This window comes from Psychrobacter sp. NPDC064578 (genome assembly GCF_044901245.1).
GTDB lineage: Bacteria > Pseudomonadota > Gammaproteobacteria > Pseudomonadales > Moraxellaceae > Psychrobacter > Psychrobacter cibarius_C.
In genome coordinates, this window is record NZ_JBJDPI010000011.1 from 57672 (window position 1) to 103688 (window position 46017).

Below are 46017 nucleotides of genomic sequence, written 5' to 3' on the forward strand. Positions count from 1 at the left end.
TGAGCACTATTTATCGGTGTTTCCGATGGCTTTAATAGTGGCGACTGTCCTTGTTTATGTAAGCGCAAGTTCTCATAGCGTGGCTGGGTGTCACGCGGTGTTTCGCGTCTATAGTCCTCGCGTGGTTGGCTGTCTCGCAAGTAGTTATCACGAATTTTCTTCAATGATAAAGGACGCGTTATTTTTGGCTGATTGATTGTATTAGAACCGCTATGACGGTTATTTTCATCACCTTTCACCATAGGATAAGCAATGGTTGTAGAGTCTGATGGCCACGTTGAATACGTTTCAGCCTCCCTATTCTGTAAATCAGTAGAGTGTGAGTTATCTTTTGACAAATCGATAACCTGCACATCAGTATTGTGCACATCCGTACTGTGCAGATTGGTATCAGGCAACGCTGTTAACTGCGGCATTGTCGTTGTACGTCCAAGCCATTTTTGCAGCACTTGTAACAACTGAGGCTGACTAATAGGTTTACCTACATAGTCATTAATGCCACTGGCGATCAGTTTGTCTCGCTCATCAGCCAAACCATGGGCAGTCAATGCAATAATCGGGATACGGCTATCATCATTTTCAATATTACGAATTTGTCTTGCGGCTTCATGCCCTGACATACGCGGCATTTGGATGTCCATAAATATTAGATCAATATGACCTTTATCCTGAGTAGCAACTTTATCGTCGGTATTCACCTCTTCATAAAGTGTACTATTTGATTTTTTATTCACCTCATCGCGCGTTTCAGCTTTAGAGATTTGCGTTTTATTCGAAAGACTTTGCTTATCATTTTTCGTGGTTTTGATATTTTTGGTTTGTTGTTTACTGATAATTTCTATGGCGTCAAAACCACTACTCGCTGTGATGACCTGAATACCAAGCTCACTGAGCAATGCATCGAGCACCAACAAATTGGGCAGATGATCGTCGACTGCCAGAACCGTCACCCCTGTCCAGCGCGGTTCTTGCACGCTTTTTTTGGTACTGCGATTTTGGGTGTCGAGCATGGCATAAAGCTGTCTTTTGTCTAACGGCTCATACAAAATATTGGCATGATAACGATTTAATAATGCTTGATCGGCGGCAACTTGATAACCAAATACTGCAAGCTTGCCTTGATAATGCAGACGAATTTGTTTGAGTAATGCCATCATATCGTCTTGGGTATCATCATCGACGATGACCCAATCCCAATAATTACCATGCTCTTTTAATGACTCAAGTACGCCCGGTAAGGAGTTGGCTTGGGTCAATTTAATCGGCAAATATTGCAAGCTGGCTTTGAGCACTTGGATAGAGGCGGTATGATTAATCCATACCAATACATTAAACTCATCGGTCTCACTCGCCAATGGAGCCAAGACTGGTAGCTCAATCGTCTGTCCTGTAGCAGCTTCTAACACATCGACATGTGCTGGCATCCGAAACCAAAACGTTGCGCCCTGATTGGCAATATTCTCTTGAGCATTATCATGAAAGCCAATATCACCACCCATCAGCCGCGTCAACTGCTTGGAGATAACGAGCCCCAATCCTGTGCCGCCATACTGACGAGTGATTGAAGGGTCGCCTTGGCTAAAGCTTTGGAACAGCATCTTTTGATCGGCTAAAGAGATGCCCTTACCGCTGTCTTGCACACTGATCATGAGATAATTATCACGATGGTCATCCAAGCTGACACGCACTACCACATCACCACTGTCGGTAAATTTAATCGCATTGCCGACGATATTGGTCAATACTTGCTTGAGGCGTAGGGCATCGCCATTGATGCGCATCGGCACATCATTATAAAACAGCACCGCCATGCGCAGACCTTTTTCTGCGGATACAGGCGAAAGCATATCGACCACGTCATAAATGGTGTCATAAAGGTCAAACTCATGACGATCAAGCACCAACTTGCCCGCTTCAATTTTAGAGAAATCCAAAACATCATTGACCAGCGCCAATAAGTGCGCCGATGACTTGCGGATGGTTTGCACGTACAAATCTTGTTCAGGGTTTAATTCACCATGCCTTGCCAGCAAATTAATAAAGCCATCAATACTATTTAACGGTGTGCGCAGCTCGTGGCTAATATTGGCCAAAAATGCCGATTTTGCTTGGCTGGTTGAAATTGCCGCATCACGTGCATTACGAATAGAGATGTTTTGCATTTCCATCTCATCAAACGCGAGGCGCAAATCATCCTCAGTTTGCTCGGCATGGTCTTTTAATTCCTGAAAACTCCTATGCAAGCGGCGTAGCGTTTTGACCAAGTCTTGCTGCAATAAGTTCAGCTCACCATCTGACTCAACAGGAATAGGCTGATACAGATTGTCGACATGGGTACGCTGCAACTGCAAACGTAGCTCATAAATTGGTGCTATCCAGCGCTTTGAATAAATATTTAAACTCAGCAATAAAATCAAAATAGTGAACAAGCCGGTAATCACTAATGCCATGGCGATACGATAGCGGGCGATGTAGAGTGGTTCATTGTCCATATCGACGAGCAGCCACAGTTTTTGTCCTTCAAACTCCCCTAACACACTGCCATAAGCAGTTCCAATAGGCGTTGGTTGCTGCGATAAAAACTTCTTTGTTGTGTCTATTGCAGGCCATGCTTCATTCAGTCCATAACCGACTGCGGCAAGCACTTGATTGCTTTCATTGATGATCGCAATACGCTGTACATGTTGCTCGGACTGCATACGACCCAGCTTATCTTGGATTTCCTCAAGCTTTGTGATGGTCGTTTGAGTGGCATCATTTGCTCTGACTTCGCCATCCGAATTGGGTTCGCCGTCTGCTTGCTGGCGCTCTTGCGCTAACAGCTCAGGGATTAGCTCTGCAATCGCTGGGGTATAACGAATCAGCACCGCCTCCGCCAATACTTCTTGTTCTGAATTGCTGGCGCGCATGGTCTCATAAAAGACCAAAATACCGCCCACCGCTGCCAAGATACAAATGGGTAGAAACACCAATATAATCAACTGACCATACGCACTGCTAGTATCAAAACGTTTTTTGTATGCCATGCTAGCTTTACTCTCTACAGAAAATTGCACTATGAATCAATAGCGGCAGTAAGCGGTGTTAGCCAATCATAAACTTTTTAGGGGCTGTGCTCATTTCAAAGCTATTCTCATTTCAAAGATATCGTCATTTCAAAAATGATAACTGCCTACCCATGATAAATTTAGTGGTTCTTGTTATTGCCCTAACTATAACGCATTTCATCGATCATGGTGAGTGGCTATGGCGCAAAGGCATTTTAACTGTCCAGCCCTTTTTAAACACCACTCATTTACCAAAATCTCTTGATGCCTTCAGCGTAGCCAAAAACAAAATGATATAATGACGCAACTTTTCATTTATTGCTATTTGGTCAAAGCGACAGAAATGTCATTAACAATCAAATCACTCACTTCACTCAATAGCGGCCATATCAAGACATTTATTCAAAAATCACAATGACAATTAAAAAATAAACGGTAATTAAAATCAATTTTAAAAATTCACAAGGATACTTTATGTCCGCAACGGCTATCTCCAACTCTAATTTCATTACTCAAGTCACCAAACTTGCTGATTGCGTCGGTCAGACGCCATTGGTTAAATTGCAGCGCTTACCTGAGCAAGAGCAGCTGACCAATGGTGCTGCGTTACTGGCCAAGCTTGAAGGTAACAATCCAGCGGGGTCTGTTAAAGATCGTCCTGCTTTTAATATGATTTATCAGGCAGAACAGCGCGGTGACATCAAAGCGGGCGACATGCTGATTGAAGCCACGAGTGGCAATACGGGTATCGCTTTAGCCATGGTCGCGGCGATGCGTGGCTATCCGATAACGCTACTGATGCCAACCAATTCAACTCAAGAGCGCAAAGATGCCATGATTGCGTATGGTGCGACGTTAATCGAGGTGGATGAAGGCATGGAAGCCGCACGCGATTTGGCGCTGCAAATGCAAGCAGATGGCAAAGGCATCGTATTGGATCAGTTTAATAACCCTGATAACAGTCAAGCCCATTACCTGACCACAGGGCCTGAACTATGGGCGCAAACCGAAGGTAAAATCACTCATTTTATTAGCTCAATGGGCACCACTGGTACTATTACCGGTGTATCGCAATACCTCAAAGAACAAAATCCAGATATCAAAATCATCGGACTACAGCCTGATGAAGAAGCTTCGATTGCTGGTATTCGCCGCTGGCCTGCAGATTACATGCCGGGTATCTTTAACGCAGATTTGGTTGATGAAATCATGGATGTGGATCAGCGTATCGCAGAAATTTATATGCGCAAACTGGCGAAAACTGAAGGTATTTTCGCGGGCGTTTCATCAGGTGCTGCAGCATGGGCTGCCGTACAAGTCGCTAAAGAAAACCCTGATGCCGTCATCGCCTTTATTGTCTGTGATCGCGGCGATCGTTATTTGTCGACGGGTTTATACAATATTAACGACGACAATATTGACGCCAGCAATGTCGATCGATAACCGCACATAAATTACCTAACGCACAGACAACCCTGCTCAGTTTAGTTGATTCAATCAGGATTTCTTATGTCACAAGCTCTACCATCCGACCCTATACTGGTCTTTGATATCGAAACTGTCGCTGATACCGATGCGGCGCGCCGTATCTATCCGCAATTGGCAGAGTTGAATGATGCAGATGCATTGAGCGCACTCACAGCGCTTCGAATACAAGAAGCTGGGCATGATTTTATGCGCTTGCCACTGCAGCGTATCGTCTGTATCTCAGCGTTATATATCAAAGATGGCAAGTTGTCGTTGTTCTCATTGACCGCTGATAAATTTAGTGAAAAAGATATTCTTGCCAAATTTTTTCGGGCATTTAGTGACCTTGAAAAACTGCCACAGCTTATTAGTTGGAATGGCTCAGGTTTTGATATTCCTGTACTGATATATCGGGCTATGCAATACGATTTATCAGCGCCATGGTTATTTGAAGAAGGCGAGCGCATCAAAAACATGCGCTTTGATAATTATGTCAATCGCTTCCACACCCGTCACCTTGATTTGATGGACAGATTTAGCCAGTACGGTGCCAGCCGCCGCGAAGCCATGGATATTGTCGCAAGCTTATATGGTCTACCGGGTAAAACAGCTGTCGACGGTAGTATGGTTGGTGAGCTTGTCAGCACTAATGACTGGCAAACGCTGTCTATTTATTGCGAGTCTGACGTCATGAATACATGGCTAATCTATTTGCGCTGGTTGCGTTTAACTGGGCAACTATCCTCACAAGATTTTGACGCTTGGCAGCAGCAGAGCTATGACTATTTAGTAAAATATACCCAAGCGGATGGTCATGCCCGCCATCAAGAGTTCATCGCTGATTGGTCATCTGCGCCCACATCATAACAAATGAAGTTATATGAAGGCGCGGTATAAGACATCGCGTTTATCCTCATTTTTTTAGTTATTTATCATTTATTATTAAGGCAGGTTTATGCAACCCACCGATTCAAAAACGTCTACAATCTCTGATGTTACGCCAGCAACGAGCGAGACCCAAACGATTACTATTCCGCCTAATAAGAAAAAATCTAAACCCTCATCAAAGACACGCCGCCGTCTAAAGGATGCAGAACCTCTGCCCTTCACCATTGATGGTTTGTCGCATGATGGTCGCGGCGTTGCCGTTTATGGTAATGGTTTTGGTATAGACGATGGCCATGTCGAAGACAAACATGGCAAAAAAATCTTTGTAAGCTTTGCATTGCCGGGTGAAAGTGCCTTGGTCAAAATAACCAATAGCCGTGCCAGCTTTGAAGAAGGCGAGGCTGTCAGTATTACTGCCAACCCAAATTCTGAACGTGCCGTACCGCCCTGCCCACATTTTGGCGTGTGTGGTGGCTGTAATTTGCAACACTGGCAGCCAGACGGTCAAATCAACTTTAAGCAATCTGTATTGGCTGAAATGCTGATACACCAAGCCAGTGTCAAGCCTGATAACTGGCTTGCTCCAGTGGTTGGTGATCGTCTTGGTTACCGTACCAAAGCACGATTAGGTGTGCGTTATGTCACCAAAAAAGAAACCGCGCTTGTCGGCTTTCGTGAGCGCTCAAGTAACTTTTTGGCAGAATTAAATGAGTGTCATATTTTAGATCCAAGAATTGGTTTTGAGATTGAAAACTTAAAAACACTGATTAGTACGCTAGAGAGCCGTAACAAGATTGCTCAGCTTGAGTTGGCCATGGGTGAGGAAATGCCTGAGCTGCCAGATGGCAATCAGCCCGTTGCCCTTATCGTACGCAACTTGGAGCCGTTATCAGACGCTGATATAGAAAAGCTAAAAGTGTTTTTTGCCGCACGCAACTGGCAGCTATATTTGCAGTCTAAAGGTGCGGACAGTATCCAGCGTATTGCATTGACTGAAGATGATGACATGAGCCAGCAATTTGGTCGTTTGTATTACCAATTGCCAGAATACGATTTGACTTTCGAGTTTATCCCGACAGATTTTACCCAAGTGAACCTGTCCGTAAATCGTCAAATGACCAAGCTTGCTTGCGATTTGTTAGACTTAAAAGTAGGTGAACGCGTACTTGATTTATTCAGTGGTCTAGGCAACTTTAGCTTGCCACTCGCGCGCCTCGTTGGTGAGACAGGTTCTGTGGTTGGTGTTGAAGGTAGCGAAGCGATGACCGCACGTGCAGCCGATAACGCACGTCGTAATGGCATCAATAATACAGAATTTTATAGCCAAGATTTGACGCAAGACTGTACTGATAAACCTTGGGCGAATCAGGGCTTTGATGCGCTATTGATCGATCCGCCGCGTTCTGGTGCTTGGGAAATTATGCAGTACTTGCCGAAATTTAACGCTGAGAGAATCGTTTATGTCTCTTGCAACCCTGCAACCCTCGCCCGTGATACAAAAGCATTGTTAGAGCAAGGCTATCGTCTGACTCATGCTGGCGTGATGGACATGTTCTGTCATACCGGTCATGTTGAGTCTATCGCTCGTTTTGAAAAAGTAGCGGTGTAATTCAATTTACGGTTAAGTGAGCGGTTCAGAATATTACATAGCCATCATAGAAGTCACCAGCACTGATATACCATTTAAATCAATCAGTGACAACAAATGATGGTTATTTATCCTGATTAACCGCAGACATTACATAGCCTCGCTTGATTTGTCTCTTTAAAGTGAGATAATAGTAAACAATATTCCTAGGCTGGTTTTTTCCATTCTTGTGAACGTTTGCACTCATAGCTTTATATATTTTACGCGCATTTTATGACTGCTAAAAAACAGATTTTTTAGCAGTTATATTGGTTTATAGCTGATACTTTATGAATCGTAAGTTCAACGTGTGTGCATAGTAGATGAGGTTATAATCAATTCAAAATAGCTAAGAGGAGTCGGCTATGGTAAAAATTCGTGAAGGATTACCGCTGGTGGATGGACAGACCACCCAAGCCGATAGTGCAGCACTTGCCGCTCAACTGGTCGCGAGCCAACGCTCGCACCAGTCTGCCAATAGCTATGCCCAAATCCCCCTCGATATCAAATACCAGCTGTCCACTCATAAGCTACACACCACTTTTGATCGCTCAGCACTACATGCCTTTCATAGTCATGATCCAAAGCTTGAAAACGAATATTCTGATAACCCGCTTTTAGATAAAAATAATGCTCTCTCAGATAAAGAGCTCGAAGCGATTGATTTAGATCAAGTCAATATTGATGTTCCCACTTGGTTAGACAACGTCGCCAAACGTATCGGACAAGAGTCTGTACCTCACTTGAGTGCTGCTTGTGAATTTATTCGCAGTCATATGAATACTAGCGAGTCTGAGCGTTCAGGCGCTTATGTCACTGGTATTGGCATGACAGACATATTAACTTATCTCTACCAAGACGAAGACGCTCTTGTGGCTGCAATGCTCTATCGTAGTGCGCGAAAATCAATCATAAGCCTCGCTGATATCGAGAAAAAATTCGGTGCAGACATATCGACCCTCGTCAAAGATACCTTGGCAATGGGTAAGCTGTCCGAGATTATTGAAAGCAATAAGCGTCTAGAAGATCACTTCGTAAACAATCAGCGCGACCAGCTATCTAATATTTATAGCATGCTAATCTCCGTCACCAATGATGTACGCGTCGTGCTTATCAAATTGGCTGAGCGTACTTTCGCCATGCGCGAATTGACCTTTTCTAATGAAGAGCGTCAGAATCGGGTGGCGCGTGAAGTCATGACCATTTATGCACCACTGGCGCATCGCTTGGGCATCGCGCAACTTAAATGGGAGCTAGAAGACTTAGCCTTTCGCTACCTTGCACCTGAACGCTATAAAGAGATTGCCAAACTGCTCTCCGAAAAACGCAGCGAACGTGAGTCCTATATTCAGCGCGTACAAGACAAGCTTAATGAAGCACTAGCAGAGGCCAATATCGAAGGTGAAGTCTCTGGACGTGTCAAGCATATCTACTCTATCTACCGAAAAATGAAGCTCAAAGGCTTATCGTTTGATCAGCTTTATGACATTCGCGCGCTGCGAGTATTGGTCACCAACCCGTCAGACTGTTACCACGTGCTTGGATTGGTACATGGCTTGTGGCGATATATTCCAGAACAATTCGATGACTATATTACCAACCCCAAGTCCAATGGTTATCGCTCACTACATACGGCAGTCATTGCTGAAAACAAGTCACTGGAAGTGCAAATTCGTACTCACGAAATGCACTTCGAAGCTGAGCTTGGTATGTGTGCTCATGTTAACTATAAAGAAGGTCTAAAGAATAAAAAAGACAATTATCTTAATCAAAGAATCAGCTCGCTGCGTCAGCTGTTATCGATCAATAATGAAACCCGTAACCAACCGCGCTCATCTTTACTAACAGGTGAAGAAATAGAGGGCATGGAGTTTGACGAAGAAGAGCAACTCGTTGACTTTGACGAGCTCGAACGCATCTATATCTTTAGCCGTGATGGTGACATTACTGAACTGCCAAAAGGGGCGACCGTTCTTGATTTTGCTTATTATGTACATACACAAGTCGGTAATCGTGCCCAAGCTGCGCGAGTCAATCAGCGCTATGTACCATTAACCTATCAACTCAAAACGGGTGAACAAGTTGAAATTATCACCAAAGCATCACGTGAGCCCAACCGTGATTGGCTAGTTGCTTCACTTGGATACATTCATACCAATCGTGCACGTTCAAAATTGCGTCAATGGTTCAATAAGCAAGACCGTGATAAGAACATTGAAATTGGTCGTCAAATGCTCAGTAAAGAGCTTGAACGATTATCGGTACATCCCAATAGCATCGATTTAAACGACTATATTCAGCATTTCCATGTCAATACGACTGATGATATTATCGTTGGCTTGGTCACAGGCGACATTGGTCTCAACCAACTCACCAGCCACATCTCTCGTCAGCTACATCTAGAACCTGAAAGACCGCCAGAAAATTTTGCGCCAAGTATAGATGCTAGAGAGGCAGGCAAAATCGATGCTTATAAAATTCGTATCGATGGGCTGGATAATATAGAAATCAATTTAGCAGGCTGTTGCCACCCTGTGCATGGCGAGCCAATTGCTGGTTACATCACCCTATCACGAGGTGTCAGTGTCCATAATCGAGGTTGCCCTGAATACTCACGCTTGATTGAACGCGATCCTGAGCGCGAAATAGAGGCTTCGTGGCGGGTACAAGCTGGTCGTTATCAACCCGTTGATATTCACGTAGAAGCCTATGATAGGCGTGGACTGTTGCGTGATTTGACGCAAATTATTGATAAAGAAAATGTCAATATCCGCCAAGTTGAGACGCTCAGTAATGATGATAACATCGCCTTTTTAAAATTTCATATTGAAGTCTCAGGATTGGCACACCTATCTAAGCTTTTAGCGAAACTAGAGCAACAGCATGGTATCTTGCATGCTCGCCGCGCCGTCGCTTAGATATAAAATCACAAAGTACGTCCACTGAATCATAAGGTTATTATAAAAACATCATGCCTGAACTGCCTGAAGTAGAAACAACCAAAACCAGCCTTGCACCGTTATTAGGGCAACGCATTATCGATATAAAAGTTTTTCAGCCAAAGCTGCGCTGGGCGATGCCAGATGATTTAGATAGCTTGATTGATTACACGCTAGATAGCGTTGAGCGCCGCGCAAAATATTTAATTCTTAACTTTTTACCTTTATTATCCAATGATGATAGCGCTGCAGCTCAAACTGATACGTTAGTACCGCGTCAACTTTTGGTTCATTTAGGCATGTCGGGCAGCCTGCAACAGCAGAGCTACGGTACTGAAAATCGCAAGCATGATCATCTCATCATTATTTTTAAGGGCGTTAATAATACAAAATCCCAACTACATTACTATGACCCAAGACGTTTTGGGTCCGTGTTATGGCACAAGGATTATAGTGCTAAGCTATTAGATCATTTAGGTCCTGAACCATTATCAGATGAATTTACTGCAGACTACCTGTATCAATTGATTCAACGGTCAAACTTGCTTGATCACAGTGCTGATAACGTAGCAATTGGCAACGCCAAATCAAAGAAGCAGCCCATTGCTCGCGCTATAAAATCAGTCATCATGGAACAACAGGTCGTCGTGGGTGTCGGTAATATCTATGCGACTGAAAGCCTATATTTATCAGCTATTCATCCAGCCACCCCCGCTCACCAACTGTCCCATGCTCAGATGATTATTTTGGTCGATCATATTAAAGGTATTTTACAAAAGGCGATAGCGCTTGGTGGTTCGACACTACGAGACTTCACCGTAGCAGATGGTCAAACCGGTTACTTCCAGCAGACATTAAATGTCTATGGTAGACAAGGGGAAACTTGTCCGCATTGTGATGCTGTACTTGAGAATATCAAAATTAATGGTCGCGCCAGTGTATTCTGTCCCAACTGTCAGCCAATCCTTTAAATATTATCTGAAACTATCACTATCTTTTTCGCCTTAAATACCAGAATAACTTAGGTATCAAGTAGTAGAATATGGCAGCACAATACTCTTGACTGAGTGTCCTATTATTTTGCACTAATATCATTATATCGCGCGCCATTTTTGTTGCTTATTGACACACATATTGCTTTAATAGTATGAGCACTTACATAAATAGTGCATAATGTTTATACATCTGTAATATATTTAGATTACTTATCGTTGCGCATTGTTTATATAGGGAAATTGTCTCTGTGTGGGAATAGCAGCAGCCATTAATCATACCAATTATGAATTTTAGGACATCGTTATGACTGTTAAAGCTAAAAACCAACGCACAGTTAAGCAAAAAGCCTTTACTATAGTCGCAAGCTTAAGTTTAATGGCTGCTACTATGCAGCCTGCCTTGGCAGCCATAGAAATTGATGAGACAGACTTTGGGCCTTCTTATGAGACAATGGTGGTTGATACGGTAGTGGGTAAACCTTTACAACTGGTCAGTGCCGTTGCTGGTACTGCCGCCTACCTAGTTAGTCTACCCTTCTCGCTTATCGGTGGTAATGCGGATCAGGCGCAGCAGAAACTTTTTGTTGAACCTTGGGATGCGATGGGACGTTGTTTAGGTTGTACTGTGGCTGAAGACAATTATTACAAATCACAAGTGACGAATGATAATGTTGTCCGTATTGTCGTTGACCAACCATCTGAGATTTTGATTAATACCAACGATTATGTCGTAGTTACGCCATAGTCTTTATATTAACAGCTGGTTAAATGATATATCTGTATTAAAGACAATGCATTTATAAATTATCCATCAAAAAGGCTAACGTCGTGTTAGCCTTTTTTTTAATCAAATCACCATATTTTATTTTGAAACAGTGGTGTTACTTAACTTAGCACTAATTTCACGAAGCAATTGCACCTCTTCTGAAGGTTGTTTTACCAACTCTTGTACTTCTTCTTTACGACGCATTTTATTAACCATTCTAACCATCATAAAAATAATAAATGCTAAAATTAAGAAATTAATCAGTACGGTAATGAAACTGCCGTAGGCTAATACAGGAACGCCAGCCGCTTTGAGGGCATCATAGGTCATGGCAACACCTTCAGGCGCATCACCCAACACTAAGAACATGTTTTTGAAATTAATCTCGCCACCTGCTATGAAGGCCACTATTGGCATAATAATATCTTCAACTAAGGACGTTGTGATAGTAGCAAATGCCCCACCGATAATGACACCGACCGCTAAGTCCATCACATTACCTTTTAGAGCGAATTCTTTAAACTCAGAAACCATACTCATTATTTTCTCCTCAAAATACCAATCTATAATCGAATAAGTATCTCAACAGTCGACCCAATCTTGAGCCTTAAGAGTAATAGTGAGAAACACTACTACTGTCAGTTATTCTGTCTATATTCTATGGAAATTACAACAAAAAAAAGCAGCATAAAATGAACCATATTCAGTTCACTCTATACTGCTAATTTTTTAGTTATCTTGATGCGCATTATTAAATAACAACAGCATCAAATGCTTCTATAAAACATCAATCCAATAAATTACTCAGTAATTCATGGCTCAATATTAAGCACCTTTTTTACCACGGCCGTGACGCTTACGCTCACTTTCAGTCAAATAACGCTTACGCAGACGAATCGCCTTAGGTGTTACTTCAACCAATTCATCATCTTGAATGAATTCAAGCGCTTGCTCAAGTGTGAACTTGACTGCTGGAGTCAACGTCAATGCTTCATCAGTACCACTCGCACGAACGTTGGTTAACTGCTTAGCAGTCGTTGGATTAACAGCCATATCATCGTTACGTGAGTTAAGACCAACAATCATACCTTCGTAAACTTCAAGCTGTGGCTCAGCAAATAACTTACCGCGTTTTTGCAGGTTAAATAGCGCGAAACCTAAGCAAACACCCTTCGCCATAGAAACCAAGACACCATTCGAGCGACCACCAACATCACCGATTTTTTGTGGACCGTAATGTGAGAAGCTTGACGTCATGATACCAGTTCCTGAGGTCAACGTTAAGAACTCTGAACGGAAACCGATCAAACCACGGGCAGGCATCGTCGCTTCGATACGCATACGACCTTTACCATCAAGCTCCATATTGGTCATCTCGCCTTTACGCAAGCCAACCTGCTCCATGATAGAACCTTGATGCTCATCTTCAATATCAAAAACAACGTTTTCATACGGCTCTTGTAATTTACCATCCACTTCTTTGACGATAACTTCTGGGCCTGAAACACCCATCTCAAAACCTTCACGGCGCATGTTTTCAATCAATACAGACAGATGCAGCTCACCGCGACCTGATACTTTGAATTTATCAGGAGATTCTGTATCTTCTACACGTAATGCTACGTTATGAATCAATTCACGCTCAAGACGCTCACGGATATTACGCGAGGTCACAAACTTGCCATCACGACCAGCAAAAGGTGAGTTATTTACTTGGAAGTTCATAGAAACGGTAGGTTCATCAACCGTTAATGCTGGTAATGCTTCGACAGCACTAGGATCACAAATCGTATCTGAGATATTAAGCGAATCAATACCAGTAATACAAACGATGTCACCAGCTTGTGCATCTTCAACATCAATACGATCAAGACCATGATAACCCATAATTTTTAAAATACGGCCATTACGGGTATTGCCATTTTTGTCGATTACAGTTACTTGAGTATTGGTTTTGACTTTACCACGCTGAATACGACCAATGCCGATAACACCAACAAAACTGTTGTAATCAAGGCTTGAGATTTGCATACGGAACGGTGCGTCAGCATCAACTTGAGGAGGCTGAACCACATCAACAATTGTTTTGAAAAGCGGTGTCATGTCATCAGCCAAATCGTCAGCTTCCAAACCTGCAATACCATTCAATGCTGAGGCATAAACAACTGGGAAATCAAGCTGTTCATCAGTTGCACCCAAGTTATCAAAAAGATCAAAGATTTGATCCATTACCCAGTCAGGGCGTGAGCCAGGACGGTCAATTTTATTGATGACAACGATAGGTTTTAGACCTTGCTCGAACGCTTTTTGCGTCACAAAACGGGTCTGTGGCATTGGGCCATCCACCGCATCAACGACTAGAAGCACGCAGTCAACCATAGACATTACACGCTCAACTTCACCACCAAAGTCGGCGTGACCTGGGGTGTCAACAATGTTGATACGATATTCAGTATCATCAGTCTTATCTGTCCAGCGGATGGCTGTATTTTTAGCCAAAATGGTAATACCACGTTCTTGCTCAATATCGCCTGAATCCATTGCACGTTCAGCAATGTTTGCACGGTCGCCAAAAGTACCAGACTGATGTAATAACTTATCAACCAAAGTTGTTTTACCGTGGTCAACGTGGGCAATAATTGCAATGTTACGCAGGTGTTTGATATCGTTCGCCATATAAAATGCTCGTTTCGTCTTAAAAAAATGCAGTAGCAATAAGCGCCGCTGGATAAACTTTTACCATCAACCAGATAGATATTGAGTACTTACTTTTGGAAGACTGCAAAATAGATGCGGTTAATCAAATAATTTCAATATAATCAAGTATCTACACTGATAAATTCATCATACAGATAGCTATGCTAATGTACATTCTGTCAATTTACAGAATGTTTGGGCAGCTAGTATAACATTATTGCTTCACAAATTTATGTAATAACTTGCTTTTCTCAATCCATAAATAAAAAAAAGCCACCCATTAGGTGACTTTTTTTGTAACTATATATTTAGTAAAACAATTGATCCAATACTATTTACTGAACAACCATATCTTTAGTTTGTTCAACAGTCATTGTTTTGTCACCAGTGATGATGGCATAAACACGACGGTTCATAGCACGACCTTCTTCAGTGTCGTTTGGAGCGATTGGTTGGTCATAACCATAGCCAACTGTTGATATACGGTTTGGAGCGATACCGAATTCGTTAGTCAACATAGATTTAACAGCAACGGCACGGGCTTCAGATAAACGTTGGTTATAACGTGCTGAAGGACCAGTTTTAGAAGCATGACCTTCGATACGTGCTGTAGAGTTAGGATACTCGCGCATCTTCTCTGCTACTTTAGCGATTTCAGGTTGATACTGAGATTTGATCGTTGATTTATCGTTATCAAAGAATACACGTAGTTCCATTTTCAGCTCATCAGTAATATCTACTGGTACTGGGCAACCGCGCTCATCTACTACGACATTCATAGGAGTGCCTGGGCATGCATCGATGCTATCAGGTACGCCATCGCCATCAGAATCAAGATCAGATTCAACTACGACTACTGGAGTAGTATCGATAACTGGCTCTTGCATTGGTGGTACTGCTACTGTAGGAGCTAAATGGCCACCAAGTACAACTTCTAGACCGGCCAAAGCCATGCCTTCCCACCAGTTGTTATCAAAGTTATGAATCGCACGAGCTTCACCACGTAGGCTTAAAGCGTCGTTGATACGATACATAGCACCTAGACCTAGGTTACCAATAGTATCTTTAGACTCTGCAACTTCAGTACCAGCAGTAGTAGGATTCGTCTCACCAGTTTTAGTGTAAGTTTCTTGGTTTTCTACTTTAATCTTAGATTGACCAGCACCAACCAATACATATGGCTTGAATGCGCTATCAGTATAACCAGTAAATTCTTCAGTACCGATTAAGAAGTTACCAGAAAGCATGGTTTGTTCTACGTCAAAGCGGTTAACGCCAGCTTTTGCAGAATCTTCAGAAGCTTCGCCGTTTGCATTTGATACACCATACTCTACTTGGAACTGAGTAGAAGGAGTTAGTTCAATACCTAGTGCAGCACCAGTGTATAAGCTGCTTTCTTTAGCTACGCCACCATTGTCATTACCACGACCATCAGCATTAGCCATAGGGTCGCCATTGACATTCTCATACAAATTTTTACCAGTTTTCAAAATTTCGCGTTGCTCGTCATGAGCTTCGCCAGTGTAATGATAACCTAGTAACAATGGGCTAATAGTTACGCCAGCATTAGCTGCTAAAGGTGCAGCTGCTACAGCAACCAGAGCTAGAGCAATTTTATTCAATTTCATGGACTTCCTCCAAAGGATAATTTGAGTGATGCATTAAGCAAAACCGCTTCTCAAGATGCTCTAAAATAGACATCTTTTACGAATTTTAAGTGACAAAGCAAAACCAATTAAGGAGTAGCTTAGCGATTATCAATTCAGTTTACAACTTTTTTCGTTAACGAGCTACACATTATTACACGATAATGTCGTAACTAAAACACAATAACCAGCTTAAGTTACCTAGAACTAACACACCTTACGCTTTTTATCTTTTGTATGTCAGTTCACAATAGATAGTAAACCTAACAGTATCTATTGTCTGGGCGTATTTTAGTACAGTTAGTATTTTTTCTCTATTATTAAAACCAGTCATTCACTAATTGAAACATTTTTTGACAGTAGACATATATTCTGTTTATATTATAGCACTCAACATTATTTCATACATCATAAATCTGATCATTACTCCAAAATTTCGCGCGCATATTGGCTCGATTTTACGCAATGATTGGATTGAATAACATTTAAAGAAGCGAGACTGTTTTATTGAACTAAACTACTTATTATAGGTAACAAGCCTCATGGCATTGCTGCATAAAACATTATCAAGTTATAAAAAGCTCTCAGCATTTATGTTATGGGTTTTTAATTCAAATAAGCACAGGCTAGCTCAAAGCCGATTGATTCTTTATGTGCATCACAGATATATAGTATCTCTCTATAAAAGAGCACCTAATACAAACACTAGAACAGACGCAAGCACTGTTAATAGACATAACAAGGGTTTTACGCTGGTTGAACTTATCGTCACTGTATGTGTATTAGCAATTATAGTGATGATCGTAGCCCCAGTCATACGAACACAATTAGCACGTATGGAAGCCAAACGGATTCAAAGTCAGTTAGAGAATTCTCTTGCCTTAGCCAAGGCTGAGAGTTACATCAGAAGACAGAATGTCATTGTTTGCTTGTCTGATACTGGAGGGCGCTGCCATAGAGACAGCGATAAGACGCTTTTGTTATTCATAGATAAAAATGACAATAATCACTTTGATGCTCAGGTAGATTCATTAGTCGTTCAGCAGTCTTTAAATCCTAAATACAGTAAGCTAAGTTTACGAGTTGGAAGTCGACGCCACTACACCAAATTTTGGGGTGATAGTGGCAAACCACGAGGACATTTTGGCCATATAAAATACTGTCCCATTGTCGCTTATAATGAAGCAATGTATCTAATATCATTTAACCAAGGAGGTATTGTTAAACAAAAACTTAATGAGGATCATCCCACTGAATGTGACGAATAAGAAATTACTAATGGCATAAGTTACCACTCACACAAATTACCAATGATATTTTTTGATAGCTCTATATACATTCCTTCTTTCATCATAATGACGGCCTGCTCGAGTCCTACAAATACAGCGCCTGCAATGAATGCACGACCAATATTCAACTCATAAATACCCTTAATTTGTGCGATAGCACTCACATTATCACGTGTCAGACCATAACCTGCGTTAATTAAAAGGTTATTATCACTGCGTCAAACAGTAGCAACAGCTTGCTTAATTCGTTTCAGCTCAGCATTTTGCATGTCCATATCGGCTACCAAGCTTGCCTCAGCATAAGCGCCTGTATATAACTCAATACCATCTGCTCCCGCCTTCTCGCATCAAAGAGCTTCGGCTAAAGGGCTTGGATAACTAACCCCACGCGCTTGACGTAAAGTTGCTATGTGATCAATGTTTACACCTAATAAAAGTTTTTGCAAAGGGTTGTTAGATGAAGCTAATGAAGCAGTGGTCATAAGAATTTTTTTTGATAACGAAAACCAATTGACTGATCAACGGTACAAGAATATGAAACTTTAGACAGTCTCAGCACCAATCAGATTGGTTATAGCACTTTGAGGATAGTACTATTATTTATTGGTAACGCTGTTGCTGCTGCCACAGTAGGCGGCTTTGCAATGGCTGATAATCCAGTAAATGGTCAATAAGCTGTCGATGCATTTTTGACCAATTATTTAAGGTTTTGTCAGTAATACCTAGCTGCGTCATCGCAATGATATCAGTACCTTTGAAAAAAAATTGCCCCATAGTATTGTCTAAATGCTCAGTCTGTATATCATTCTGCAAGACAGGCACTAAACCAACATCAGGTAAAAAACGATAAGAATCGTCAGGCTGAATGATGTTTTCAACACTATCGTGAGTCAACATTAAGCTAAAACCCAACTCATTGAATAAATGCTGCTCAAATTGGCGCAAGCACAAACGTAATTCGTTGGCGCTCAAAGGTCGCCTAAGCTGAGACAGACTGTCCTGATAATGTAGCCATAATACCGGCATTGGATCTTCAGTCGACAACAACCGCCATAGTATTTCGTTTAAATACAACGCCGCATATTGATGTTGACCTGTAATATTTTCGTAGGGCAGTGCTTCTAAAACAGTGGCAATGCCATCATCTTTTGCTATGCCTGTTTGAGTTGTGTGTTGCGATGCAATATTGATCTGACTAAACGTTTTTAAATCCCGTTTACCAGTGGCAAAGAGCTGCAATGGCATAAACAATGGCGCGCCTTTTTTCCCAATACCATGAATCACGCCATGTTGCTGAGAAAACAGATAATATAAGGCGCGCTTTTCTTGATAAGGACGCTGATGCAATAAATAACCGATTAACGCTTCGTTACGCATTTTTTATCACCTCAGCATCGAGCATATAGAAAAGTGATTAAAGCGCTATTCTTTAATCAATATCCTAAGCTAGTCAATGCACGTTCGTCATCAGACCAGCCACGTTTCACTTTCACCCACAGTGTCAGCATGATTTTTTTATCAAACAACTGCTCCATATCTTTACGAGCATCCATACCAACTTGCTTAATACGCTGACCCTTATCACCAATCACAATGGCTTTTTGACCACTACGTTCAACATAAATAGTTGCATCGATGAAAGTACAAGCCTTACGTGGACGCCCTGTCTTTGGATCAGTGTGCGCAGGCTCATCTTTGAACCCATCAATCTGTACAGTTAAGTCATATGGCACTTCGTCACCAGCGCTACGCATGATTTTTTCACGGATAATTTCACTGGCCAAAAATCGTTCTGAGCGGTCAGTAATTTGCTCGGTATCATAGATAGGGGCAGCAATGGGAAGATGCGAAGCAATCACTTCTTGTAGACGATCTAGGTTTTGGTTTTTTAAGGCAGATACTGGTACGATATCGGCAAAATCAAAACTGTCATTAAACGTCTCAATCAGCGGCAACACGCTACCTTTATCTTTTAAGGTATCAGATTTATTAATAACCAATACCACATTTAAATTGGTGTCGCCAAGCTTTTGTAGAACTAACAAATCATCATCACGCCATTGATCTGAATCAACAACGAATAATACCAAATCAACATCTACTAATGCAGATACCGCAGCTTTATTCATACGCTCATTAATAGCACGTACTTCATTGCGATGAATACCCGGCGTGTCAACGAACACTGCCTGCATCTCGTGATTTGACAAAATACCGTGGATACGGTGACGAGTCGTTTGCGGCTTACGTGATGTAATAGACAGCTTTTGACCCAATAAGTGATTCATCAGAGTCGATTTACCAACGTTTGGACGTCCAACGATCGCGACATAACCCGCTTTAAAATCATCAGCAATACCTGCATGACTAATAGGGGCAAAGAATTCTTCAATTGCCATATCGTTGTCTACAGTAGTATCTTCTGCTTGATTGATGCCATCGTTAGTAGTATCGATATTATCTTGGTTTTGATTCAATTCTGTGTTTTCGGTCATATTTTTGGCATTATCTTCATCATTGGATGGCAAGTCAGTACGATTGCTCATAGGTTAATCCTATAGAATTTATATCCAGTCAAATGGTGCTTAATGATGTATTGGCTGTATCAGCACTAAAAAAGCAAAACCATCATCGGCTGGGAAATATTTAAGGTTTTGAAATGTGTGACGTTTACGCTAATTCAAATAAACGATTCTTAAAACGTCACTTAACATATACTGTCAAAAAAATTGGTATGTGCTATCCATAGGTTAATCCTAGTTAGGATCGCTTTTTAGCTGAGCTCGGCAGTTTATGCAACTGGTTAATCATTAGTTCTGCTGCTTTTTGTTCAGCGATACGGCGGCTCTCACCAGATTCAGTAATATCAACACAGTTATTGATATTAACATGGCAACGTACAACAAAAATTTGATGCGGCGCGTTACCACGTGTTTCCATCAGCTCATAATGTGGCAGATCAAACTGCTTAGATTGTAGCCACTCTTGCAATCGACTCTTGGCATCTTTTAACGCTTTTTGGTCATTAACGTTGTCAATCAAATCACCATACCATGAGAGTACACAATCGCGAGTAATATCCAAATCTTGGCTGTCTAAATAAATAGCACCAATCAAAGACTCCACGGCATCAGCCAATATAGAAGCGCGATTGCGCCCACCACCTTTACGCTCACCTATCCCTAATATCAGATGATTAGAGAGCTCTAAGTTTTGCGCAATAATGACCAATGATTCTTGACGTACCAAGGTGGCACGCATACGAGTCAAGCGACCCTCATTTTGGCTAGGATAGCGATGATATAAAGCCTCACCCACAATCATTCCTAACAGAGCGTCTCCTAAAAACTCTAAACGCTCATAATTTTTTTTGCTATCAAATGAGCGGTGTGTCAACGCAAGTTTGGGGAGACTCAAGTCCTTAAACACATAGCCTAACTTGCGTGTTAATACGGCTAACTGCTGAATAAATTCTGAGCTAACAATCAGCGTGTCGACAGACGTGCTATTTTGTTGAGGAGTAGGAATCGCTTGGGAATGCTGCAAAGTTGGTTTCATGCGTGGCTTGTGGTTATCCCTTCTGTTTTACTGATTTGGTTAGTAATAGTATGGATTAATGAATATTATAAAGACATTCAGATATTAAAAAGTTTAAGAGTGATCTAACACTCTTTTTAGTTACTCTGCTGTTGTCATATCGATATCACCTTCAAAGCGATTGACAATATCTACATTACCAAAGAAATTGTTAGTGACTGCATATTCTTTACGAATAGCCAATTGTCCCGTCTTTTTATCAATAAAAGTAAATACGTCTTCCGCCTGAGTATCATAATCAGCATTAATAGATAGCTGTCTATTGACACGCTCGACAAACTGCTTGGCCGTCTCATTATTATTATTTGCCTCCTTAAGCTGTGCGCTTAAGGTCTTGGTCAATTGATAATCACCGATCTGAGCAGGTACGATAGCAACCATCAATTTGGCAGCAACTCCTAACACAAGAATAATTAAAACGATACTCGTTACGCTAGCACCACGCTGTGTGGCGATTCCAGATAATTGCTGCACTATGATATCCCTCTACTGGTAAACAACTATTTTTTAGGAGCTACCGAAATACTAGGTAGCCGTTTATTAGATAGCAACAATATTAGCATAAAACTATTATCGATAAATCAACCAATAGAGCGTCTCATAATCTTAATTACATAATCTTAATCAATAGTACCATTGCGTTCAAACGTTGGTAAATTAAGTCCGGGTGGCTTATGCATCCAGATATAAACCGCTTTACCCGCTAAATTCTCATCAGGAACAAATCCCCAAAACCGACCATCAGCACTACGATCGCGGTTATCGCCCATCACAAAATACTGACCTTCTGGAACGCTAATACGCCATTTGGTACCTGCTGAGCTAACCACTTCTGGCGATTGCTGCTGCAAAAATGGTGCATATTGAGAGCTATTCATACCATTTAAGTAACGAACAAGATGCTTGTTTTCACCTTGTGTTTCCTGAAAGTATTGCGCCTCACCTTCTTCTTGCTGACCCATCGCTGCCGCACTGTCTTCGGTCAGTACTTGCCCTGGACCAATTTGTCCTGGTAAATAAAGCTGTGAGGTCAACTCAGGGTTTGCCGCAAAATCGACAGGCTTAGTGTCAACTGGGACATCGTTGATAGAAAGTGTCCCTTGATCATAACTAACAGTATCACCAGGCAAACCAATAACACGCTTGATATAATAAATACTTGGGTTTTCAGGATAGCGGAATACCGCCACATCACCATGTTCAGGCGCGCCCGTATCCAGCACTTTATTATACGTCAGCGGTAGGCGCACCCCGTAGGCATACTTATTAACCGCAATAAAATCGCCCGTATATAATGTCGGCACCATAGAAGATGAGGGAATATTAAAAGGCTCAATCAAAAACGAGCGTACTATTAACACCACTGCCAATACGGGGAAAAAATCATAAGCCCAGCGTACCAAGAGACTTTCTTGACCACGCCCGCGAGTTTTACGCTGTTTCAGGGTCAGCTTATCTAATAGCCAAATAATACCCAAACCAATGGTTAATGGTACTAAAATTAAATTAAAATCAAAATCCATACTCAATTGCCTATTAACGAGCGACTTATCTGGCTATCTATACTATCAACTGCGCCACTAATGACACCAACAAAACTATCGTTGACCCGCAATTAGTAATGACTTACTCAACCTGCAATACCGCTAAGAAGGCTTCTTGTGGAATCTCCACATTACCGACTTGCTTCATACGTTTCTTGCCGGCTTTTTGCTTAGACAATAGCTTTTTCTTACGCGACACATCACCGCCATAACACTTAGCTAAGACGTCTTTACGCATGGCTTTCACTGTACTACGCCCAATAATCTGGCTACCAATCGCGGCCTGAATTGCCACATCAAACATCTGACGCGGAATCAATTCTTTCATCTTAGTCACTAGCGCATTACCACGATAGCGTGATTGGGTTTCATGCACAATCATAGCCAAAGCATCAACTTTTTCGCCGTTAATCAGTACATCCACTTTGACCAGCTTATCGACTTGGTACCGTTCAAAGTTATAATCCAGTGACGCAAATCCGCGTGATACCGATTTTAGACGATCAAAGAAGTCCATGACTACTTCGCCCATCGGAATATCAAAGATCAGCTGTACTTGACGACCCATAAAACGCATATCTACCTGTACGCCGCGGCGCTCGATACAAAGCGTCATGACATTACCTAAGTAATCTTGCGGTACTAAAATCTGACAGCGGGCAATGGGCTCACGGAACTCTTCAATATTATTCGGCTCAGGGAGTCTTGATGGGTTATCAACATACATGATATCGCCATTTTTCTTGACGATCTCGTAGATAACGGATGGCGCAGTAGTAATCAAATCCAAGTCATATTCACGCTCTAAACGCTCTTGGATAATCTCCATGTGCAGCATACCAAGGAAACCACAACGGAAACCAAAGCCTAGTGCATCTGAGGTATCAGGCTCGAAGAACAATGACGCATCGTTGATTTGTAGCTTTTGCAGCGCTTCACGGAATTTTTCAAAATCAGTAGAATCAACAGGGAACATACCGGCATAGACTTGCGGAGTAATCTGTTTAAAACCTGGAATACGCTCAACGTCTGGCGTTTTAGCGTGGGTAATCGTATCACCCACTGGCGCGCCAGCGATATCTTTGATACCAGCAATAATAAAACCGACTTCACCCGCCTCCAAGATACCCGTATCGACAGGCTTGGGCGTAAAGACACCGATCGAGCCGACTAAATGCGATTCTTTGGTTGATTTGATATAAAGTTTATCACCTTTTCGGATAGTACCTTCACGTACCCGAACTAAAGACACAACGCCTAGATAGTTATCAAACCAAGAGTCAATAATCAATGCTTGTAGTGGCGCCTCACGATCACCAGTCGGTGCAGGGATAAATTCAACCAATGCTTCTAGTAATTTATCAACGCCCAAACCCGATTTAGCAGAAACTCGTGGCGCATCAACTGCGTCAATACCAATGATGTCTTCAATCTCTTGAATGACACGCTCAGGCTCGACTTGTGGCAAATCAATTTTATTTAATACCGCCATGACTTCTAGACCCTGATCAACGGCAGTATAGCAGTTGGCCACGGACTGAGCTTCCACCCCTTGCGCGGCATCAACGACCAATAGCGCCCCTTCACAAGCGGCTAGTGAACGCGACACCTCATATGAGAAGTCAACGTGTCCTGGAGTATCGATAAAGTTGAGCTGATAGCGCTCACCATTAGGATGATCGTAGAATAAGGTTACCGACTGCGCTTTAATGGTGATACCGCGCTCACGCTCAATATCCATGGAGTCAAGTACTTGCGCCTGCATCTCGCGATCTTGCAAGGCACCGCACATTTGAATAAAACGATCAGCAAGCGTCGACTTGCCATGATCAATGTGGGCAATGATTGAAAAGTTACGAATATTTGCTAATGCAGTCACAAAGCGCCTACTAAATTAAGGGTGATAGAATAATAAAATTAAGAAATAAATGCTGTCAGGCGCAACCGCTAAAATAGCTGTCCATCGTTGAAGAGAAAATAATTAGAATCAGCTTATTTGCCAATATTATCATCTCCAATCAACCGCTCAGGACGTCAACTCTTATGCGCAGGCATGAAAGAGTATTCTAGCAGTTTTCTACCATAAAGTAAGGCGATTTTATTAGCAGAGGGATGATTTACAAGTGAAGTTACGAGCGGATAACTGTACAGATAGAAAGCGAGCGGCTTGATAGCACCTTATTCACTTCGACAAGACTCATGCTAACTGAATATGAACAATCAATAATCTACTGAGGGGTATTGGTTTTGGACAGATCGCTCTCTATGGGTTCACATCCTGCGCTATGCAGATATTTATGCATCCATGGTGACTTACCGTAAAAAGCCCCGTTGATTTGAGTTTGCTCTATCAAGTATTCACGGAATCTAAGATAAAACTCATTATCTGGGCGGTTAGGTTGTTGCCAAAACTCATTCAGTGGTTTTTGATCTATCAGTTTCGGCGTATCATAAATCGCACGACCCATGATCTTGGTAGGTTTTTTGTGATATACCGATTGCAAACCTGTCGTGCTATTAATGGTCACCATCCCAATACTGTGTTTCATCAAGGTTGGCAGGTGCATGTCGCAACCATAAAACACACGATCCGCCACTTGATAGCGTCTAGCCAAGCTAGATACCAGCTCGCGATAATCTCGATGACCACGATCTAACGGATGATGCTTAAATACCAGTAATTGCTGCTTATCAGCATACTCTGCAAAGCTGGCAATAGACTCATCAATAAACTGCACCACATCACGATAGTCACTATGATGGGTAATCTGCGAGTCATTATGCACTTGTAAACTAATCAAAAAATAATTATTGCTTTGTTCTTTGGTCAGCTTATTTTGCAATTTCTTATCAGGTAAATACCCTCGCAATTTACGCCATGGTGCTTTGAGCCAAGCGATTGCTTCTTGCCACGCTGTCATACCGCGATAGTGCGAATAGTGCGGATAGCGACTTTTGTATATCCAAACGATAATATAGTAGACAATCGCAGCGATACTCAAACGATAAAATCGATTGTGAGTATACAGTGGTTTATCATTGGCTTTTTTGAGCGCTTTAATATCTGCCGTATTTAAGCGCGAATAGCCATTAATGCCATATTCTTGCAATGTAATGTAATCGGGACGCAAGTAGCCTTCTTCAAATACAAAAAAAGAGGTGCCCAACTGCTCACTGATACAAGCAGCTTGGGTATGATGCGGACGACAATCACCAAAACAGACAATCGCATCAATGCTATTTTCTTCAATGAAAGCCTGCAACCAAGAAGAGAACTGCGCTAACGTATCGGTATATTCATAGGTATTATCATGATGATAAAAGAATGCATCACCTGCATTAAAGTTAATCTTACTAACCTTAATATTTTGAGTTTGCAGAAATGTCGAAAAACGGTTAAAGAATCCGCCCATCTTTCCTTGTAACAGCAAGACGTGTCGATGAGTAAGCAAGTGAGACATCGAAGCTGCCATAGTATTGAATTACCATTAATGAGAAGATGAAGGATAAAAGCGGGAGTATTTATTAAACAACTTGAATATTAAACCGTGTAAATACACACTAATCATCACTGATTATACCGAAAAAGCCCCTACTTGTCGCAATGGATTTACGTCATAAGTTTAGAATAAACTAACGAGATAGTTTACGCAGGCGCTGCTGCCATTGATGACGCTGCTGCATAAAACGAGTAGTCACTTGGCGTTTAAAATTTTCAGGTAGCGTGGATAAAACTGAAGTCGCATGGTTAATCGAGCTATTTATAATGCTAGATATTTGCGCTTGAGACGCTGTATTATGAATATCTTTAAGCAAAGGAGCGCTTTTAGGAGGGTATAAATAGTCAATCACTTGCTCTACTTGTGCAAGCCCATAGCCATTTGGCAAACGATATAAAGGATAGCGAATAAGCGCACAATATAATAATTGCTCAAGCGTTAATGCAATGTCGCGTTTTCGTCTCTCTAAATAGTCAGCTTTCGGTGATAACTGGGCATCAATATCTGCCGTTAACCCCCAACCAGCATAAAACGGTAAGCCGTAGCAAGTAACGTCTAAACCGCGCAGCAACGCCTCAAAGCCAGTCAATGAGCTAATCGTATGTACTTCATCGACACATTCTAAGCAATCAGGCATCGCAGTATCATAGGCGATGGCACTGACCTGTCGTAAAAACTCTGCGCTCACCTTACCAGCCCTTAGCCCTGCTTCAACGTCAGGATGCGGCTTATAAATAAGATAAGCGTCAGGATTGTCTTGGCATACACGCTCAATCAAGCCGCTGTTGGTTTTGATCGTTGAGCCGCAGTACTGCACCGATAAATCATCTTCGACTTGACCGATAATAAGCAGACGGCGCTTGCCAGATACCCTAGCCTCATGCATCCACGAAGTATGCTGGTTATTAGCACTGTCGACCTCAGCCCCAACATTGTATTTACTCACCCGTTGATTCAGCAATTTATCTTGCAGCTGTTGCACACGGACACTTTGCTGTGGGTTCAATGCCTGACAATGACGTAGCAACGTCTCTAAATCTGAGGGCTGGGTTGCATCATAATAAATACCTTGCTTATCTATAACGACCGACAACGGTGCTAACAACGTCGCGCCCAAACCATTTGAGCGGATAAACCCATCTTCCATACAGTATATAGACGGTAGGGATAAATGCGGCTGTTTCTCAAGCTTACGCTGTAATTTATTTTGTACTTGCTGGCGTTTGGCTAAACCCCACACTAATAGAGGCTGCTGATAATCAATACGAAAATGATCGGGATGCAGTAGATTCTTGAGACGTGGCTTGGGTTTGATAAATAATGTCGTACGCGGTAGATTCGTAAAAGCTTTTACAAATGGTAATTTCCAGCGACTAAATTCATATATCGTGAGATCCCCTTCAAGGCGCGCTTGCCAATACCGATTAGTCACTAGCCATTCTATCGCTGTATCAATATCACAGGCTTGCTTGGTGGCTGGATCTACATAACGACTATAATCTATATAGGCGCTATAAAATAACGTTTCTAACGTTGCAGATGTTTTTTTAGCAAATGATGTAGGAAACAACGCAGGATTTGAGTGTCCCCTAGACTCTAGCTGTTTGCTGACAAGTTTTTGACGACGTTTCTCGACCGCTTTAAGCAGCTTTTTGGGTGCGCCGCTGTCATCAGTTAGACCCCAGCCACTATACCAGTTGACCCCGAAGCAATGTACTGCTTTACCTAACATCAATGCTTCAAAGCCCATATGGGAGCTGACCGTATAAACATGGTCAACTTGCTCTAATAGCTGGATAGGATTGAGCGCTTGCGTTAATAACCGAACCTGCTTAGTTAGTTTTAAACGGGTCAGGTATCCTGATTTTGACGCAGGATGTGCCTTTATCCAGATATGGGCGTGAGGATGATTACGACACGCAGATTTTAACATCTTCTTAAATTGACGTTTATCCGCGCCCGCACCGGTGATAGAAGCATCACCAACCACTTGGTCAATCAATAAAACATGCGATTTCAAGGGATCTGCTGTTGTGTTAACACCGTCTTCACTCGTCAATTCATCCAAGGACGGACAATCGATCACTGTGTTATATTTACTGAGTTGCTCATTACAAATACGTGCCATCAATTGCCGTGCGCGCACTTCATTTATTTCGTAATTATTGGGCGTAGTAGCATTTTTAGTACGCTCAATAATCAGCCGCTCAAGGCGTGAGTCATGCGTCGTATCAAAATAAATACCAAGGTCATCGACGACGACACTCAGGCCATGACGGCTACTAACACCAGAATCTAATGAACGCAAAAAGCCATCTTCGACACTTAATGTCTCAAGCTTTTGCCGCTTAGCCACTTTATTAGCTCGTTGATAACTTTTTTTACGACCCCAACCGATAAAGGCATCGGGTTGCTGAAAAGAGAGAGAGGAATTAAACAAATGAGTTATCTGATTTTTTACAACATTAGGCAATGGCAATGCAGACAGTAAATGCGTTTTACCTGCATTGATACGTTGCGGTAGACCTGACCACGGATACCAGCGCTGAATATCTGCTTGCAATACCTGGGACAAAAGTACATTGTTTTGACGCATACCCTTACCAATGATCGCCAAATGCTGTGGCAATTGGTATGGGGATGATGGCAAAAGCAGCGTATTATCAGAGTGAGAGGTCACTGCCACATTGACATCATCTGCCGCACTTTTTGCCATTTTTAACACCCTTATTCATTACTTTTACATCAATCTATGCAGATGACTTGTTCTCTTGTTACACAACTTTTCAGTAATGGTTATAAATCGAGAACCACTTTAGCAGCGATGGCTAATTGATAAACAATTTGCGATAAGCCACGAGCAATTTCTACGCGCTTGGTTTTGACTTTTGGTAATACCATAATCTCATCGCCTTGCTGGATACGGTAAGCGGTATTGACCACCTCACTGGCGCCATTTTGATGGATAATCAAGATTTCTTTAACATCAGCATTGTCAGAGAAACCACCTGAATTGGCAACATAATCACCAACGGTATAATCTGGATTAAAGGTCAGTGCGCCTTGTGCTCGTACTTGACCATTAACGGTAATGACAGATGTTTGCGCAGGTATCTCAATGATATCACCTTGCTGCAGAATAATATCCTGCCACGAATTCGGGACGACAACAATTTGACCCGTCGTTTTAACATTACGTGCTTTGGCAACAAACTGCTTAACCAATGCTGCATCGTCTTGACGCAGTGCTGCTTCTTCACGAGTGGTCGACTGCGTGGCAAGCGTCAGCTCTTCTAGACGATCGAGCGACTCATTAATCATGCGTTTTTGTTGCTCAGCAACAGACTCACGATAAATGGTCAAATGAGTCAGTTTGGCGAGTGGGCTTGGCTGTAGCTGTGGCACGATGTCCTTTAAGCGTGCGCCATACGGCACAACCATGGCACCATTACCCGTATGCGCACCTTTTACTTGCACCGCGATTGTGCCCGCATAGCGATCGGAGGTAACTACCATCTTATCACCATTATAAACAGGCACGTTTTGAGCTTCTGCTAACGAGTAATATTCCGCCGTCTGCGCACGTCCTGCACTACGAGTGATACTAACGTTGGTCGCATTTGCTGCGGGATTGGCCACTTGCAACACATCACCAATGGTCAGATCGTTCACATCAAATTCAAAGGTATATTCGTTTTGGACTTGACCGCCTACTTCAAAGGTTTTTTTCTGCGGCGCGACCGTAATCACATCGCCATCACGAAAAGAGAATGCTTGTAATTTACCCGCTAGTAAAAAATCATACAGGTTGACTTGCTGTAGCATTTGCCCATTACGTTTGATTTGAATATCAATATAACTACCACGTGTTGGGTCAACGCCGCCTGCTCTATCCAAATAAGACAATACAGAGTCTGCTGCTAAACCGCCGTAATAACCTGGTTGTTTAACGAAACCTGTTACAAATACCTTCACTGGCTGTGCTTGCTCTAATGAAGCATAAACGCCAACGTTCGAGCGATAAATACGACTGACAGCACTTTTTACCACATTTTGCAGACTGCCATTTTGCACACCTGAGACACGTACTGGACCGATATTTGGCAAGAAAATATTGCCTTGTGGGTCGACGGTCATGGTAGCCGCATATTGATAAGCGCCCCACATCCGTACTTGGACGTTATCACCCGGGTTGATCACATAACTGTCATTAAAGGTAGAGCCAGAGGTGGTCGAAAATGCTCCACGAAACAGCTGCTCACCAAACATCATGTCTTGCGTGTTGATGTCTTGATAGGGGCGCGTGGTATTGATGACTGACTGACTTGGCAAGCTTGAGGCATTAACCGCTTCTTGCGCGGTCGCCTGTCCTGATACACCACCTGCAAATGCCTGTGTTGAGACATTGATGTTATTGCTGTTTTGGTCTTGACTCATGCTGTTATTGCTGGTGCCAAAGCTAGATCCTGAAATTTGATCAGCATAACTGCCTGCTGCTAGTGCTGATACACTGCTGGCTGCCATGGCCAAACTTAACACTTTTATCACGGTCACAATAGGACGTGGCTTCATATTCATGAGTGGTATTCCTTTGCTGATCTATCGATCATTACTGATATCTGGTGTGTTAAAACTAGCTACGATGATCACGAACAACTGCCATCACTAGGCGCACAAATCCATAAAGCATCAAAAGTAATGCTAGCGACGTCCAAATAATATAAGCACGGCGTGGATAAGTTGCTTCTTCAGCCTGATATGGTGTTGAGATAACAATCAAATTCTTCATCTTTTTAAAGGCTTCTAAACGTGACTTTTCAAGCGAAGATAAAGAAAGCTTATACAGCTCAGTGGCGAAATCGACATCAGCTTTGATGGTTTCAAACTGTACTGCTTGTCGATTTAGCTTAGTAGTATTTGGCGAGGTCAGTTTGGTTTGCTCTTGAAGAATTTGCTCTTCGACTGCTTTGATCTGGCTTCTTAGTGACACTACTTGCGGTGCGTCTGGGTTCAGATAGCTGAGTAATTGACGCTCTTCGGTACGTAATGAACTTAATTGCGCTTGCAAACTACCAATCACCTGATTCACAATTTGAGCATTGGATTGTGGATCGTAAATCTCATTTTCGTTCTGATAGTTTAACAATTTCTCTTTGGCATCATTCAAGCGATCTTGTGATTCATCCAATTGCGTCTCTGCAAATAACAACTGATCACGAGCCACCTCTTGTGAAATACGGTTGACGAACTGCTCAGACTCATTGAGGATCGTTTTATTCAGCTCAAAAGCATACTTTGGATCAAAGGCTTCCGTCGATACTGACAGCACATAGCTTTGCTCGTCCAGATTGATGTGTACACGCTTTTTGAAGTACTCAAGTAACTCTTCTTGTGTGGCATCAGGCTCAATTTCATTGAGCGGATCTGAGCCATCGACATGATACGCTTCGCGGAACTTGAACTTATTATCAAGGCGCTTCACCATATCATTGGATAGAATATACTCGGTCAGATAAGTCGCATCTTCTTTACTGGTACTGTTCACACCCAACAAGGCCGACAGTCCACCGCCAGAAGGCACACTGGTATCACTGACTTGTTTGACCACCACATCAGCCGTCGAAATAAACCGCGGATGAGCAATGGTCATGACATAAAATATCGCCAACGCCCAAGGGAGGACCACCAAGCCAATAAACAGCGAGAAGTCAATTATCTTATTTTTTCGCTTTGTGGACATGCTCTTCATATACCTCAATCGCTTCTGTTGTGTCTTCAAAGACGTGTGCTGTTTGATCCATTAGCACAATACCAATATCACAATTACGCTTAATATCACCGATGTTATGCGATACGATCAAAAACCCTGCTTGTTCACGGCGCGCGGCCAATATCTCTTCACTACGCTTACGAAAAGCCGCATCACCCACAGCGCCTGCTTCATCAAGCATATAATAATCAAAATCGAAGGCTAAGCTTAAGCCAAACGTTAAGCGTGCTTTCATCCCTGATGAATAACTTTTTACCGGCATATCGAAATAGTTTCCGATATCTGCGAACTCTTCCACAAAACGAATTTTTTCGTCAATATAGGGACCGCTTGAATAAAGACGGCAAACAAAGCGGACGTTTTGACGACCCGTCAAACTACCTTGGAAACCGCCGGCTACCCCTACTGGCCAAGAAATCGTCGAGTCGGTAATAATCTCTCCGTGATCAGGCTTATCTAGTCCGCAAATAATACGCAGCAAAGTCGATTTACCCGCCCCGTTACGACCGAGTAAACCCACACTTTTTTTATCACCAATGGTCAGATTCAAATCTTTAAATAGATAATGCCGACCCTGCTTGGTCATAAAGGACTTAGAAACATTTCTAATTTCAATCATTCACTTACCTGTCGTTATTTAGAACGTATTAAGTCTCTTTCAACTGCTTTATACATGAGCAGACCCAAGAAATTTACTGCAACCGTCCACTTTAAAAAGTACGTTATATCAATATGATAAGCGGGATAATTGGGCGCTAAAGCGTGTCGTATCAATTCAATATTATGGATGAAAGGGTTATAAAGTAAATAACTAAAGTACGGTTCTGGAATAATATGAATCGGATAAATGATACCTGAAGCAAAATACAATATGGTAAAGAGAATCGTAATTACCTTGGTGATTTCACCCCCATAATAACCAACAATCATCATGATTAGAGCGACACCGAAGCTGAACATAAACATCGTTATCCAGCAGAAAAGTACAATATGCAAATTTCCCAAACTGGCGTAATCATTAAAGAAAGCCAAGCCAACCAACAATATAATAAATGTTAAAAAATAAATAATAAGCTCTAAAGCTGATCTAGCAATAATGACGTCAATATGCCGTATTGAACGGTACATCAAAAGTCCCTGATTTGCCTCAACAGCTCCTAGTGCTCTAGTCGCAATGGTCTGAAACATGCGAAAAGGAACCATTCCAGCAACTAAAAACAATGGAAAGCTCATCCCTGGTAATGCACGTTCAATAATCACGCCAAAAATCACTAGAAATATAAGCATTTGAAAAATAATTTCTAATGGCGCCCACAGATAGCCCAAGCGATAACCACCAAAGCGCGTTTGCAGCTCACGCATCAGCAAAGCATGAAATGCGGCACCCATGACTTTTAGACCACTGCGGTGCTTAATAGGACGATAAGGAGGTAGTTGTACAGACATGGCGTTACAGGACTTTACCGAAAACAGCCCCTATGATAAGTAAGCGGGACATAAGTTACAACAATTAATCTGTACCTAAACAGATAAAGCTATGATTTAGCAAGAAATCAGTAGGTAATTATAATGTTTTATGGTGCGGCTTGAGCCATTCACCATATTCTTAAATAATTTATTTCAGGCAAAAAAAAACCAATCAAATAGTGATTGGCATTTTTTATATTACAGTTCTTACTAAAAATGGTGGCGATGAAGAGACTTGAACTCTTGACCTCACGATTATGAGTCATGCGCTCTAACCAGCTGAGCTACATCGCCATTTTAGGATGCACATTTTACCCAAGCTGTTGACTGTCGTCAACCCCTATAAGGGCATTTTTTGCAGAAAATATGAAATTTATTCAAATTAGCTGCATTTTTATCACGAACAATAAAAAAGGTTTGGTAAACCGATAAGCCGGGTTCTGTCGTGGACAATCATTCCTCTAGGCGTACAATCGCTCGTACGCTCAAGCAACCTACCCGCATCGAACGCGGGCCGCGCCATGCCGATGCCTATTTGGTCTTGCTACGCGTGGAGTTTACCATGCCGTGAACTGTTGCCAGACACGCGGTGCGCTCTTACCGCACCCTTTCACCCTTACCGATGACATGAACATCTTGCGATACTCATATAAGCCAAAGGCGGTCTACTCTCTGCTGCACTGGTCGTCAAGTTACCCTGCCCAGCCGTTAGCTGGCACGCTGCCCTATGTAGCCCGGACTTTCCTCCCCTGCTCAGTCTGTTGCCAGTGTGCAGCGGCGATTGCCTAGTCTACCAAGCGCGCTAGTATAGCAAAATTAATCTTGCTTTCGGAAAGTTTTTTAGCTTATTTTTAACGGTGATTTATATAAAGTTTTCAGGGAGTATAAAATCTGCATTATTACAGCTATCATTCCCATGCACAGGTAAAGATAACCAATTCGTATTTGGATAATTCTCCGCTAAATAATTTTGCAAAAATGCAACCGTACTGTTAGCAATCTCAGCATCCGTCTGAGCAGCATTATCATGAATATGATTATAAACAACACTATGAACTTCTAAACCGCGAAATTTTATCGCCTCCAAACTAAGCAAGGTATGGTTGATGCTACCAAGCCGACCAGAAGTAACCAAAATAATCGGATAACCTTGAGCAGTAATATAATCTAAAATTAATAACTGCTCCGTTATTGGCACGAGCAACCCACCAGCACCTTCTAGTAATACCAAGTCATACTCAGCTTGCAATCGTTTGGTGGCACTAGTGATCAGTTCAGGATCTAGCACTTCTCCTGATAACCGAGTCGCTAAGTGCGGTGATGCAGGCTTCTCATAACGATATGGACAAGTGGTGAAATTAAGGTCGCAAGGTTGCAACGGAAGGTTCATCAGCTGACGATGGATAATAATATCATCGGCAATGCCTATCACACCGCTATTTGGATTTATTGCTACCCCAGTTTGCACCAACTTTTGAGTAATGACATTGACACCTTGCTGCAATAACGCTTTAGCAATCATGCCAGTAGCATAAGTTTTGCCGATATCGGTATCAATTCCTGAAATAAAGAGCACGCTCATCATTAACCTTCTTCAGTCAAAGAAATTTACGTTAAATAAATTCTCAATACTGTTAATAGCGATTGGCATAAGGTAACAAGTTCGTCATCTGTAATCACATAAGGCGGCATGATATAGACTAACTTACCAAAGGGTCTAACCCAAATACCGTTTTTAATTAATAAAAACTGAAAGGTCGGCATATCAACCGCTTCATTTAGCTCAATGACGGCAACTGCGCCCAGACAGCGTACTTCCTTAACACCGTCTAGCTTTGCTGCTACAGCAAGTTGTTGCTCCATTATTGTTCGGATATTTGCTGTACGCGCTTCAATATCATAGGAGAGTATTAAATCAATTGAGGCACAAGCGACGGCACAAGCTAGCGGATTGCCCATAAAGGTCGGACCGTGCATCAGTGCCGGATAATCACTTTGGCTAATCGTTTCAGCAACTTTTCGAGTACATAGTGTTGCGGCAAAAGTCATATAGCCACCAGTCAGCGCTTTGCCAACGGTCATGATATCTGGGCTGATACCGGCATGCTCACAAGCGAATAGCTTACCACTACGTCCAAAGCCTGTGGCGATTTCATCAGCAATTAATACAACATCATATTCATCACAGAGCTTTCGCAACAGTTGTAAATATTGAGGACTATAAAAGCGCATCCCGCCTGCGCCTTGAATAATCGGCTCAATAATAAATCCAGCCAACTTATCGCTATTTTTATCAAAGAAATCCGTTAATTCATCATATTCCTGTTGGGTAATATCACGTTCAAAGCCCAGTGGCGGTGCTGCGACAAAATGCTGCATCGGTAATTGCTTACCATAGAGACTATGCATGCCATTGATAGGGTCGCAGACACTCATCGCATGCCATGTATCACCATAATAACCAGAATGGGTCGAGGCAAATTGGCACTTTTGCGGACGCTTAGCGGCAATTTGATATTGCAATGCCATCTTAAGCGCAACTTCTACCGCAATGCTACCGCTATCGGCATAAAATATCGCATCCAGTCCGGCAGGCACAATTGACAGCAGTTTTTTGCCCAAATCGATGGCGGGCTGATGGGTCAAACCACCAAACATGACATGCGCCATTTTACCCAACTGCTCAATAATTGCCGCGTTTAGTTTGGGGTGATTATAGCCATGGACACTCGCCCACCACGATGACATCCCATCGATCAGACGCGTACCATCTTGCGTGACGATATAAATACCATCAGCGTGATCAATCACAATATTAGGATAAGTCGGCGGTAAGCTGGCGTACGGATGCCAGAGATGTTGCTGGTCAAAGTCGTTCGTTGATTTCGTAGATGAGAGTGATTCTGTCATATTTTATTGACCAGTAATGCGTTTATATTTTGACAACAAATCGCTTTCGGTTTCGACATGATTGGGATCATGAGGAATACAATCGACAGGGCAAATGACTACGCATTGCGGCTCATCAAAATGACCGACGCATTCGGTGCATAAATCAGGGTCAATCACATAAATGTCATCGCCCTCTGAGATGGCTTCGTTTGGGCAGGCAGGCTCGCACACATCGCAGTTGATGCATTCATCAGTAATTAATAACGCCATAGACTGATCCTTATATTTTGCTTATAGCACTTGTATCGTTGGCTTTGACGATTTCGATGCGTTTAAATGTTCGACACATCTTCATTGTCAGCAGGTATTTTGCTATCTAAGATTGAGTTTTTCAGCAAAAGCTTGTGACACACATGGCGGGACAAATTTAGTCACATCACCACCGAGTTTGGCGATTTCTCGAATCATCGTCGAGGAGATGAATGAGTAATTCTGCGATGGCGTTAAAAACACCGCTTCAAAGTTTTCATCAAGCTCACGGTTCATATTGGCCAGCTGAAATTCATATTCGAAATCTGACATCGCCCGCAGACCTCGTAAGACAGCAGTGGCATTTTTTTCACGCATAAAATCAACGAGTAGACCTTCAAAACCCACCACCGATACTTGTGGTAAGTCAGCAAATACTGTCTCAACTAAGGCGACACGCTCCTCAAAGTTAAATAAAGGCTTTTTGTGATGTCCTGAGGCAACCGCAATAACGACCTCATCAAACAGTTTGGTGGCGCGTGTGACCAAGTCTACATGACCATTGGTAATAGGATCAAAGGTACCAGGATATAAAATTCTGGTGTGCAGCTTTGAGGAGTTAGCAGAAGTAGAGTGGCTCATAGCGTGGCTAATAGGGTCAGTAATAGTAGGCTATATGCTAGCAAATTTTGCTCAAACTTAATACTTATCGTCGATGCATTTGTAAATAGTTACCGCCTTAACCTCACTTAATGTACTCAGTCTTCTGTTTGCACTCGATTGCTGTGTACCCACCTTAAATGACTTCGACTATATTGGCTACATTTGTCCTAATAGCCGACTTACATTTTTGTTAGAGGCTTTGCTACAATAGGCGGTTCGACTCATCCATTTTATAAACCAAATAAAAGACAATGCCATTTATTGAGTTAGGATGAGGAATCAGTAGGACTAGTCATATAAGGACTTTGTATTTGTAGGCAGTCCTTATGGAGAAATTATGTCAAAAAAATCAAAAAAACCAGAGAATCAAATTTGTGCCAATAAAAAAGCTCGACACGAGTATTTTATTGAAGAAACGTTTGAGGCAGGATTGTCGTTACAAGGTTGGGAAGTCAAAGCCATTCGCGCGGGTAAAATGACCATCACCGAAGCTTATATTATCTTCCGTAATAATGAGGCCTTCCTATTTGGCGCCCATATTCAGCCGCTGCTATCCAGCTCGACGCATGTCAGTCCTGATAGTATCCGTACCCGTAAACTGCTGCTCAATCGCCGCGAAATCGAAAAGTTAATGGGTGCAGTCAACCAAAAAGGCTATGCCTGCGTGCCATTATCCTGCTATTGGAAAAACTCGTTGGTGAAATGTCAAATTGGCTTGGCACTGGGTAAAAAACAGCACGACAAACGCAAAACGCTTAAGGACCGTGATTGGGAACGTGATAAGCAGCGTGGTTTTAAGAAGGATTTAGATTAAAGCCATCTTTCAACAGATTGGTGTTAATCTTAAAAAAATGGACGATTCAACTTTATGCTGAATCGTCCGTTTTTATTTGTTCAATCAAGCTTACTTATTAACTTTCAAACAACTGGCGCAATCTTTATCGTTTGCGATTGTTTATGAGCGCTACGTAATTGGCGCACTCCATGAGCCACTAAAAATGCGATGCCTAACCAAATTAAGCCATAACTATAAATCATCGCTGACTCGAAAGGATTGCCTAGCACTGTCACGGCTAAGATAAACAATAATGCTGGCTCCAAATAGCTCATCATGCCATAGACGTTGACTGGTAGCATCTGACTGGCATCGACATTGGTTTTCATGGCTAATACGCTCATGACGCCTAGTCCTGCCAGCATCAGGATAAAAAAGCCAGAACCGCTCACTAAGCTTAAACTGCTCGGTGCGAATAAAAACAAATAAGCCACAGCAAATGGTGCGAATATCGTTAAATCAACCAATAATCCAGTCACCGCGCCAATACCTTGCAGACGACGCAAAATATAATACAGCGGATACGTGCCGCAGACCCAAAGCGTTGCCCAAGAGACACTTTGCGTACGGATAATTTCACTACCGACCCCTAATGCGGCAAATGCAACAGCCGACCATTGCAGACGGCTTAACTTTTCGCCAAAAAAGACGCAGCCAAATATAACCATCATCAGTGGGAATAAGAAATAACCCATCGCGGTTTGTACACCTTGCCCATTCACGGGTGCCCACATGAATAACCAAAACTGGCTTAAGAATATCGGTGTAGGCAATAGCAACCACGCCCACTGCTTAACTGTGCCTAGCGCTTTGAGTTTATCGATGTGAAAACCTAAGCGCCCACTGATCAGTAAATATCCCACCAATGCAATCCACATCGCTAGCATGCGCCAGATAAAGACTTGCGTACCTGACAATGGCGCTAGAAAGCTGCTGTAAGCATACAGTACGCCAAATAAAAGGTTCGACAAGATTGCTAGTATGACGCCCAACATTAATGTGCGTTGCTGTGCGCTACCCGCCGTCCAAATCGCTGGCAATGGCAAGCGCGAGACAGTCGTTGCGAGCGTATTTGCGAAGACAGTAGAAAGCATTGAAGTAGACATAAAAGCACCGTACATTTGAATAGATATTAGAAAACCAGCTGTGAGCTTTTACTTGTTAGGGTTAAGCTTTAGTTGCTAGGCTTTAATTGCTAAGTTTTAATTGTTAGACCTTAATTAATAGCACCTATTTTACTGAGTGTCGCTGAGATATTATTGCTATAAAAATCTGTTTATGAATAAATTTATCTTTTATAGCCTTTGAAAATAAATATTTTCTTATATTTTGATTTATAGTGATAATAATTATAAAAAATCCAGTGAATGAAATATTTTCTAAAAGAGAGAACACCATGAGCCAAGTTTTAGATGATATCGATAAAGCGATTTTAAATTTATTACAGGACGATGCGACCTTGCCATTAAAAACCATAGCAGAACAAGTGCATGTGTCTATCGCTACTGCCCAGCGCCGTATTCAAGCATTAATCAGCAACGGTGTCATTACCAAGCAAGTCGCTATCGTTGACCCAAACAAGGTGGGCTACGGACTGACTGCCGTGGTGATGATAGAGATGGCGCGCTCAAATACCTCGATGCAACATCGGTTTGAGCGCTTGATGAATACACAGCCACAGGTGATGAGCTGTTATGAGGTATCAGGTGATGCGGATTTTATGTTGATGGTCAATGCCAAAAATATGAGCGACTACCATCGATTCACGACTGGTTTGCTCACCTATGAGAATAATGTGCGCAACTTTAAAAGCCAATTTGTGATGAACTTTACTAAAAGTGGTACAAAGATTTTGCTCGATTAATTTGGTTATAAAAACTGCTTGGCTGTTTAATTAAAAGTAGATAAGTCGCGGTCAAACAAGGTACGATATCAATGAAAGTTTGGCAATAAATAATAGATGCCGCACCAGTAGTCCATCGCCTAGTAGACAAGGAAGCCTTAGCATGACTAAAAATACCCGTACCATTAGAAAAGAAGAAAGTAATAATCCAGTACTAAAAGCATTAAGCTTTAAAACAGTGATAGTCGGTACATCACTTGCGGCATTACTCGCCAGCTCTGGCTGTGCCACTAGCTCATTATTAGACAGTGACAATCGAGTCAACACCACAACGACTAAACACGTTTTGTCTGAAGATCAAATTGTGGCTTTTGGTCGCCCTGCACAAGCATTACCCAAAATGCCCAACGCGACCATGGTGATCGTCGGTGAAAAGAACAGCTATGTGCTGACCCAAGGTGGGACAGAGATGGTGAATTTACTGACCAATTTGACACCAAAAAATATCCAAGTTGATAATGAGATGAACTTTTATGTGCCCAATAACGATGGCTACTTTCAGGGAGAGATGAAGCTGTCTTATGCCAAACTAAAAGATGAATTTAAACGTTCTGACTATCAGTTCTTTTTGCAAAACAACGGCAAAGAATGTACCTCAGCCAGTGACCAGCGTATCAATGCTCAGCGCTTTTGCTTTAGCGTTCCTGTCAAAGGCGCTATCTATCCACAAGTCAGTAATTTAAGCATGATTCAGTCGAATTATCGTGCCTTAAGCAAACCTTATACGGTCAGTTTTTATACCCAAAGCCAGCAAAAACAAGTGTCTCGTAGTGGCGCTAATACGGCGCAAAAGCTGGTTTTATTGCCTTTTGCATTAGCTTTTGACGTAGTTACTTTCCCATTTCAGTTATTAGAGTAGTAAATCCTTACTATAAACGATGATTTGAAATAAAGATGCGCTTAGTTTCTACAAGCCTTTTTATTCATAGATTACTTAAACTATCAATAACTTATCGTCTATCCTTTGTCATCGTTTATCACATCATGAAGGCAATTCATGTTAAAATGAGCACTTTTAAATGAGCCGTTAATATTTTTAATGAATAACGGCTTTTTTTAGTGCCATTTTCTAATTAACAGGTCCGCTCATGTCTGCCGATACCATCGCCCGTACCGCCTTTAAACAAGGCACCAAACCACTTTACGACTACGACAAACATTGGGCGAGCTGCTACGAGCCTGCGCCTTATTTGCCAATGAGCCGCAAAGAAATGGACGATTTGGGCTGGGATGCCTGTGATGTCATCATCATTTCAGGCGATGCGTATGTCGATCATCCAAGCTTTGGTATGGCGATTATCGGTCGTCTACTAGAGTCACAAGGCTTTCGCGTGGGTATCATTGCTCAGCCAGATTGGAAGAGCAAAGACGCGTTTATGGAATTGGGCAAACCTGTCTATGCTTACGGCGTGACCGCAGGCAACATGGACAGCATGATCAACCGCTATACCGCCGATCGCAAGATTCGTAGCGATGATGCGTACTCGCCGGGCAACGTGGCAAATAAGCGCCCTGATCGCGCCGCTATCGTCTATAGCCAGCGCTGCCGCGAAGCATATCCTGACGTGCCAATTATCCTAGGCGGTATCGAAGGGAGTCTACGCCGTATCGCGCATTATGATTACTGGTCGGATAAAGTCCGCCGTAGTATCTTGATGGATGCCCGTGCCGATGTTTTATTGTACGGTAATGCTGAGCGCGCCATCGTCGATGTGGTACATGGTCTGTCTAAAGGCTATAGCTTTGAGCAAATGAGTAAATTGCGCGGTACCTCATATCTATTGACGCCAACGCGCCGCCATTGGCAAGACGATATGACCGAAGTTGCTAGTAATGACGTCGATACCGTTGGCCGTGTTGACCCGATTATCAATCCGTATGTGATGACCGAAGACGTGGATCAATGCTCCATCGAGCAAGACAAACCCAGCGATTCACCAGTTGGGCAAGCGCTCTCAGGAATGGCTTCACAGTATCCGGGCTTTGTGTCTGAACCAGTTGCCAATAAAATTCTAAATGCTGAGCAAGTTGACGAAGAAACGCAAGTGGTGCAAATGCGTGGTTTTGATAAGCCAATGACGGCGCGTAAGCATAAAATAAAAATGCCGCCACGTGAAAAGACGGTCATTCGTCTGCCTGATTATGAGCACGTCAAATCTGACCCTGTGCTCTATGCTCATGCCAGCCGTATCTTACATCTTGAGACCAATCCGGGTAATGCCCGTGCCCTCGTGCAACGTCATAGTAGCGGCGCTGGTAACTCACACACCTCCATCGATGTCTGGCTCAATCCCCCACCGATTCCGCTCTCGACCGAAGAGATGGATTATGTGTTTGACTTGCCGTACGCACGTTTGCCGCATCCAAGCTATGGCGATGCACGCATCCCTGCTTATGACATGATTAAATTCTCAGTCAATATCATGCGCGGCTGTTTTGGTGGTTGTACTTTCTGCTCGATCACTGAGCACGAAGGACGCATTATCCAAAACCGCTCGGAAGAATCTATCCTACGAGAAGTCGAAGCCATTCGTGATACCGCACCTAACTACACTGGCGTTATCTCTGACCTTGGCGGGCCAACGGCCAATATGTATCGTCTGAGCTGTAAAGACGAGACCATTGAAAAGAATTGCCGTAAGCCATCTTGTGTCTATCCTGACGTCTGCGAAAACTTGATTACCGATCACAGTAATTTGACTAAGTTGTATCGCAAAGCCCGTGATATCAAGGGCGTGAAAAAGATTCTTATCGCTTCTGGCTTACGCTATGACTTGGCGGTAAAAGACCCTGAGTATGTCAAAGAATTGGTCAGCCATCATGTCGGTGGTTATCTAAAAATTGCGCCTGAACATTCAGAAGAAAACGTCTTATCGAAAATGATGAAGCCGGGCATGGGCAGCTATGATAAATTCAAAGCCATGTTTGAGCAGTACAGCCAAGCAGCAGGTAAAGAGCAATATCTGATTCCTTACTTTATCGCCGCGCATCCGGGCACGAAAGATGAGGATATGATGAACCTTGCGCTGTGGCTAAAAAGCCACGGCTACCGCGCTGACCAAGTGCAAGCGTTTTATCCTAGCCCGATGGCGACAGCGACCACCATGTATCACACGCACAAAGATCCACTGCATAAGATCAGCCGTGATGAAGGTGACATGGATATCGTCAAATCTGGTAAGCAGCGCAAATTGCATAAAGCGTTCTTGCGCTATCACGATCCAAAAAACTGGGTATTATTGCGTAAAGCTCTGCAAGATATGGGTCGTGGCGATTTGATTGGTAAAAATCGTGGCTGCTTAATCCCGCCGTTCAACGCCAGTTTAGAAGGGCGCGATGCGGCACAAGACAGCTATCAATCGGCGCGTAAAAAGAACAGCCGCCTCGGTAATGATTCGGTGAAGCGTAATAATAATTCGTCAACCAATGGCGCATCCGCTAAAGGCGCTGCGGGTCAAAACACAGTCAGTAAAAACACCAAAAAGCGCGTGAGCAAAGGCAATTTCCAAACCCAGCATACTGGTCTGCCACCGCGTAAAACCAAGTAGTTAAAGCCCTGTATCTTATTGCTAAATACAGATCCTTAAATGAGTGGCAAACACTTATTTAAGCTCATAAAAAAGCGTCTATCGGTCAAAAAGTCGATAGGCGCTTTTTTATTTGAAGCAGCTTATTTTTAATAAATTCATAATCAAAGCTTAAATACCAATCAAAACGCGCCAAATGATGCGTTACATTAGTCAGTGATTAAGTAACTTAATGAACACGTAACAAACAATTTCTAACATTCTTCAAGCGCTGTTTTCGTTACCATATGCGCTATATGCTTAACGCATTATTAAAAATAAATACATTATGATTTTTATATCTTTGGAGAATGCCATGAACACCCTAACTAAAGTTGCTGTTGCCCTACCTACCCTTGCCCTATTAAGTGCTTGTGCGACCACGGCTCCTACTACGCCAAATGCATCAAACACGCCTGCATCAGAAAGCGTCACCGATGCCGCTTATGATCGTATGGCACCAGCACCTTATACCTGTACTGACGACAGCACTATCATGGCTAAACAATCTATCAATAAAAAACAAGTGATGCTCAATGCGACCTTGCCTAAAGTAAAATGGGCTGAGCAACCAATCATCTTAAATGGTGATGTGCAAGGTGATACCGCAAGCTACGTTAATGAGTCAAACCCAGAAGCTGTCTATGCATGGCACATGAAAGGCGACAAAGGTATTTTTGCCATCAAATGGGCAAACGGTAAAGAATATCAAGTAAACTGCCAAATCTAATTAGCTAGCTATAAACAGTCTGACAGTTTTAAAAAACTAGCTACTTATAAAAAACAGTCATCATAGGATGGCTATTTTTTTTGCGTGTTGATTGAACAATATTGCATTGAATATCTGTATAAAAACTGACATCAAAACCACAGATTCAGGTCAAGCATTGATTAGAATGAACGGTTTGCTGCTTTTGTCTAGAGAAGCAGCAAGAAACCTGTCAAAATAGCGCTGATAGGACATTGTCTATGATTAATAATACTGAGGATACGTCGATGGCTAAGCGCCTAATGAATATGATGATCATCGCTACTGCCAGCATGTGGGCACTGGCAGGCTGCGACAACAATGCTGAAACTGCCGCTCAAGCTTCTGAGCCAGTGGTGGCGACCGCAGACTCATCAAAGACAGCCACTAAGACTATTGATTGGTCAGTCATGGCGAGCGGTGAAAAGCCCGCTGACCCTGCCAATTATCAATATCCGTTTGCGCTTGATAGCCAAAATGTCCGTGATTATGCAGAGTATTTCAAGGTAGATAATGCCACCGCTCAGCATAATCTGACCGTGAGCATGGCAAGTAATGAGGCGCTATCAAAAGCCTTGGATCAGCTCAGTGAAAGCTATGTCTCACATGAGCTAACCGATGCCAATGAGATGACGCTTATTATTCATACCACGCCTGATGTCGCCGCTAGTCGCTATGATTATGTACTGTCCGATGACTTTGCCAAAGGATTGGTATTACCGATTGAGATTAAACCTGATGGTAAGAAGGGTGATGTGAAGGCTCATGGGGAAATGGTGGAATAAAACGGGATATACTCAACTCTTTTATTAAAATGAGATAAAAAATGATATTTGGAAATTCTGGCATTTATCATGAAGATGGTACATATAGCAATTTTGCTATCATCATTGAGCATCTAACAGCAGAATTTTATAGTCTTAATTTATGCGTTGATATGGAAATGATTCCACCTCATCTGGCTTACAACATGAAAAGCATGTTTGCGGCTCCTCTTACTAATAGAGATATTTTTGAGATCCAGTCACCTGCATTATTTCATTTAAGTCATAAAGAGTTGATGACTACCTTAGCAAAACAATACTTTTCTGAGTGGAAAGTGGAAGAGCGAATAAGATTAGGTCTTCAACCAACGTTATACACACTAGCTAAGATCGAAGAATACGAAGAAAGCTTATACGATGACAGCTGTTTTGATTTTGAAAATTTTGTAGATTATCTTTGGGACATAGAGCCACATGAATATGGGGACAAAGGGTGGTATCCGTTTATTATAAATCATAAAGGCGAAACCAAACTGGTCATCATTCACATACATCGTAACCCTAAAAATTTAGACAATTATCCTGAAGATTTAAAAGAGTATGAAAGGTTTTTTAATGCCGATCAGTCACCTAAACGACCCAAATATTTTGATGAACACTATTGGTCAGTAAAAGTCATAAAGATGAAAACAGCAGAAATGTTATCGGTACTGGATGAGGCTTATGAGTATTTATTTGGTGGCGATATAGATTGATAAAGCGTGCGCTAGGGTGGCGCACGCTTTTAATTTTAGTGGCTGGTGGGTAAGCGGTAAGGATTGTTTGAGAGTTCGATTTTTATTTTTTTTCCTAAACTATTCGTACCACATAATAGCTTCGCTAAGTAAGGCTGATATTGCGTTGCGGCTGGTGCGATGTAAATTTTGTCTAAATTCGCTTTTACCTCTGGTTCGTACTCTACGTATAGAAACTTGCCAAAATCCATTTTAACTTTAGGGTCATCAAGTGAGGTGATATATACCATACGGCATTCTTGCTCTTCTTGAAAAGCTGAATGTTTAACTATAGTTAAGTCTTTATAAAATCGATACAGCCCATATCATGAAACAGTTTAGGTAGATTATTCTCCATCCATCCTTGGCGTAGAAACTTAGCCTG

The 46017-nt window shown here is 42.3% G+C and carries 36 protein-coding genes, 1 tRNA gene, 1 other RNA gene and 1 pseudogene (1 of these 39 cut by a window edge); 14 read left to right on the forward strand and 25 right to left on the reverse strand.

Annotation, left to right across the window (positions count from 1 at the left end; genetic code table 11):
* Positions 1-3026 carry the 5' portion of an ATP-binding protein gene (locus ACI2JM_RS12620; protein WP_404644614.1) on the reverse strand. 523 nt of this gene lie to the left of the window's left edge, so the window shows 3026 of its 3549 coding nt (coding positions 1-3026); its start codon is at positions 3024-3026; the stop codon falls past the left edge of the window.
* Between the two features lie 495 nt (positions 3027-3521).
* On the opposite strand from ACI2JM_RS12620, the gene cysM reads away from it, so the two are divergent.
* From cysM to ACI2JM_RS12650, 6 genes are all read left to right on the forward strand, one after another.
* Positions 3522-4490, forward strand: a complete 969-nt coding sequence (gene cysM, locus ACI2JM_RS12625) for a cysteine synthase CysM (RefSeq protein ID WP_404644616.1) — start codon at positions 3522-3524, stop codon at positions 4488-4490.
* A 66-nt stretch (positions 4491-4556) separates the two neighbouring features.
* On the forward strand, positions 4557-5381 hold the full coding sequence (locus ACI2JM_RS12630) for a 3'-5' exonuclease (RefSeq protein WP_404644618.1): 825 nt from the start codon (positions 4557-4559) through the stop codon (positions 5379-5381).
* An 88-nt stretch (positions 5382-5469) separates the two neighbouring features.
* Positions 5470-7011, forward strand: coding sequence for a 23S rRNA (uracil(1939)-C(5))-methyltransferase RlmD (gene rlmD / locus ACI2JM_RS12635; protein WP_404644620.1), 1542 nt, complete (start codon positions 5470-5472; stop codon positions 7009-7011).
* A gap of 383 nt (positions 7012-7394) precedes the next feature.
* Complete coding sequence (locus tag ACI2JM_RS12640) at positions 7395-9947, forward strand: bifunctional (p)ppGpp synthetase/guanosine-3',5'-bis(diphosphate) 3'-pyrophosphohydrolase (protein WP_045453697.1); 2553 nt, start codon at positions 7395-7397, stop codon at positions 9945-9947.
* 53 nt (positions 9948-10000) lie between these two features.
* On the forward strand, positions 10001-10939 hold the full coding sequence (gene mutM / locus ACI2JM_RS12645) for a bifunctional DNA-formamidopyrimidine glycosylase/DNA-(apurinic or apyrimidinic site) lyase (RefSeq protein WP_404644622.1): 939 nt from the start codon (positions 10001-10003) through the stop codon (positions 10937-10939).
* 328 nt (positions 10940-11267) lie between these two features.
* On the forward strand, positions 11268-11708 hold the full coding sequence (locus tag ACI2JM_RS12650; protein WP_087813997.1) for a hypothetical protein: 441 nt from the start codon (positions 11268-11270) through the stop codon (positions 11706-11708).
* Between the two features lie 117 nt (positions 11709-11825).
* Here ACI2JM_RS12650 and mscL read toward each other — a convergent pair whose 3' ends face one another.
* The 3 genes from mscL to ACI2JM_RS12665 all read right to left on the reverse strand — a co-directional run bounded on the left by mscL (position 11826) and on the right by ACI2JM_RS12665 (position 16054).
* Positions 11826-12269, reverse strand: coding sequence for a large conductance mechanosensitive channel protein MscL (mscL, locus tag ACI2JM_RS12655; RefSeq protein ID WP_055125730.1), 444 nt, complete (start codon positions 12267-12269; stop codon positions 11826-11828).
* A gap of 285 nt (positions 12270-12554) precedes the next feature.
* A complete protein-coding gene (typA, locus tag ACI2JM_RS12660; RefSeq protein WP_055125731.1) occupies positions 12555-14405 on the reverse strand; it encodes a translational GTPase TypA in 1851 nt (616 codons plus the stop codon).
* A gap of 356 nt (positions 14406-14761) precedes the next feature.
* Positions 14762-16054 (reverse strand): OmpA family protein, encoded by a 1293-nt coding sequence (locus ACI2JM_RS12665; RefSeq protein ID WP_193007713.1) that lies wholly within the window; start codon positions 16052-16054, stop codon positions 14762-14764.
* 560 nt (positions 16055-16614) lie between these two features.
* Between ACI2JM_RS12665 and ACI2JM_RS12670 the strand changes: the two genes are divergently transcribed.
* Positions 16615-17340, forward strand: a complete 726-nt coding sequence (locus tag ACI2JM_RS12670; protein WP_404644625.1) for a prepilin-type N-terminal cleavage/methylation domain-containing protein — start codon at positions 16615-16617, stop codon at positions 17338-17340.
* A gap of 20 nt (positions 17341-17360) precedes the next feature.
* On the opposite strand, the pseudogene ACI2JM_RS12675 reads toward ACI2JM_RS12670, so the two are convergent.
* The 19 genes and pseudogenes from ACI2JM_RS12675 to coaD form a co-directional block, all read right to left on the reverse strand.
* Positions 17361-17843: pseudogene (locus tag ACI2JM_RS12675) on the reverse strand (pyridoxine 5'-phosphate synthase).
* A gap of 118 nt (positions 17844-17961) precedes the next feature.
* Positions 17962-18738, reverse strand: a complete 777-nt coding sequence (locus tag ACI2JM_RS12680; protein ID WP_404644627.1) for a DNA repair protein RecO — start codon at positions 18736-18738, stop codon at positions 17962-17964.
* Between the two features lie 56 nt (positions 18739-18794).
* Positions 18795-19760, reverse strand: a complete 966-nt coding sequence (gene era / locus ACI2JM_RS12685; RefSeq protein WP_404644658.1) for a GTPase Era — start codon at positions 19758-19760, stop codon at positions 18795-18797.
* 361 nt (positions 19761-20121) lie between these two features.
* On the reverse strand, positions 20122-20919 hold the full coding sequence (gene rnc, locus ACI2JM_RS12690) for a ribonuclease III (RefSeq protein ID WP_055125735.1): 798 nt from the start codon (positions 20917-20919) through the stop codon (positions 20122-20124).
* Positions 20920-21039: 120 nt separating this feature from the next.
* Positions 21040-21432, reverse strand: a complete 393-nt coding sequence (locus ACI2JM_RS12695; RefSeq protein ID WP_227678196.1) for a DUF4845 domain-containing protein — start codon at positions 21430-21432, stop codon at positions 21040-21042.
* A 146-nt stretch (positions 21433-21578) separates the two neighbouring features.
* Positions 21579-22481, reverse strand: coding sequence for a signal peptidase I (gene lepB / locus ACI2JM_RS12700; RefSeq protein WP_109590988.1), 903 nt, complete (start codon positions 22479-22481; stop codon positions 21579-21581).
* A gap of 103 nt (positions 22482-22584) precedes the next feature.
* Positions 22585-24381: a translation elongation factor 4 gene (gene lepA / locus ACI2JM_RS12705; RefSeq protein ID WP_045443608.1), complete on the reverse strand. Its 1797-nt coding sequence runs from the start codon at positions 24379-24381 to the stop codon at positions 22585-22587.
* 349 nt (positions 24382-24730) lie between these two features.
* Positions 24731-25975: a capsule biosynthesis protein gene (locus tag ACI2JM_RS12710; protein WP_404644630.1), complete on the reverse strand. Its 1245-nt coding sequence runs from the start codon at positions 25973-25975 to the stop codon at positions 24731-24733.
* Positions 25976-26135: 160 nt separating this feature from the next.
* Positions 26136-28718: a capsular polysaccharide biosynthesis protein gene (locus tag ACI2JM_RS12715; protein WP_404644632.1), complete on the reverse strand. Its 2583-nt coding sequence runs from the start codon at positions 28716-28718 to the stop codon at positions 26136-26138.
* 80 nt (positions 28719-28798) lie between these two features.
* Entirely contained in the window at positions 28799-30580 is a 1782-nt protein-coding gene (locus ACI2JM_RS12720; protein ID WP_404644634.1) for a polysaccharide biosynthesis/export family protein, read from the reverse strand.
* 55 nt (positions 30581-30635) lie between these two features.
* Positions 30636-31742: a capsule biosynthesis protein gene (locus ACI2JM_RS12725; RefSeq protein WP_404644636.1), complete on the reverse strand. Its 1107-nt coding sequence runs from the start codon at positions 31740-31742 to the stop codon at positions 30636-30638.
* The gene (locus ACI2JM_RS12730) at positions 31720-32391 is read right to left on the reverse strand and encodes an ABC transporter ATP-binding protein (protein ID WP_060490415.1); all 672 of its coding nucleotides are present in this window, start codon (positions 32389-32391) and stop codon (positions 31720-31722) included. Before ACI2JM_RS12730 ends, ACI2JM_RS12725 begins: the two co-directional genes overlap by 23 nt.
* A 14-nt stretch (positions 32392-32405) precedes the next feature.
* The gene (locus tag ACI2JM_RS12735; RefSeq protein ID WP_201602263.1) at positions 32406-33218 is read right to left on the reverse strand and encodes an ABC transporter permease; all 813 of its coding nucleotides are present in this window, start codon (positions 33216-33218) and stop codon (positions 32406-32408) included.
* 238 nt (positions 33219-33456) lie between these two features.
* A tRNA-Met gene (locus tag ACI2JM_RS12740) sits at positions 33457-33533 on the reverse strand.
* Positions 33534-33652: 119 nt separating this feature from the next.
* Positions 33653-34036: RNase P RNA component class A (gene rnpB / locus ACI2JM_RS12745), an RNA gene on the reverse strand.
* A 65-nt stretch (positions 34037-34101) separates the two neighbouring features.
* Positions 34102-34821 carry a dethiobiotin synthase gene (bioD, locus tag ACI2JM_RS12750; RefSeq protein WP_404644660.1) on the reverse strand — a complete coding sequence of 240 codons (720 nt, stop codon included), beginning with the start codon at positions 34819-34821 and terminating at the stop codon, positions 34102-34104.
* 26 nt (positions 34822-34847) lie between these two features.
* Positions 34848-36149: an adenosylmethionine--8-amino-7-oxononanoate transaminase gene (bioA, locus tag ACI2JM_RS12755; RefSeq protein ID WP_372815382.1), complete on the reverse strand. Its 1302-nt coding sequence runs from the start codon at positions 36147-36149 to the stop codon at positions 34848-34850.
* 3 nt (positions 36150-36152) lie between these two features.
* Positions 36153-36401 (reverse strand): YfhL family 4Fe-4S dicluster ferredoxin, encoded by a 249-nt coding sequence (locus ACI2JM_RS12760; RefSeq protein WP_021814308.1) that lies wholly within the window; start codon positions 36399-36401, stop codon positions 36153-36155.
* A gap of 102 nt (positions 36402-36503) precedes the next feature.
* A complete protein-coding gene (coaD, locus tag ACI2JM_RS12765; RefSeq protein ID WP_045453657.1) occupies positions 36504-37022 on the reverse strand; it encodes a pantetheine-phosphate adenylyltransferase in 519 nt (172 codons plus the stop codon).
* 358 nt (positions 37023-37380) lie between these two features.
* On the opposite strand from coaD, the gene smpB reads away from it, so the two are divergent.
* On the forward strand, positions 37381-37857 hold the full coding sequence (gene smpB / locus ACI2JM_RS12770; RefSeq protein WP_011512728.1) for an SsrA-binding protein SmpB: 477 nt from the start codon (positions 37381-37383) through the stop codon (positions 37855-37857).
* A gap of 104 nt (positions 37858-37961) precedes the next feature.
* Here the strand turns inward: smpB and rarD are convergent, their stop codons facing one another.
* A complete protein-coding gene (gene rarD / locus ACI2JM_RS12775; RefSeq protein WP_404644640.1) occupies positions 37962-38984 on the reverse strand; it encodes an EamA family transporter RarD in 1023 nt (340 codons plus the stop codon).
* A 290-nt stretch (positions 38985-39274) separates the two neighbouring features.
* Here rarD and ACI2JM_RS12780 point away from each other — a divergent pair, with 290 nt between their 5' ends.
* The 6 genes from ACI2JM_RS12780 to ACI2JM_RS12805 all read left to right on the forward strand — a co-directional run bounded on the left by ACI2JM_RS12780 (position 39275) and on the right by ACI2JM_RS12805 (position 45614).
* Positions 39275-39742, forward strand: coding sequence for an Lrp/AsnC family transcriptional regulator (locus ACI2JM_RS12780; RefSeq protein WP_201580891.1), 468 nt, complete (start codon positions 39275-39277; stop codon positions 39740-39742).
* 142 nt (positions 39743-39884) lie between these two features.
* The gene (locus tag ACI2JM_RS12785; RefSeq protein ID WP_404644642.1) at positions 39885-40640 is read left to right on the forward strand and encodes a hypothetical protein; all 756 of its coding nucleotides are present in this window, start codon (positions 39885-39887) and stop codon (positions 40638-40640) included.
* 229 nt (positions 40641-40869) lie between these two features.
* Positions 40870-43329, forward strand: coding sequence for a YgiQ family radical SAM protein (locus tag ACI2JM_RS12790; RefSeq protein WP_404644644.1), 2460 nt, complete (start codon positions 40870-40872; stop codon positions 43327-43329).
* A gap of 334 nt (positions 43330-43663) precedes the next feature.
* Positions 43664-44077 carry a hypothetical protein gene (locus ACI2JM_RS12795; protein WP_404644646.1) on the forward strand — a complete coding sequence of 138 codons (414 nt, stop codon included), beginning with the start codon at positions 43664-43666 and terminating at the stop codon, positions 44075-44077.
* A gap of 239 nt (positions 44078-44316) precedes the next feature.
* Entirely contained in the window at positions 44317-44880 is a 564-nt protein-coding gene (locus ACI2JM_RS12800) for a hypothetical protein (RefSeq protein ID WP_404644648.1), read from the forward strand.
* A 41-nt stretch (positions 44881-44921) separates the two neighbouring features.
* Positions 44922-45614 carry a hypothetical protein gene (locus ACI2JM_RS12805; RefSeq protein WP_404644650.1) on the forward strand — a complete coding sequence of 231 codons (693 nt, stop codon included), beginning with the start codon at positions 44922-44924 and terminating at the stop codon, positions 45612-45614.
* A gap of 35 nt (positions 45615-45649) precedes the next feature.
* Here ACI2JM_RS12805 and ACI2JM_RS12810 read toward each other — a convergent pair whose 3' ends face one another.
* On the reverse strand, positions 45650-45883 hold the full coding sequence (locus ACI2JM_RS12810; RefSeq protein WP_404644652.1) for a hypothetical protein: 234 nt from the start codon (positions 45881-45883) through the stop codon (positions 45650-45652).
* Between the last annotated feature and the right edge of the window lie 134 nt (positions 45884-46017).

What these genes read in the sequence shown, in the direction of transcription:
- cysM (WP_404644616.1), top strand. Translation starts at nt 3,522, where the DNA reads ATGTCCGCAACGGCTATCTCCAACTCTAATTTCATTACTCAAGTCACC.
- ACI2JM_RS12630 (WP_404644618.1), top strand. Translation starts at nt 4,557, where the DNA reads ATGTCACAAGCTCTACCATCCGACCCTATACTGGTCTTTGATATCGAA.
- rlmD (WP_404644620.1), top strand. Translation starts at nt 5,470, where the DNA reads ATGCAACCCACCGATTCAAAAACGTCTACAATCTCTGATGTTACGCCA.
- ACI2JM_RS12640 (WP_045453697.1), top strand. Translation starts at nt 7,395, where the DNA reads ATGGTAAAAATTCGTGAAGGATTACCGCTGGTGGATGGACAGACCACC.
- mutM (WP_404644622.1), top strand. Translation starts at nt 10,001, where the DNA reads ATGCCTGAACTGCCTGAAGTAGAAACAACCAAAACCAGCCTTGCACCG.
- ACI2JM_RS12650 (WP_087813997.1), top strand. Translation starts at nt 11,268, where the DNA reads ATGACTGTTAAAGCTAAAAACCAACGCACAGTTAAGCAAAAAGCCTTT.
- mscL (WP_055125730.1), bottom strand. Translation starts at nt 12,269, where the DNA reads ATGAGTATGGTTTCTGAGTTTAAAGAATTCGCTCTAAAAGGTAATGTG.
- typA (WP_055125731.1), bottom strand. Translation starts at nt 14,405, where the DNA reads ATGGCGAACGATATCAAACACCTGCGTAACATTGCAATTATTGCCCAC.
- ACI2JM_RS12665 (WP_193007713.1), bottom strand. Translation starts at nt 16,054, where the DNA reads ATGAAATTGAATAAAATTGCTCTAGCTCTGGTTGCTGTAGCAGCTGCA.
- ACI2JM_RS12670 (WP_404644625.1), top strand. Translation starts at nt 16,615, where the DNA reads ATGGCATTGCTGCATAAAACATTATCAAGTTATAAAAAGCTCTCAGCA.
- ACI2JM_RS12680 (WP_404644627.1), bottom strand. Translation starts at nt 18,738, where the DNA reads ATGCGTAACGAAGCGTTAATCGGTTATTTATTGCATCAGCGTCCTTAT.
- era (WP_404644658.1), bottom strand. Translation starts at nt 19,760, where the DNA reads ATGGCAATTGAAGAATTCTTTGCCCCTATTAGTCATGCAGGTATTGCT.
- rnc (WP_055125735.1), bottom strand. Translation starts at nt 20,919, where the DNA reads ATGAAACCAACTTTGCAGCATTCCCAAGCGATTCCTACTCCTCAACAA.
- lepB (WP_109590988.1), bottom strand. Translation starts at nt 22,481, where the DNA reads ATGGATTTTGATTTTAATTTAATTTTAGTACCATTAACCATTGGTTTG.
- ACI2JM_RS12710 (WP_404644630.1), bottom strand. Translation starts at nt 25,975, where the DNA reads ATGGCAGCTTCGATGTCTCACTTGCTTACTCATCGACACGTCTTGCTG.
- ACI2JM_RS12715 (WP_404644632.1), bottom strand. Translation starts at nt 28,718, where the DNA reads ATGGCAAAAAGTGCGGCAGATGATGTCAATGTGGCAGTGACCTCTCAC.
- ACI2JM_RS12720 (WP_404644634.1), bottom strand. Translation starts at nt 30,580, where the DNA reads ATGAATATGAAGCCACGTCCTATTGTGACCGTGATAAAAGTGTTAAGT.
- ACI2JM_RS12725 (WP_404644636.1), bottom strand. Translation starts at nt 31,742, where the DNA reads ATGTCCACAAAGCGAAAAAATAAGATAATTGACTTCTCGCTGTTTATT.
- ACI2JM_RS12730 (WP_060490415.1), bottom strand. Translation starts at nt 32,391, where the DNA reads ATGATTGAAATTAGAAATGTTTCTAAGTCCTTTATGACCAAGCAGGGT.
- ACI2JM_RS12735 (WP_201602263.1), bottom strand. Translation starts at nt 33,218, where the DNA reads ATGTCTGTACAACTACCTCCTTATCGTCCTATTAAGCACCGCAGTGGT.
- bioD (WP_404644660.1), bottom strand. Translation starts at nt 34,821, where the DNA reads ATGAGCGTGCTCTTTATTTCAGGAATTGATACCGATATCGGCAAAACT.
- bioA (WP_372815382.1), bottom strand. Translation starts at nt 36,149, where the DNA reads ATGACAGAATCACTCTCATCTACGAAATCAACGAACGACTTTGACCAG.
- ACI2JM_RS12760 (WP_021814308.1), bottom strand. Translation starts at nt 36,401, where the DNA reads ATGGCGTTATTAATTACTGATGAATGCATCAACTGCGATGTGTGCGAG.
- coaD (WP_045453657.1), bottom strand. Translation starts at nt 37,022, where the DNA reads ATGAGCCACTCTACTTCTGCTAACTCCTCAAAGCTGCACACCAGAATT.
- smpB (WP_011512728.1), top strand. Translation starts at nt 37,381, where the DNA reads ATGTCAAAAAAATCAAAAAAACCAGAGAATCAAATTTGTGCCAATAAA.
- rarD (WP_404644640.1), bottom strand. Translation starts at nt 38,984, where the DNA reads ATGTCTACTTCAATGCTTTCTACTGTCTTCGCAAATACGCTCGCAACG.
- ACI2JM_RS12780 (WP_201580891.1), top strand. Translation starts at nt 39,275, where the DNA reads ATGAGCCAAGTTTTAGATGATATCGATAAAGCGATTTTAAATTTATTA.
- ACI2JM_RS12785 (WP_404644642.1), top strand. Translation starts at nt 39,885, where the DNA reads ATGACTAAAAATACCCGTACCATTAGAAAAGAAGAAAGTAATAATCCA.
- ACI2JM_RS12790 (WP_404644644.1), top strand. Translation starts at nt 40,870, where the DNA reads ATGTCTGCCGATACCATCGCCCGTACCGCCTTTAAACAAGGCACCAAA.
- ACI2JM_RS12795 (WP_404644646.1), top strand. Translation starts at nt 43,664, where the DNA reads ATGAACACCCTAACTAAAGTTGCTGTTGCCCTACCTACCCTTGCCCTA.
- ACI2JM_RS12800 (WP_404644648.1), top strand. Translation starts at nt 44,317, where the DNA reads ATGATTAATAATACTGAGGATACGTCGATGGCTAAGCGCCTAATGAAT.
- ACI2JM_RS12805 (WP_404644650.1), top strand. Translation starts at nt 44,922, where the DNA reads ATGATATTTGGAAATTCTGGCATTTATCATGAAGATGGTACATATAGC.
- ACI2JM_RS12810 (WP_404644652.1), bottom strand. Translation starts at nt 45,883, where the DNA reads ATGGTATATATCACCTCACTTGATGACCCTAAAGTTAAAATGGATTTT.